This is a genomic window from Nitrincola sp. (assembly GCF_048264025.1).
GTDB lineage: Bacteria > Pseudomonadota > Gammaproteobacteria > Pseudomonadales > Balneatricaceae > Nitrincola.
On the sequence record NZ_JBLXDN010000018.1, the window covers coordinates 1 to 57671 of the forward strand.

Below are 57671 nucleotides of genomic sequence, written 5' to 3' on the forward strand. Positions count from 1 at the left end.
AATGTATCGATGGAGAAAATTCCGAAAAAAGTGGCGCAATACGATTAGAGTCAAGGTGCGGATTTAGCGGCGCTTACAGTTGGATCATGCGGCACCGACACAGCCTATCTCGGCGCTGACCTTCCGTCCGCCACCCATGACAGAGAAGGAGATGTGGGGCGCAACACCGCTGGATCAGATGTGGTGCCGGATTCAGTTCAAGTCACTGCGTTATGAAGGCCAGTACACGCCGCCATCGGTTCAGGGTACGCTGGTCTATCCGGGTAACTTTGGTGTGTTCAACTGGGGCGGTATCGCTGTGGACCCGAAACGTCAGGTGATGTTCGGCATGCCACTCTATCTGGGCTTCATCCAGCAGTTGGTCGAGAAAGATGGCTCTGATATGGGCGCGACCAATCAAGGGGAGCAGGGTATTAATTCAAATGAAGGCGCACCCTATGCCGTCGATATGCGGCCCTTCCTGTCACCCCTGGGCGTACCCTGTCAGCAACCGCCCTGGGGCTTTGTCGCCGGGGTGGATCTGAAAACCGGAGAAATCGCCTACAAGCATAAGAACGGCACCATCCGTGATATGACACCGCTGCCGTTACCAATCAAAATGGGCGTGCCCGGCATAGGCGGCCCGATCATCACCGAAGGCGGCGTGGTCTTCCTGGCGGCGACGGTAGACGACTACCTGCGGGCTTATGATCTGTCTACCGGTGAGCAACTGTGGCAGGCTCGTCTTCCAGCAGGCGGACAAGCCACGCCGATGACCTATCTGAACAGCCAGGGTGAGCAGATGGTGGTGCAGGTGGCCGGTGGACATGGCTCCGTCGGCACGACGATAGGGGATTATGTGGTGGCTTATAAGATCAAGCGTTAAGCCGCGCCAGGCTTTGGCAAAGCTGGAATAGATCATAATTGGCTTGCATGGTCATCCAGAACTCAGCGCTGCCAGATTTCGGCCTGGGTGCGAAGGGCTATGCATTGCCATTTTTATTGACCTAAAGGAATCTCTGCTGAGGACTTCACGGTTCGAAGTGATACCGAGGTTTGGAATTTTCGGATGTTGGCTTCTGTGTGAAGTACTCTATCGACAAAGCTTTCGTAAGCCTGAATATCCGGTACAGTGACGACCATCATAAAATCGTAGTTGCCCGTTATTTGGTAACAGTGCCTTACTTCTGGTGCCTGGCTAATGACGCGCTTAAAGGCATCATACAGATCCTTTCGATCTCGCTCCATTTCGACCGAAACCAGTAATGTCAGTTTGTTGCCGGTTAATTCTGGGTTCACAAGAGAAACATCACCCACAATAACGTTTTCATCTCTCAGTCGTTTTACTCTTTTATGGCAAGCTGGAGGCGATAGTCCCACTTCTTCGGCCAGCTCAACGTTTGCGATACGATTATTACGCTGCAAGATGGCCAGGATTTTTCGGTCTATCTTGTCTAATTCCATAAATTTCTCACAATAATGCTTTTTTGGTTAAAAATTTCCTAATGGTTTTTATATTAAAAATATTCGATATTTTCAATCATTAAATTGATCGGCATATTTCTTGTCATCTCAATACACTTCCTCCATAGGCTGTTTGGAGAAAGAGAAGTGAATAAACGAAACTATCATTGGGTTGGGCTTTTATTGAATGGACTCTGGAAAGAGATCTTTGATGTCACATGGACGCTGTATAAGATCATGATTCCGATGATCATCGTGATCAAGGTTGTTGAAGAGTTTGGTGGCATCGAGCTACTGAGCCAATGGCTGAGTCCTGTCATGTCGCTGGTCGGCTTGCCTAGCGAATTGGGCTTGGTGTGGGCAACCACGCTTGTTACCAATATATACGCTGGACTCGTGATATTTATGAGTATTGACACGGATTTAACCGTTGCTCAAGTCTCGATTCTTGGCACTTTGATGTTGCTTGCTCATTCACTTCCTATCGAAGTAGCCGTTGCTAAAAAAGCAGGCGTTGGGATTGCTATGACACTGATAATTCGCATTGGTGGTAGTTTGTTGATGGGGTGGATTTTGCATCAAATATACCAAGGCGGAGATCTACTAAATACGCCTGCTGAAGTGATTTGGCGACATGCGCCAGTCAGTGATCCAAGTTATTTGGTTTGGACAATCGATCAGCTTAAAAGCCTTGCGATGATTTTTGTGGTGATTGCTGCATTAATGACATTTTTACGATTGTTAAAATGGCTTGGTATCGAAAAATTGATGGCAATATTGCTCAGGCCGATTTTGTCTGTGCTTGGTATTAGCCGAGAAGCAACAAACCTGACGATTGTGGGTATCACGCTAGGCGTTTCTTTTGGTGGCGGTTTGCTTATTAATGAAGCAAAACGAGGACACATTTCCCCACGGGATATTTTCGTCGCCATGATGTTGCTCAACCTGCTTCATAGCTTGATTGAAGACACGCTACTGATTCTGTTGATTGGTGCAGACTTCATGACTATTTTTTGGGGACGAATTGTATTTGCAGTGACTGTGATTGGAGTTTTAGTCTTTGTCCTTAAACGGCTGGATGAAAGCACTTGTCGTAAATATTTTTATAAGAAGATAAGTGATGGTAGACAACCCCGAAATGGTGCGTGAATCAATTCGCGAATTATAGTCCAGGCTGATTCCTCGCTGTTGTAACTGAAATGCGGGCTAATACCAGTTTTCTACCTGTAGCTTTACAGGTTTTCCCGCTTGATATCGGTGTGTGCTTCTCCCCGGATATCCTCAAGCTCAGGGAAATCACCCCAGCTGCCAGCAGCTTCGCGCACGACAGAAGGGATGCACTAAGCTGATTTACTCTTGCGCGCGTCCCTGACCAGGTAAGAATTTCCCGGTCCGCGCTTGAGCTCAAACAGATCGCTCGCCTTGAACAGGCTGCTTAGATTCTTAAAACCGTAGTTGCGGGTATCAAACGAGGTTTTGTTGGAAATATGCGAGCCCACCGGCCCCAGCGCCGCCCAGCCATTGTCTTCTTCGGTGGCTTCGATTGCCTGACGCAGTAAGCTGATAAGCTTGGTATTGGAGTTAATGTTCTTCGATTTGGACTGTGACGTACCGTTCTGTTTCTGCTCTTGCTCCTGATCTAAAAACAGGAACTTGGAACAGGCATTCACAAAAGGGGCAGGGGTCTTACGTTCACCAAACCCCAGCACCACTTTTCCTTCAGCAAGGGCACGCGTGACCATTGGGGTGAAATCACAGTCTGATGACACAAAGCACATGACATCGATGTTTTTGGTGTACATCACATCCATGGCATCAATCACCAGCGCAATATCAGAGGCGTTTTTACCCTTGGTCAGATCATACTGCTGCACTGGCTGAATCGCATACTCGTGTAACAGATCTTCCCAAGGCTTCAGAGTAGGGGCCTTCCAGTTGCCATAAGCTTTCCGAATTGTGACCACACCATATTTCGCCACTTCGCTGAGAACGTCTTCAAACTTATTGGCAGGGGCGTTATCGGCATCGATGAATAAGGCTATTTTTTGTTTTGAGTCGTCCATTTTTGACTGATCTCCTTATCGGGTTAAAGCGCTTTGGTAGTGTCGAATTTTACCACTGATCGACATTTCGGAAACGCAGAGCAACCCCAGAACTGTTGACCCGCATTAGCGCCACGCTTGGTTTCCCTGATTATCATGTCAGAACCACAACGAGGACAAGTCTGCTCATTCACTTTACTAGCAACAATTTCCTGCACATGCTTACGATGCTTAAAGTCGGTTACCAGGCCAGGTCTCAGCTTGATGGCATTGAGAGACTCGATAATGCCATCCACCTCAGCGTTTGACATAACAGCATCATTGAACCGGTTTATGTAGTTTAGACAGCCACGCGCATAGGTAACGTTGTCGGGCATCTCAGTTTTGAACGTGCTATCACCAATAAACACAATTAACGAGTGGATGAATTCAGGGTTGCAGCCTAAAACAGACTCCAGTGTTTTGACATGTTTGTAGTTTTGATGCAATGGATTTTGAAACTTGGTCGTGTGCCTGTATATCTTTTGCGTCCATTGCTTCTGATGGGGTGAGCCAAATATCCAGCCTTTCATATTCTTTGTTTCGATAACAAAGATGCCAAACTTTGAAACTACAATATGATCTACTTGAGTTGTACCATCGTCGGTGGGAAGCGTAACATTTTTTATTAGCGTGTAATCTGTTTTTGGTAATGAAGCTAATAGCTTGTTGACCAGAAACTCACCAAATATCCCTTTAAACCAGCGGCTTTTTAAAGTCGCTACGAGAATTAAAAATGGTATGATATACCAGACTTGTAAAATGCTATTGAGTATTATGTTGGATATATCCACTTGATTTCCTTATTCAATTAATAGCTTATTTGTTTTGGCTTGTTAATGGTTTAATTCAGCAGTGTGTACTGCTTCACTATTGTGCTGCATTAGAGGGTAGCTTATTGCAAACAATGGTAAATATTTCCCGGCCAATCAGGTTAAGATCATCACGTCGGTTGACGTAATATTGATAGCGGTATTTGAACAAGCTGAGATCGAGATCATTAACCGCTACACTGGGGGAAGTCTAGGAGTCGGCTGAACGAATTGCTAGACGACAGATTAGTCTGATGCTGTCCTAGGCTTGGTTGGTAACACCAAACGGAATGTGGACTGACGGAACAACAGCACTCGTAGACTTAAGGTGACCGGGCTGATCATCGAAGAATATGTGAGGCTTGAGTACACCTAAGACTCGGCCCTTTTCAATGCCGCCTAGAAAAAATGCGTCATTAGCCATTACGCCCCAGCTCTTCAGAGTTTTTAGGGCTCGTTCGTGTGATGGCGCGTTACGAGCCGTGACGATAGAAACGCGAATTCGGTTCTCATAGTCAGGGTTCTGTTTCTTGTACGACTCTTCAGCTGACTGGATCTTTGAAATGCGGACCAAAAATTCCTTAAGCGGCCCCGGATTATGGGGCTGCATGACGTTCTTGACCTCATGATCATGAAAGGCCGTGAGGCCGGACGCCTGCATAACTGACTCGGACTCGTCTCCCGCAAGGACTCCATCGAAGTCGAACGCAATGCGAAGTGTCTTGTCATTCTCGTCATCGTCGAACTTTGAATCGAGAACTTGTCCCGCAGGATGCCCTAAGCTAATAGCAGCTTCGACATCTGGTTTATGGCCGGATAGGAACAAGGCAATGTTGAGGGCTGGAATGTACTCGTATGGGGAGCGCCCCTGCATGAATATCGCTCTAGTCATTCCTAATCCATAGTGTTCAATGGTTTTCATGACGCGCAGCCCAGTGTCTGGGTCATTACGCGAGAGTAATACCACTTCAACCAGTGGATCAGACGAATCGAGGTCGTTTAGCGCGAGAAGGCGTTTGATAAATGGGTAGGCGATACCCTTTGGTAGCGGGACGTCCAGATTCTTCTCTTGATATTTTCGGTACTCCTCTTCGCCATCGCTTCGGAAAACTGCGTCGGACTCACTAAGGTCAAAGACCGCGCTTGATGCGACCCCAATGACTAATCTATTTTCAAGCTCATATGGCATTCATATACCCCCTGTGATTTGGCGCTACTGTATAACGCCTGCCTTTAGCCGACAACTTGGAGCGAATGACTGAAGGGAAGTAGCGGAACATGGGTCGGCTGCAAGGCATCGTTAGAACTCAATATCCGCTAGCCTATCGGATTTAATTCTTTGTAAATTTTCCTGACGCTCATGCTTGTAATCGAAACGTTCATCGAGCATGGCAATATATTTACTTTTTCTAAAGTGCCATGGATTTCTTTCCCCATTGCTCTCGACTAGAAAGTCTCCCAAAACCCACTCTTCAAGGGCATGCGCTAATAGGGTGGCAATGTAGGAGTATGTTAGTTGCGCGTGTTCATTTAGGTCGCGAAGTTCTTCCGTTCCTTCATAGCCAATGGCTTTTCCTGCGTTTTCGCGACCTAGTCGCTCAGAAACTTGGAATGGTGTTGAATGTGAGTACGCCGATAATACACCGTACATCCTCTTTACATCTCTTTTAAACTCTTCGGCAGATTGCTCAGTAAACAGCTTAAACTGAATGGAATTTATCAAGTTGAATTCAGATTTCTTAAGAATTTTCTTGTGCTCTTCAATCTGTTCTTCGAATTCTAACTCGGACGCCTCAGATTTCTGACTAATCAAGCAGGCTTTTACTGACAGTTCAAGTAGATAACGAAGCTCCCTCCGGCATGTGTGGTGTATGCCTTCTCGGCATAGATAGTTTATGGCCACCACAGATTGAAGAAAATCATCCAATACTCGAAGGAAAAAGTGTCGCACTGCTATGTCGCCAGCACGACTGAAGTTCATCTTGCAAAAAGACAAAAAAATGCCCAAGGAACGCCACATGACTTCATGTCGATGTAGCAGCTCAAAGTATTCGGGAGATTTAAGCTCCTCTTTCAAGATCTCTGGATTGGTCATGTTTTTCCTTGTGTTCTAACGCCAGCTATCAATCGCGCAAGGTACGGTACGAGCGTTGATTGGATGGCTTTGTTAGCGCGAAATTCTCGACCGGCCTTCAATGTAACTACCATATCCGGATACCATTAGCTTCACCAGCTCTAGGATATCAAAAACATCCAGGTATCTAGCGAACAAAGAGTGTTGTCCAGCCCTTAACACTCCCGGCTTGTTTCGTTCCCGTAGTTTCAGCCCAGGCACGAACACCTCCAAAAAGAATCCTTCTACTATGAAGCAGAATGAGTAATTCCTCCCGTGGTCTCTGAACAACGGCGAAATAATGACACTCTTCAACGATTCCAACGAGAAGCCATTAGGCGTACTATCGCTTAGCCGGGATACTCTTATGCTTACCAGCGATGAGCGGATTTTCTTCTGGGTTAGGAGGCACTCTCGTATTTCTCTCTCCCACATCGGTGGCAAATGCACTTTTGAGTAGACCGGCAAGGTGGACACGGCAGCCCTCCACATCACCGAAGCCATAAACAGCTGAAGCCTAACGGTGTCGACCGACCTAAATGCAATGCCTTTATCCGTTCTTTGTACAGCCACGCTCCGCAGGGAATTGCGTAGTGCAGCCAGCGCATACTGCTCGTAGCTTCTATTTATTCGGCCTTCACACTCTTCGCAAAGCAGTGGCTCCCACCAGCTATCCGAACTGTACTCGACCCACGATGACTCATCATCGCTAAAGGTTATTGCTTTACCGCCGTTTTCACGAAATATACGTTTAAATATTCCGTTCGGAATGACATGCGATCGGCGCAGCTCTCGTTCGTTTTGGCAAAGTTTGCAGAAGCCAATCACCATGCACTGCCCTCAAGGCGCTAACGTCGCAAGCAGCCGCATTGCTTCATCGCACCACATAGGCTGGCCCGCGAGGCAACGGCAGGTTTCAGTCAGCGGATCATAATCAAACTCAGCGGGTGTGAAGCGTTGTGCTACCTGGCCACCACGTTCTTTACGCCGTTGCGCCTTCGCTGTCTTGAAGGTTACGGATTCAGCAAAGCATGGATCGCGTTTACGGAACTGGTTATCGGCAATGTAGCCATCGATGCCCAAGCGATAGATCAGCTTCATATTGGCACTATCTGGGTCAGTGATATTTCCTTTTACTGGAGTACCACGCTGACCGAGCCGTTCAGGCGCGGTCGCCAAGTACTTTTTTATCTTGGCAGAGACCTTTTCAAGTTTCTCAATCTGAGCCTGTTCTCGGGCGAGGATTTCAGGCGGTTGATCCTGACGATCACCTTGCTGATGCGCGGTCATCATGCGTGAAACCGCACGGTCTATCTTGGCTTGTTTACGGTTTAATTCGACTCGTGTACCACTCCACTCTTTGGCGGCATTGGAGGGTAGCTTGCAGCCATCAATGGCAAACATTTCCCGACCAATCAGGTTGAGCCCATCACATACCATCAGAACATGTGTAAACAGCGGCGCGATCACTTCATCCATGCGGGAGATAAAGTCAGCAATCGTGCTGTGATGAGGTTGGCTGTCAGCCGACAGCGCCATGAAAATCACATTCTCTCGACATGCCTGAGCGATCTTGCGGCTACTGGTGATACCTCGGGAGTAAGCGAATAACACCACCTTAAGCAGAATTGCCGGATCGTATGCCGGAGCACCGTTGACGTCATTGCGATAGCGGGATTCAAACACGCTGAGATCGAGATCATTATCCACTACGTGGTTCAGCGTATATTCAAAGGTGCCAGGTTGGATCTGATCCGCGAAACGTAGCGGAATCATCTTGGTCTGGTTGTAATCGTAGTGCTTGTACCGCGCCATCCCTTGCCACCTCTGATCTCAAATTCGATTCAGTGATTTTAGCGGAACACTGTGCCACCAGCCAAGGGCTGGGGGACTTTTCCGACAGTCTCAACACCGCATTAAGCGGACTAAAATTGTTGGTTATAATGTGGAGCGAAGCGGAACCTAACCAACTGTTTTAGTTCCGTTTAAATGCCTTGTTATTTGGCCCTTACTTAAAACCATATTTTTCTTTTCTTCGATTAAATGCGTCTTCACCACCTTCAAGAATTTTAGCAGCAAGGTTTTGAATATTTGGCTGATCTATTGAACCTTGATTTTGAATGGGCAAAGTTGCATTTTCATTCGTTGATTCCAAAACTCCAATCCATTCAGCGTCACCAAAAACAGGTATATTTGCATTATGTGTAGCAAAAATAAACTGTCTGGTTAGTTTGGCATCTCGCACTTGGGTAACAATTCGTTCTGCAATAAATGCGTTGTCGAGATTATCTTCCGGTTGATCTAAAAGTAGAGGATCTTGGTTATCAAGTAAGAGCATGTGCAATAAGGCTGTACACTGTTGGCCTGTTGATAATGAATCAAGTTTTTTATATAAAGGCTCATCACTGCTCGAAACATTCAACTCAATACCAACCAAATCATCGATCTTAAATTCTTCAATTTCCATTATTTGCTTATTGCTGATTTTTGATAATCTATCAGCGGTAGTAAAAGTCATACCCCAATTTTTCTCTAATAAAGCATCCGCTCCTTTCTTGATAGTCTCTGCGAATAGAGGTGCCGAGAACTCCTCTACACCTTTCATCCAAGAAAGTCTTCCCTCAGCGACATCAGGTAAATGATAACTTACGATAAGTTTTATTAATCCCAGCCTATCTTTTTCTGCTGAGTAATTTACTTTTATATTGCCCTTTAATTTTCTATTTAGCTGTTTTACGCCATTTTCAAAAGCTGTAGCTCTGTTGGTTTTTTTCTCGGACAACTCAGACAGTAGAGTCTGTCTCTTAGCTATTTCTTTGTCCAGCTTACCTTGTTCAGTTACAAGTTCCGCACGCTTGGGTTTTAATCTCTCAATATTTTTAATTAAATCCCGATATTGTTCACCAATTTGTTTTCCAGTTAAACCTTCAACAGGAGCCAATTTTTTAAACTCTTTAGTGATGGAGTCTTCTTGTTTCTCTATGCTTTCTTGAAGTTCTTTATCAAGTAGATCTATCTTCTGCTGAGAACTTTCTGAATCCAATTCTATTTTTGCAATAGATTTATTGATGTTATCTTTTAATTCTGACAATGCTAATTTAGCGTTTTCAAATATTTTTTTGTCGGGAAATCCCTTAATCGACTCTTCGGTAATAAAGTCACCGCATGGAATAGATTCAGAGAACTCTTTTAGTGCTTTCTTTAACGTGTCCATCTTTTCTGCAACCGTTTTGAAAGTACTTCTTTCCGACTCAACGATTGGTAATAGTTTCAATTGCTGGTCTATTCCAAGCTCTTTATACCTATTTTCATCTTCCTCGTGAGCCTTCAAGTCTTCCACATCAGATTCTAAGCTAGAGACGCTAGATGTTAAATCAGCGATATTATTTCTTGTTGTAACTAACGACTCTTTAACTGTTGAAATACCTGACTCTTGCTCAATTTTATCTGTATTTAGAAATCGCTCTACTACTTTTAGTTGCTCACTTGATTCTTTGGCGATTTCATGAATTTCATTTTGACCAAATATTTCAATATTAGGTAATAAGTCTCTAGGAGAAAAAGTAGAAACAGATCCGCTTTCATCTTTTACTATCGGGGATTCACCATAGCGTCTTGATATTTTATACAATTTCCCATGCTTTACTGCTGACTTGACAGTCAATTCAGCGAACCCTGAACCAAGATTCTGCTTTATAACTTTAAGGTGTTGTGCTTTTGTTTCTTTACTAATAGGTTCAATATTTAAAACATAGCGAATTGCCTCTATTAAAGTCGATTTACCTGTTCCTCTGCCACCTATTAAAGCATTTAAATGCTCGGAATAGTTGATATGAATGCCATCGAGAAACCCACCAACAAACCTAACCGACTCTATTCTAGAGTAATATTTCTCTTTAATATCAGAGTTAAGGCGAACACGGGATTCAGAATCTGAAAACGCTAGTTTAAATGAGGAAAAGCAGGGCGTTGACATTTTAACCAAGCAAGTCGCATTTTCTTTTCTTAATGTTTCAGGGTCTTCTATATCTTTAGCATTTATAATCGCAATATTTTTTTCACGCTTATAATCAGGGTTTTTATTTAGAAGGATCTGGTGATTTGCTTGATCACCTTGTTCTTTCAGTGCTTCTAATGAAGTAGGGATTTGTGCAGCATGTAAATTCGGATTTTTCCAAATATTGTTTAATTTTTGTTTTAAAACCCCGCTGTCATCTGTGCAATGTGCAGCATACACAAAGCCACCTTTATCTTTAACTGTAGACAGAATGAAGTCTGCACTTTTAGTTGATGGTTTTGTACCATCAGAACTATCTATATCAAACTCATATAAATAATTATTTAAAGTCTGAAGACTTGTATCTTCTGGGTATAAACAAACTAAATGTATTTTCTCACTAGATGCAATTTCAAACCCTGGAAATACGATGACTCCTTGTGCATTAAAAGTTTCTTTGATTTTTACAACAGAATCAACATTGCCATGATCGGCTATTCCCACAACCTTTATTGATTCCTCAAGGCAGACTTCTAATAGTTTCTGATTATAGTCATCTTCTGATATACCCTGATTTTTCCCTCGGTACTTTATATAACTTGCAGGATTTACTTGTAATGCGCACTTCCAGAATTTTGCCTTAGTGTGTTCAAGAGCCATATATTCAATCCTTAAATTTAACATCGAGGCTAGCAGGGCTTAATAACGCCGCGCACAACGGCGGCAGCGAAGCTGACGTCCGGCGCCGACAGGCGCGAATTGATGCGCTTTGTTATGTGTCTGTATTTGCACGATCAATTGCCCGTTTAGTAAACGCTTCAAGATTCATTTGGTCATCAATCCTGATTTCGTCCACCCAAATATCCAAGTTTCCATAAGCATTTCGGAAATCTTCCCATTCGAGCGGTGAAGAATCAAACTCCTGCAAGTTTCTTGCATAATCAAATAGCTTCCCAGCCAATGCGTGGAGTTCACCAAGCCGGTAGAAATACGAAATCAAATTATGCTTTTCTGGGCTTACATCACTCTCATCATGCATCCGATTAATGAAATCTCTTACCCTAGCATCATGCACTTGCAGCTTGACAAGTATTTTTGACAAGTACTCGCCTACCTCAGGTTCAGCATGTCTAATGCAATTTCCGAATACCACTTTATATTCGCCCGGCAATATCGGCAGAACGATGTTTGGTTGCTGACCAGGCGCCAATTCCCATCCAGCGATAAACACCGATGCTGATTCCTTAAAATAGGAAACCAATTCACTCAGAGCTGCAGGAAGAAACGCCTTTGAAGCAAGAAACTCTCGCTCTCTTTGTTTTTCTGCATTGAACCTTGAAATATTGAAAGCAGTGATACTTGAAATAAAAGCAAGCATTCCTACATTTAGACCTTGCCAACGATTCCAAACATCCTGAACATGGGTCCACTCACCACGACCGTCTATCCAAGGAAATATGAACATACAGACAACGTAGAGGGTTACAGCTGGAAAGCCTATCCAGTTGAGCAAATCTACTAGTCGCTCTGCTTTCAGAATTCCGATTCGTCTCATCTATTTCCTCGCGGCCTGTCGGTCAGGACACATAACAGTCTGTTAATGAGGTCTTCGACCTCATAATATTTATTAGAGGGTATACCTTTATAACTTGGTATTGGTCAATAAATTTTCTAGTGACTTGATATGAATAGACTTTTTCATGTAAGCCATTCAGCACATTTCCTTAAAAGGTATCCAGCTCAACACGGAGCACTAGAAAAAGGTAGTAAGCGTGTGAAGCGCTTCAACAGCCTCCTGCCAGCGTAAAAAAGAAGAAAATGCATACCCCCAGACACGCTACCGCCCGGCCCGTGCACCATCACAGCAGTAAGTGTTCCCTGATTGTCTGTGTGTGATTTAAACAGGACCGCTGCGGCGTTGCAAGGCGGCTTTAGTCAAACGGGTGGCTTCAGCGCTGAGCGGGTCTTCAGGCCAGGGATGCTTTGGGTAGCGGCCTCGCATTTCTTTGCGGACTTCGGTATAGGCGTTTCGCCAGAAGTGGGGCAGGTCGGCGGTGACTTGCAGCGGGCGGCGTGCGGGGGAGAGCAGGTGGATGAGTAGCGGGACTTTGCCGTTTAGAACACTGGGTTGGTCCTGGTAGCCGAACATTTCCTGGAGTTTGACTGCCAGTACCGGTGGTTGTTGGGTGTAGTCGATGGCGATGCGTGAGCCGCTGGGTACGCTCAGGTGGGTCGGTAGCTGTTTATCCAGTTGTTGCTGGTGTTCCCAACTGAGCAGGTTACGCAGGGCGCTGTGGGTATCGACTTTGTCCAGGTCGCGTTGGTGTCGGGCGTTGTGCAGGTAGGGCAGTAGCCAGTCGAGTCCCTTGTGTAACAGCGCGGTATCGCTGACATCTGGCCAGGGTGTGCCGGTATGTTGGTGCATCAGCGCCATACGTGCGCGCAGGTTGAGGGCATCGTCTGTCCAGGGCAGGCAGTTGAGGCCTTGTTGCTGGATGGTGTCTTGCCAGGCGGTTTGCCATTGTTCGGCGCTTAGCTTCGGCAGGCGTTGGCTACGTAGGCGTATCTGGCCGAGTTGTTGATGGCGTTGGGCGATGAACTGTCCTGAGTCTTGCCAGCCGATTTCGGTACGTTCGCTAAAGAGTTGTGGCGCGATCAGCTCCAGTGAGGCTAAGGTGCTGGCAGAGAGTTCGGCCGCCAGGCGTATTACCGTGCGTTGCGGGTGAACGCTCAGGTCGGCGCAAGCGAGCCAGTCGGCCTGGGGGAGATCCGATTCCAGGCTGCATTCGGCACCTCGGCCATTGCTGAGCAGAAAGCCGTCGCGCTGATCGCGGCGTTTGGCGATGCGATCTGGAAAGGCCAGTGCCAGCAGCAGGGCAGGCAGGTCGTCTGCATTAATGTCCGTGCGGCTGGCTTCTGGCGTAATGCCTTGCAGGGTGCGCCAGAGGTTCTGTGCCAGGGGCTGAATGCGTTGCTGCCAGATCGTGCGCTGCTGTTTGGCCTGGGTCAGTAGTCTGAGCAGATCATCGCTGCCGCGTCGGGTGGCGGGCCATTCCTGTATCAGTGCCACCAGGGTGCAGGCGTGCTGGCCATGTCCCAGCGCATGCGCCGATAACAGTGCGTGTGCCCAGCGCGGCTCGATCCCCAGTCGGGCGCAGGCGTTGCCATGGTCGCTAAGACCGCTGCCTTCGGCATTCAGCATGCCCAGTTGCCCGAGCAGATCACCAGCTTGTTGCAGGGCGGCGCTGGGGGGCGGTGTCAGCCAGAAGAGTTCATCGGCTTCGGCGCCCCACTGCAGTAAGGTCAGCCGTAGCGGGGCGAGGTCAGTGTCGAGGATTTCGGCGCGGATATGGGCATCCAGGCGTTCATGCAGTTGCTGCGGCCACAGACGGTAACAGACACCGGGTGCCTGACGTCCGGCACGGCCACAGCGCTGGGTGGCCGACGCACGGGAGATCTGGCGGGTGGTCAGGGTATTCAGGCCGCTGGACAGATGAAACACACTGCGCCGCTCAAGACCGGAGTCCACCACGATGCGCACCCCGTCGACCGTCAGCGAGCTCTCGGCGATATTGGTTGCCAGAATCACTTTACGCTGACCGCTTGGTGCGGGGGTGAGGGCGGCTTTCTGCTCGGTATCATTCAACTGGCCGTGCAGCGGTAAGATATGAGTCGTTGGCGGCAGGTCGCTCAGTGCCTGCTGCACTTGTTTAATCTCGCGGACACCCGGCAGAAACACCAGCATATCACCGGCATGCTGCAGCGCCTGGCGTATCACCCGAGCGGTGTGTTCGGTCATGGACTGATTGGCATTCTGCAGCGGCTGATAGTGAATATCGACCGGAAAACTCCGTCCCTCGCTCACCAGTAAGGGGGCATCCAGCGCCTCGGTGAGTGTCTGTTCATCCAGCGTGGCTGACATGATCAGCAGACGCAGATCGGGGCGTAACAGTTGCTGGCATTGATGCGTCAGCGCCAAGGCCAGATCAGCATGCAGATTGCGCTCGTGGAATTCATCAAAGATCACCAGCCCGATACCGCTAAGCTCTGGATCATCCTGCAACAGCCGCGTCAGCACGCCTTCGGTCACCACTTCAATACGGGTCTGCGCACTCACGCGGGTATCCAGACGAATGCGATAGCCGACGCGCTGCCCGACCGATTCACCCAGTTGCTGCGCCATAAACTGCGCTGCATGACGTGCCGCGATGCGCCGAGGCTCCAGCATCACTATCCGCTGCCCATTCAGCCAAGGCTCGTCCAATAGCGCCAGCGGCACACGCGTGGTTTTGCCTGTGCCCGGTGCCGCACTGAGCAACACCGCACCCGGTTGCGCTAGCGACTGGCGCAGGGCAGGTAATACATCGTCGATTGGCAGCGGCTTCACTTCATCACACTCACGTAAGGGCATTCAAAAAGGAAGATATGTTATCATTTCCCCCTTCAAATGCATTCACACCTATCCGGTACCCCGTTCATGGAAATCAAAGTTAATTTTCTCGACAATCTCAGACTTGAAGCCAAGTTTGACGACTTCACCGTCATCACCGACCAGCCGATTCGCTACAAGGGTGATGGTTCGGCGCCCAGCCCCTTCGATTATTTTCTGGCATCGTCTGCCTTGTGTGCGGCCTATTTTGTGCGGGTCTACTGCTTGGCGCGCAATATTCCGACGGAAAATATCCGTCTGTCGCAGAACAATATTGTCGATCCGGAAAACCGCTATAACCAGATTTTCAAGATTCAGGTGGAGTTGCCGGAAAGTATCTCGGATAAGGATCGTGAAGGGATTTTGCGTTCGATTGATCGTTGTACCGTGAAAAAAGTGGTGCAGATGGGCCCGGGGTTTGAGATCGAAACGGTTGAGAGTCTGGATGAAGATGCACAGGCGCTGCTGATGGTGAAGCCGGAAGGCGAGTCCAGCACCTATATAGAGGGTAAGGATCTGCCGCTGGAACAGACCATTGCCAATATGACGGCGATTCTGGCCGATCTGGGCATGAAGATTGAGATCGCGTCCTGGCGCAATCTGGTACCGCATGTCTGGTCGCTGCATATTCGTGATGCGGCCTCGCCGACGTGTTTTACCAACGGCAAAGGCTCGACCAAGGAGAGTGCGCTCTGTTCGGCGCTGGGTGAGTTTATTGAGCGTCTGAGTTGTAACTTCTTCTATAACGATCAGTTCTTCGGTGAAGAGATCGCCAACAGTGAATTTGTGCACTATCCGAATGAGAAATGGTTTCTGCCGGGGCCGGGTGATGCGCTGCCTGAAGGACTGCTGGATGACTATTGCCTGTCGATCTACAACCCGGATGATGAGCTGCGTGGCTCCAATCTGATCGATACCAATTCCGGCAATAAGGCGCGGGGCATCTGTGCCTTGCCGTTTGTGCGCCAGTCAGATGAGGCGGTGGTGTATTTCCCCTCCAATCTGATCGAAAACCTCTATCTCAGCAACGGTATGAGCGCCGGGAACACCCTGTATGAAGCGCAAGTGCAGTGTCTGTCGGAGATTTTTGAGCGCGCGGTGAAGCGTCAGATTATTGAAGAAGAGTTGGCCTTGCCGGATGTGCCGCCAGCCGTACTGGCGCAGTATCCGGGTATTCTGGAAGGCATCGAAGCGCTGGAAGCACAGGGCTTTCCGGTGCTGGTGAAAGATGCCTCGCTCGGTGGTCAGTTCCCGGTGGCCTGTGTCACCCTGATGAATCCGCGTACCGGTGGGGTGTTTGCGTCCTTCGGTGCCCATCCAAGTCTGGAAGTGGCGCTGGAGCGCAGTCTGACTGAGCTATTGCAAGGGCGCAGCTTTGAAGGGCTCAACGATTTCCAGCCACCGACCTTTAACAGTCTGGCGGTGACCGAGCCGAATAACTTTGTTGAGCATTTTATCGATTCGTCCGGGGTGATCTCCTGGCGCTTTTTTAGCGACAAGGCTGACTATGATTTCTGCGAGTGGGATTTCACTGGAAGCAATCAGCAGGAAGCTGAAACCCTGTTTGGTATTCTCGAAGCGATGGGGCAGGAGGTGTACATGGCCGTGCATGACGACCTTGGTGCACCGGTCTGTCGTATTCTGGTGCCGGGTTATTCCGAGGTGTATCCGGTGGATGACCTGGTCTGGGATAACACCAACAAGGCGCTGGAATTCCGTGAAGACATTCTTAACCTGCATCGCCTGAGCGATCCGCAACTGGCTGATCTGCTGGAGCGCCTAGAAGAAAGCCAGCAGGATGAGTACATGGACATCATCACCCTGATCGGTATTGAGTTTGATGAAAATACCGAGTGGGGTCAGTTAACCATTCTTGAACTGAAACTGCTGATCCATCTGGCACTGCAACAACATGAAGAAGCGCTGGAGCGGGTAGAGCATTTCCTGCAATACAACACCAACACGGTTGAACGCGGGCTGTTTTACCGTGCTGTGAATGCGGTGCTGGAAATCCTCCTGGATGACAGCTTGTCCCTGGAAGACTTCCTGCCCAACCTGTCCCGCATGTTCGGCGAGCAGACAATGCAAGCCGTGGTGGGGTCGGTTAAAGGTGAAGTGCGTTTCCACGGCCTGACACCCACCAATATGCAACTGGAAGGGCTGGACAAACATTTGCGCCTGATCGACAGCTACAAAAAGCTGCACGCCGCCCGAGCCCAGAGGGCGTAAGAAAGGTCAGCAGAAAAGGGTACTGACCCCTTTTCTGCTGACCCCATTACATCTTTCCGCTGATCCTGCGTAATACAGGCTCCAGGGGGCCTCGACCAAACATTCTGGCATAGCCGCCTACTAGCAGCATGGACAAAACACCGATCACAATCGAAACAGGTATCAGCAGTAGAAGCCCAAACTGGTTGAATAGTTGAAGACCGTACCCGCCGAATATAAAGCCGCATAAGACCCCTTGCAAAATGTAGGTCGACAGGGAGTTCCGACCGGCCAGCACAAAGTATAAAGGCATGCTGAAACGTCGGGCCCCCAGAATGGTTAAGTACAGATACACCGCCGATAGCGCTGGGGCTCCAATACCGATTGCGATGAATCCGAGAAAACTCAACCCCTTTAAAAAGGCTGGAATTATTCCACTCATAGTGGCGGCATAAAGCAGGTTACAAGGCAGTGCGATTAACAGCAAAAGTGGAAGTGATTGTTGCAGCGCCTTAACACCGCTATTGCCCGGAACGAAAAAATCAGTTCTGGCTGCTGCCAAACCACAGGCAAATGCACCAAGTGCCAGTGGTCCCTGCAGAAATAACAGAAAGGCAAAAGTTAGCGGCCATTCATGCAACCGCCCCTGAGTAGCCTGTAGAAAAGTTCCACCGAGATGATGCCCATCGTTAGCTATAGTTAGCATGTCAGCCTTGAGCACTTCATCAATAACGATGGCCAGCAACGATAAACAGGCAAGGCTAATCGGAATCATACTAAGGGCAAAGTATATAAGATAACGTGGAGTCATCTTCCTTATTAGCCAGAGCAACCCACCCAACAAGGCATACAGCAGCAAAATATCGCCACTGAACACCAGCACGGCATGGCCAATCCCCATGACAGCAAGGCCGGCGAGTCTGCGGAAGTAGCGCTTGAAAAATGCCTGACCTGCTCGCATAGCGGCTTGCGCCTGAATTTCCATCCCCCAGCCAAAGATAAATGAGAACAGCAGGAAAAATTTAAGCTGAAACAGCCCCTCAACAATAAACGCACCCAATCGGTCCGGTAGGCTTTCGGGTGCAATGAACACTGCTTCCACGGGTAGCGCCATGAAAGGTACATTGACAATGCAAATCCCCATCAACGCCACCATGCGTATCACATCCACTTCAACATTTCGTTGACCCGCCATTGATTTATCCTTTACAAATTGATGCAGGGACAGACTAGCTTCTTCCCCCAGGCAGCGCCTGTGCCAAATGTCACGATAGCAGAGAGAAAAGATAAATGATGACATTTGTCCTATGCGAACAGATCCGGATCTATGGAATACTATCCCGATGACTCGAAACCTGACAGCCAGACACCAAATCATCGATCTGATCCTGGAGCTCATCGCCTGGACATTTGTAGTCTTGCTCACCTTGTATCTTTGGAAACTGGATTATCCGGAGGTACACAACAGACTCAATTTCACGCCAGTCAACCTGACCTTCGCAACCACTTATTTCCTGCTGTACATCGCTGGCGCTATCTGGCGTATTTTCGCCAAATCAACTCGTTATAAAGGGCTGATACTTCAATGTATTTGTCTATTTATCCTGATTTATTTGTTTCCGAATGGCATTCTGGTGATTCTTGCAATCAGGCTGGTGGCAAATCTGAATGAGTATCTCCCTACTTATATAGTCCTGCTGATCGCGTTGAGCATACCGCTGATTTACTTTTTACAAATCCCTGGCGAGTTTGCTTGGTTCAATATCATTCTGTTCAGCCTGTTTAACCTCTTCGCCTTGTATGCTTCTAATCGAATGCTGGATGAACGCAAAGCGAAGCAGTTAAACACAGATCTTCTTCGAGAGCTGCGTGCCACCCAAAGCATGCTCTCCACTACAGCACGGCAAGATGAACGCCTGCGCATTGCGCGGGATCTTCATGATGGGCTTGGCCACCATATTGCGGCCCTCAGTATCCAGCTGGAGGTGGCTAAACAGCTGAGTTCTGATAAGGCTCATCTTCATATTTGTAAGGCGCAGAGAGTAGCCCATCAGTTACTCAACGATATACAGACGGCGGTTTCGGATATTCGCCAAAGTCATCCTCTCGAACTGCATACGGCACTGGTGGCGTTAACACAGAACCTGGACAGGCTGGATGTTCAATTGAACATAGCCGCGGATCTGAGGATTACAAATGCCAGAACGGCCGAAGTTGTTTTTCGTGCTGCACAGGAAGCCATCACTAACGTTTTGAAACACAGTGCTGCAGATGCCTGTTTGCTGAGTCTGGAGCAGAAAGAGGGTCAACTTCTGCTGAGCTGCGAGGATAATGGTCCAGTCCTGACACCTATAAAATTCGGCAATGGTTTAATGGGTATGATTGAAAGAGTCCAGGAGTTAAACGGGAACCTGACGTGGGTTGCTGATAATAGAGGTTTCAAACTTCGCATCGAAATACCGGAGTCTATATGATCCCTATCAAAATACTGCTGGTTGATGATCAGAATCTGATTCGTGAAGGGATTAAAAGCCTTATCCATTTAAGGCCAGACATGCAGGTTGTTGCAGAAGCTGATGATGGAACAGAGGTTCTGAATCTGATTACCTGTTGCCAGCCTGATATTCTGTTACTGGATATTCGTATGCCACAAGTTAGTGGTCAAGAGGTACTTAAGCAGCTTCAAACAGCCGGATTAAATATACCAGTACTCATCCTGACCACCTTTGATGATCATGAACTGGTTCTGGATTGCATCAAACTCGGAGCCAAAGGCTATCTGCGAAAAGATGTGAGTTTCGACACACTCACTCAAGCAATTCAGAACCTGACACAGGGTAAAACCTGGATACACCCAGCCACCTCTTACCGAGTGGATAAAGCTAGACATCAACTCCAGCCCACTGAGACACCAATATTTGATGAGTTAACCGATAGTGAGATCCAGGTACTCCGGCTGGTAGCTGCCGGATACTCCAATCATGAGATCGCAGCGGCCCTGTTCAAATCACCGGGCACCATCCGCAACCAGGTTTCTTCTATTTTGAACAAGCTCAATGTTCGTGATCGAACCCGTGCCGTGCTTAAGGCCCTGGACCTTGAGCTGATCTGAAATACACGAGAGAAAAGGGTACTGACCCCTTTTCTGCTTTTCTGGATTCTTTTCAATAAATCAATCGATCGTTTTAATTTTTTGAGTGATGTGTAGTGCTGGATTTTGTGTGGTAGATATAAAACCTTTTTTTGCCTTAGGTTATTGGGTAGACTCGGGGTCGCTGCGGAAAAAGCATTAGTCATTACTGGAGCTCCTCGTTGTTATTTAAACAGTTATTGCGCTTAACTCTAATTCTTATCTATACACTGTTAATCGTTCCGAGCAGTTTCGCTTCGATTAGGGTTGATGGACCGAAGTTTGAGCAGGTGTTTAGTGAGTCCGGGGTAGCCATGCTGTTGATCGAACCGGGAAGTGGGCGGATCGTTGAAGCGAATCCTGCGGCGGTCCGGTTTTATGGTTATCCGCTGGATGAGTTACAGCAGATGACCATCCAGCAAATTAATACGTTTACCCCTGAACAAGTGGCTCAAGAGCGTGCAGCAGTAGAAGCGGCAGAGCGTAACTACCTGATTTTCAGACACCGACTGGCAAATGGCGAACTTCGTACCGTTGAGGTCTACTCCCACCCCTACCGATTCAATGATCAGAATCTGTTGTTCTCAATCATCAATGACATAACGCCCGGACGGCATGCGGCTGAGGATCTGTGGTATTACCAGGAACAACTGGAAACGATGGTGGATGCTCAGGTTCAGGAAATTGAACGCAACCGCTCTTATTTGCACTGGATATTGGTGGGTGCACTGTTAACTCAAGCGTTGGTGATTGTACTGCTGATCATCAATATTCAGCGTAAACGTCAGCTGCAACGACAGCAGAAGCAGACAACCTTGGCATTGACCGCACTGGCCACCACGTTTGCGCCTCTATCTGGCGAAGATTTTTATCAGGCCGTTTGTCAATATTTAGCCGATACTTTGGATGTCGATTATTTTTTTGTGGCGGCGTTAACGTCTGATGGTCAGCGAGCCGAGGTGCTGGCGGGCTGGGCTGATGGTGCGCCGATTGTGCCGTTTTCTTATGCGCTTGAGGGAACACCCTGTGAGGATGTGTGTGATAAGAATCGGATGATTCGAGTTGAGGGAATTCAGCAAGCCTATCCGAATGACTCGCTACTCGTTGATCTGCAGGCTCAAGCTTATATTGGTTGCGTGCTGATGGATAAATGTCAGCACCCCTTGGGGTTGTTAGTGGCATTAAGCCGTAAACCCATGAGAAACGCCCAGTCTGTAGATACCCTGATGCAACTTTATGTTGATCGTATCAGTGCCGAAATGCAACGCAGTCGGGTGGAAAAGCAGTTGGCTCAGATGGCACATTTCGATCCGCTGACCAGTCTGTCTAACCGTACACTCTTGGCTGATTACCTGAAGCATGCCATGGCTCAGGCTGTCCGGCATGAACAGATGCTGGCGATTCTGTTCATCGATCTGGATGGCTTTAAAACGGTCAATGACACTTATAGTCATGCCATCGGTGACCAGGTGCTGGTTAGCCTTGCCGTACGCATGAAGAAAATGATCCGTGATGAAGATGCTTTGGCGCGACTTGGGGGCGATGAGTTTGTTGCTGTAATGCAACACCTGCACCAATCCAATGACTGTATTCCGTTCCTGAATCGATTGCTGCAGGTGATTTCGGAGCCGGTGATAGTCGAGGGTATTGAGTTCAGTATTACCGCGAGTATCGGGGTGGTGTTCTATCCACAGCATGAATCTATAGAGGCTGATCAGTTATTGCGTCAGGCAGATCAGGCGATGTATCAGGCCAAGCAGGCAGGTAAAAATCGTTACCATCTATTCGACATAGAGCGTGACCGCGCCCAGCGTGATCAGCACGAAGGTCTGCTGCGGGTGCGTCAGGCACTGGAAGCGGGTGAACTGGAGTTGTATTACCAGCCCAAGGTCAATATGCGCAGTCGTGAAGTGGTGGGTACCGAAGCGCTGATCCGCTGGAACCATCCGGATCGCGGGGTTTTACCACCAGCTGAGTTCCTGTCACTGATCGAAAATCATCCACTGGCAATCGATGTCGGGCACTGGGTAATAGTGACAGCTTTGGATCAGGTTTTGCTGTGGCGTGAACAGGGCATCCATCTGCCGGTCAGCGTTAATATCGATGCTATTCATTTGCAGTGTCCCAGTTTTGTGCCGCAGTTGGAGTTGGCTTTAAACCAACGCCCTGGAATTGAACCCTATGATCTGCAATTGGAAATTCTTGAAACCACGGCGCTGGATGATGTGACACAGGTCTCCAACATTATGCAGGCCTGTCGGAAGTTGGGTGTTGGCTTTGCGCTGGATGATTTTGGTACGGGCTACTCATCACTAACCTATCTGAAACGCTTGCCTGCTGAATTGCTTAAAATCGACCGCAGTTTTGTACTCGATATGCTAGAAGACCCAGAGGACTTGGCCATTCTGGATGGCGTGATTCGCCTGGCTGGTGCGTTCCAGCGACAGGTGATTGCCGAAGGGGTAGAAACCCAGGCTCATTGCGATGCACTACTGAAGCTTGGTTGTGAACTAGGGCAGGGCTATGCCATCGCACGCCCCATGCCTGCAAGCGAAATACCTGAGTGGATACGCCACTGGAAATAACTGAAAAGGGGTCAGTACCCTTTTACTCAAAAATAAAAGGGTACTGACCCCTTTTCTGGACCCCTTTTCTGACTCCTTTTAGAGCTTAGGGAGCTAAAATGGATGTAATGCAAGATCGATGGCGTGAGTATTATGCACAAGCATTGCGTCGTCGCCATTCAGCGCGCACGGAGCAGGCCGTTGAATTAAATAGCTCAGGCTTCAAGTCAGCCATCGATTGTGGTTGCGGCAGTGGGAGTGATATCGACTACTTGAGTCAGCAGGGTTATCGGGTGCAAGGGTTTGATAACAACCCGGAAGCGATTGAAATCTGCTGTGAACGTTTTGGTGGTAATGTGATGGTGGATATTGCCTGCTGTAGTTTTGAAGACTACGACTATCCTGATTGTGGCTTGGTATTGGCGCATTCCAGCTTATTCTTTTCCGACGCTGAACGCTTCTCGGAAACCTGGAATAAAATGATCAGCGCACTTCAGCCTGGTGGGGTTTTCTCCGGCGACTTTATGGGCATCAAGGACGACTGGGCATTAAATCCTCAGCGCCAGATTAATGCCATGACTGAGCAGCAGGTCAGGGGGCTATTTGAACCGTTTGACCTGGTGCATTTCAATGAGCGCGATGAGCCTGGAAAAACCGCCTTGGGCTACCCAAAACATTGGCACATTTTTTCAGTCTTGGCAGTAAAAAAAGAAAAGGGGTCAGTACCCTTTTATTCAGAATAAAAGGTACTAATAAAAGGGTACTGACCCCTTTTTTTAGACCCCTTTGATGCGGAATTTTTTGTAGCTTTTCAGCGCTTGTGAGCCCAGCACGATCAGTAGCAGGGCGATGATGCCTTGCGAGATAGGGCGGGTAAAAAACAGCGTCCAGTCATTCTGCGAGATCAGCATCGACAAGCGGAAGTTGCTTTCTGCCATTGGCCCCAACAGCACACCCAGTACGATAGGTGCCAAGGGGAAGTCCAGGCGGTTCAGCACATAGCCTACGAGACCAAAGCCCAACATCACGTATAAGTCAGTGAGACTGCCATTAATGGTGTATACCCCAATCGACATGAGTACCAGCGTGGTTGGAACCAGCAGGGTGGAGGGGAGGCGCAGTACTTGAGCAAACAGTCGTGTTGCCAGCATGCCGCCCAGCACAAACAGCAATAAAGAGGTTAGCAGTAACTGCCAGATAAAACCAAACACCACATCTGCTGACTCGGTGAACAGGCGTGGTCCTGGTTGTAAACCGTGAATCATCAGGGCACCAAGCACCAGTGCAGCAATCAGGTTACCGGGTATGCCCAGTGTCAGAGCTGGAATCATGGATGAGGCGTTGTCAGCACTGTTTCCGCATTCGGCAGCTGCAACGCCAACCGGATTGCCCTGACCGAAGGTTTCCGGGTCTTTGGCGTTACGCTTCGCTTCGTTATAGCTGAGCAGGGCGGCGAGGTTGCCACCTGCACCGGGTAGTATGCCGACACAGACGCCGATCACCGAAGACCTTGACCAGGTGCGCCAGTGCGTGCGGATCAATCCCAGTGCATTGGCTGTTTTATTGGTGCGAAAGTTAGCCGGGTTGTAGTGGGCGCTGTTTTGTTTTTCGGCCATTTCCAGTATCGGTGGAACGGCATACAGCCCAATTAAGACCACCATTAATGGGAAGCCACCAACCAGGTAGAGGTTGTCGAAGGTGTAGCGCTCTTCACCACTGAGGGTATCAACGCCAACCAGGCCGATAATGATACCCAGCAGTGCGGCCAGCATGCCTTTGAACAGATCGCCACCGACCAGCACGGCGATGCTGGTCAGGCCGAAGACAGCAACCCAGAAGTATTCTGTCGGCCCGAACGCCAGGGTCATTTTAGCCAGAGGAGGCGCCAGGGTCATCAGTGCTAAGGCGCTGACGGTACCACCGACAGCGGAAGACCAACAGGCGGTTTTCAGTGCGACGCCCCCCATGCCTTTGCGTGTCATGGGGTAGCCATCGAAGGTGGTGGCAATCGCTGAGGGGGTTCCTGGGATTTTTAACAAAATTGCCGGAATGGCACCCCCATACATGGAGCCATTATAGATGCCTGCAATCAGACCCAGGGCGATGATGGGATCAAAGCTGTAAGTCAGTGGCAGCATCAGTGCGATGGCCATAACCGGATTCAATCCAGGCAGGGCACCGATCAGGATGCCGGCAAGGGTGCCGATTAGCATGCTCAGCAGTGAATCTGGCGCAATAATCACGGTAAACGCGTGTGTAAGAGCTTCAAACATAATGATTTCCTCAGACAGCCAGGAAAAACTCTACTGGCAGCGCGCGTTTCAGTACCAGCGCAAACAGAAGATAAAGAAGGGTGATGAAGACCACTGTAATCGATAGGATGACAACCGGTCGTCTTTCCCCGATCAGTAGTGACAGGGAAACAATAAACAGGCTACTAGTGGTATAGAAACCAACTATAGGCAGTAAGAAAAAATAAGCGACACAACTGACCAGTGTTGCTATGAATTTGAAAGGATGGTCTACCAGTTTAATCTCATGATCTTTATTCTTGAGAAGACTTCGGACAATCAGACCCAAGGCAAACAGGCTCATCAGCAGACCGACACCGACAGGAATATAGGCCGAGTCATAATAAAAGTCTTTTCCATACCAGGCGGTACCGGCACCTAGCAATAAAAAAACAACGCCCGTGCAGAAGTCCCGGTAATTCATGGTGGCTCCCCTGTATTACATCTATGGCCAAGGATAAACGCATACCGATCCGGCGCTATTCCGGATCGGTATGCGTCATTGATGAGTTTAGCTGCGTTTCAGGCCCAGTTTGCTGAGCAGTTCACCCAATGCATCCGACTCATTTTTTAACGCTTCTCGAAGCGCTTCGCCGCGCATCAATACCGGTACTTCACCCTGCTTATCGAGAAATGCCTGTAATTCCGGATTTTCTAAGGCGCGTTCGACTGCATCAGCGATCACATTGGCGTATGCCTCACTCATTCCCTCAGGACCCAGCATCATGCGCCATAGAACGGTTTCAAGTTCTGGATGACCCAGTGCTTCCAGTCCTGAAGCTTGCGGAAGGGCGAGGTTATCGGCCGCCGATGTGACGATCAAGCACTTGGCTTGACCATCCTGAGCGTACGGCAAAACAGGTGTGATAGAGCCGCCGTAGATATCAATATGGCCGCCGAGGAAGTTTTGCAGTGTTTCACCTGCACCACCGAAAGGAATAGCACGTGCTTCAATATCATAGGCGGCGAAGATGCGCTCAGCCGCCAGACGCATGGTGCCACCCACCCCATCATTACCATAGGTGTATTTATTCGGGTTATTTTTTAACTCAGCCAGAAATTCTTCACCTGTGTCTGCCGGAAAATCAGGCATAACACACATGGTATAAGCACTCTTAGAGATGCTGGTGATAGGCGTCAATGAGTCATAGGAGTATTGAACGCGCTGCATATGCGGCACAGTGGTAATCGGGCTGTTCCAGGTGTTTAGCAGTGTGTAGCCGTCAGGACGTGCACGGGATACCTGGTTAACCCCAATGGCACCACCGCCACCTGCCACGTTGATAATAGCGGCTGACTGCTGCAGTTCAGGCTCCAGGTACTGATTTAACATGCGCGCGACTGAATCTGTGCCACCACCAGCAGGGGCTGGGACAATGATTTCAATGGGACGGTTTGGGTAGTTGTCTGCGATGGCTGTTGTGCAGGCAAGCGCGAGTGCGCAGGCACTCAAGAGGCTGGTTTTGTACATCGTTGTTCACCTTTTTTGGATTTATTTTTCGGCTGAAGCCGGTCTGTCTCAGTTGGGTTGGTCACCCAGGGTCACACGGTATCGAAAGCGCTCCGGACGTCCATGTGCGCGCCTGAACTCAATCACTCTGCCTACAGGGTTTTTGGCCAGGCGCTGAATCACGGCCACCGGTGATCCCTGCGGCAGCTCCAGGTGCTTGGCACTCATGTCACTGGCCAGACCGAATGACAATTCATCGATGGCCGAACTGATCAGAATGCCAAACTGGTCAAGAAAAATGGGGTAGAGTAGTGGACCGCAGGTTTTGAAGTTGATTTTTTCAAGCCCGTTGAAATCAGGAAGTCGCAAGTAAAGTTCTTCAAATAACAAGGGTTCACCAGACCATAAACGAATACGTTCCAGTCGGATGCAGGGCGCTTTGGCTGGGTCACCAAAGGCTGCAAGTACTTCAGGTGGTGTTTCAATGATTTCACAACTGAGTATCCGGCTTTCAGGGATCATCGGTTGATCATTGCCTTCGGTATCCATAACGTGAAAAAAGCGGAACAGGTCTGCTCTGAATGCCGGGCGCTTAACAAAGGTGCCGGTACCACGACGGCGTTCCAGAAGCCCTTCTTCTGAAAGTTGCTTCAATGCCATGCGCATGGTGGCGACAGCAACACCGTATTCTTCAGCCAGGCGGTTTTCAGAAGGAATCATATCCCCCGGAGACCACTCACCTTTAGCAATACGTGAAGCCAGTTGGTCCCTGAGTCTGGCATAGAGTGGCAGACGATCATCACAGAGGGCGTTGGTTAGGCTGGATTGCATAAAGATGTCCTGTTTTTATTGATGCGTTAAACGAATACTAATACTATAGTTCTTCAGTAGTCAACTAGTTCTCTATAGAACTGAATAACTAGTGTTATGATATATTTTTAGATCAGATTTTAGCGACATGCGAGTCGGGGTAAGGGAAAAATGCAAAAAACAGGGTTTGATTGTCACGCACATGTCTATGGTGTGGTGAACAGTATTCAGGGATCTAACTACAGGCCAGTGTCGCCAGCACCCTTAACGACCTGGCAGCAGCATTTGCATAGCGTCGGCCTTGAGGGCGGCGTTATCGTACAACCCAGTTTTCTCGGCCATGATAATCAACAATTGCTGGACAGCCTGGTGATAGCCGGGAAGGGGTTCAAAGGCGTTGCACAGCTGCCCTGCACAGCCTCCCTTGCTGAGATGCAAGCCTTGGATCGAGCTGGAATTGTTGGCGTACGCTGGAATTTGATTGAACACCGTGCCGAGTTGCCCAACGTGTCGGCGCTGGAATGGAGTGCGTTTCTGGAGCGTATCAAATTACTGGACTGGCATCTGGAGCTGCATTTGGAAGGTGACCGACTGCCAGAACTGCTACCGGCGTTACTGGAGCAGGGTGTCAAACTGGTCATTGATCATATTGGGTTACCCTATCAGGACGATCCTGGATTAGATGCCGGTTTCCAACAGCTATTGAACGCAGGCCAAGATGGCCGGGTCTGGGCCAAGCTATCGGCACCTTACCGCTCTCCGGTAAATGACATCAGGCCTTATGTCGAGGCGCTGTTGACGCACCTGGGAAGTGAGCGTTTGGTATGGGGAAGCGACTGGCCCTGGACCCGACATGAAGACAAACACAGCTATGCCGACACCCTTGCTTGGTTAAAAACCTGGGTTACCGATCCAACAGCCTTAACCAATATTCTGGAAAACTCACCCCGCGAGTTGTATCGAATAGCCTAAAGCAAAAAAGGGTACTGACCCCTTTTTTGCCCTTTTTCCTATCGCTACTTGCCGAGTTTTGACAGCATCTCTGGGCGCATGAATTTATTGATAATCAACATAAATCCAATTGATGGAATCAGCAGGATCAGTGCTGTAATCGAGGAGATCTGGTAGTTGCCTTCCATGCTGGCGGTGTAGAGCAATAGTGGCAAGGTTGTTATCTCTGGTGAGCCGACAAAAAAGGTGCCGGTAAACTCATCCAAAGACTCCAGGAATACAAAGATGCTGGCCGCAATTAGACCTGGAGCGGCTTGTGGCAGTACCACATGGATAAAGGTGTAAATCGGTCCAGCCCCTAAATTGCGCGAAGCACGTGACAGCATCGGATCAATAGACGAAAACGCCGCCACACTGATCCAGACGGAAAACATCAGTCCATGTACGCTGTGTACTAATACAACACCCAGCAGGGTGCCGTTGAGACCCCAATCATAGAAAATACGGGCAATATTGATATAGACCGTTAAATTCGGGAAGGCTTGAGGAATCAAAAACAGCAGCATAAATCCTACCCGCCAGGGCATGCTGTGTTTGGATAATGCGTAGCCAGCCGGTATCGACACCAGCAGACAAACAACAACAGCACACAAGGCGATGATAATGCTGGTCATCAGTGAGCCAGACACATCACTGTAGGGATTAAACACTTGCTGCCAGTACTTCAGCCCCCACTGATTGGGTAGTGTATGCGGGAAGTACCAGGTTTCAGCCAGGGTCCAAATCAGCAAATTCATGATCGGGCCGAAGATCGCTAGTGCCAACAGGGTGATAAAGGCCGTTTGTAGCCAGAAGCCCCAACGTAAAAACCTATTCATGCCGTCGCCCCCTTATCCTTTAAGCTTTGACGTAAGTAGAACCATGCCAGGCTCGCACAGATCAGGTAAGACACCACGCCCAACGCATTAGCGACATGATAATCACCGTAAGCATTCACGCGGAACGCCATGTCGGCGGTAATCATGGTAGGAGAGCCAGTCCCTATCATCAGGGGAACCGATAGCACCGACATGATTGTCACCGTGGAGAGTACTAATGCCACACCGATGCTTGGCATCACTTGAGGCAAAATCACATCCGCTAAAATGCGTAGACGAGAGGCGCCTAAATTTTGCGCGGCTTGAATCTGGTCTCGGTCCAGGGCCGCCATGGCACCACTAATCAGCAGGGTCGAAAAAGCTAACTGTTTCCACACAAAGGTAATGATGATGCCGCTCCAGCCAAGTAACGACACAGTTTCAAGGGGTGTCATCACACCCATTGCCACCAGGGTATTGTTCATCAAGCCATTTTTCGCCAGAAAGGTGCGCATCATCTGCGCAGCAACGATAAAGGGAATGAACAACGGCAGGCGATAGAGCAATGCCAATACCGCTACCAGTTTGGGAAAGGGTGACAGTGTCAGGGTGGCGGCAATCGCAATTGACAGTATTGCCAGTAGTGCCACTGAACTCAGCACAATAATCACGGTGAACTTTATATCGTTGGAATACAGCTCAAACACCTTTACAAAATGTTCGAGGGTGAAAGACAGATCATCCTGAGTAAACGCCGACACGAGCGAGAAGAACAGCGGATATAAGAACAAAGCCAGCACCATGAATGCCGCTGGCGCAATTAACAGGAGGTTAGACGTTGATGCTCGCATAGTAACCTTGAGACAAAACCCTGAGATAAAAAGAAGCCCCAGGCAAGTGTCTCTTGCCTGGGGATTGTGATTAGTTGGAGACTTTACGCTCGTAACCTTCTTGAATCGCATCAAAGTAAGGGGTGATCGGGAAGCTCTTGCCGAAGTTAGCAAGATCTTCCGGGGTGATCTCAACGAACAGCTTGTCCCAACTTTCAGTGTCCAGTTCTGGTTGAACGAACTCAGCGTCAATACCAGGGTACCAATTAAACTGCTTCACTATGCCTTCCGCTTGGACAGCCGGGCTGGTTGCCAGCTCAATAAAGGCCCGTGCCAGTTCAGGATTTTTGGCTTTATCAGGCGTGACATAGTACATCGGCTGACCTGGCATACCTGGAGCAATCAGAGCAAGCTTTAACGAAGGTGGAATCTTTTCATCGGCCTGCCAGCTGTAGAACATATCCACCCATACCGGGCCCATAAAAATCTCACCACGGCTGAGCATATCCAGGGTGCCAGCATTACCTGGTGTAAAGGTAACGTTGTTGTTGAAATCCTTTAGCTTGGCAAAGGCATCATCCCACGTCGCTTCCAGGCTCTGGTCATAGGGTGCACTGGACAGGCGTTCGGCGTCAGTGCCATAGGCATAGATCCAGCCTGTTACGAAACTAACGCCAGACATGCCATTCTTGATGCCGTTGTAGCCAAAGGCTTTAGGATTTTGTTGCGTCCATTCCACCAGTTCGTCGTAGGAGCTTGGTGGGTTAGTAATAAAATCACTGTTGTAGGCCAGGGCGGTTTGGCTGTGGAACATCGGCATGACATAACCGTCCACATCCGTGCCTAGTGCATTTCTTGCGGTATCCCGAGTGACCAATTCACCTGTGCTGATATCATCACGGAACGCGGCCAATAAACCCTGCTGGACCATATCACCACCAATTTTCTGGTGCACCACCGCTACATCTAAGTCCCATACCTCTATACCACTTGCTTGCTGAGCACTCAGCTTCTCCATGATTTTATGTGAGCCGGCATCACCAGGGCCTGTGCCTACCACGTTCACTTTGACATCTGGATACATGGCTTCGAATTTTGGGGCTAAGTAAGTTTTTACATAGTCGACCATATTCTGGCTTCCTGCCGTTGCCACATTGAGCACTGTTTCGGCATAAGCTGGCGCGCCAAACTGAGTGAAGCAAACCACCGCTAATACAGAGATCTTGGTTTTGTTGAACATGATTTATCCTCGTGGGTTTGATTGAGACGCTGATGGAGTTTCGTGCGTTGCAAGATCAAACACATGCAGCGCATGGGGTGGAACATGTAACGACACGTTTGATTCGATGGGCCAGCAGTGACGGGAATCGGCTTGTAGAATTTGTTCCCCGCAACGTATGCTATGACGATACTGCTGACCTAAAAAAGCGCTTTGCTCAAGCACGCCGGTCAGGGTCAACCCAGCTTCATGTTCGTCTGACAGCGGACGCAACTCGGCTGCTGAACTACGAAAATACAGCGCCAGATCCTGGGTGGCAGGTGTATTTGGCAAGTTCAGCTGTAATCCTGATGGCGGTGTCGACGCTTGATACACCACACAGTTATCGGCCCCCATAAAGTCAGCAACAAAGGGGGTTTGCGGTTGCTGATAGATTTGTTCCGGTGTACCCAGTTGTTCGATGCGACCTTGGTTAAGCACCGCAACACGGTCGGCCATGACCAAGGCTTCCTCCTGATCGTGGGTCACGATCAGCGAGGTGAATCCCAGTTTCTTTTGCAAGGCTTTGATTTCGTGACGAACGCTGAGGCGAACTTTGGCGTCCAGATTTGATAAGGGCTCATCCAGCACCAGTACATCTGGCTCAACAGCCAAGGCGCGGGCCAGGGCGACACGTTGACGCTGGCCGCCAGATAAGTTGGTCACTTTTTCGTTTTCATACCCTTCCAGGTTAACGATGCCAAGCAACTCCAAGACACGTTGACGCGATTGCGCCTTGGGGACTTTGCGCACCTTCAAACCATAACTGATGTTTTGTGCAACGCTCATGTGTGGCCACAAGGCATAACTTTGAAACACCATGGTGATATTGCGACGCTCGGCGGGTAGATGCGTAATCGCTTGTCCGGCAATATGCACTTCGCCTGATTGCGTGGGTACAAAGCCGCATATCGCGTTCAAGAGGGTGGTTTTGCCACATCCAGACGGCCCCAACAAGGCAATCATTTCACCTTTTTGCACTTGTAAATCGATGCTGTGCAAAATGGTTTTGTCGCCGTAACCCGCTTGTAGCTGTGTTATTTCCAGGTGCGCCATCCAATAAATCCACTATCAAATTGCAAAAAATTGCGCTAATTTGTACAAATGAACACGTGTTCATCTGGTTGTAAAAAAAATGCAACTTAGTGTCGACATTATAGGTGTCTACTTTGTCGCGAATGTGTGACAGTTTCATTAAGCAAAAAAGAAATTTTCTGGGGTGTTATGAAAATCGACGTAATTGGCAGTGGCAGCGCATATTCTTTAACGCGCAATACCTCTTCTATTCTGGTGACGGATAACCATGAGCAACGCTGGCTAATCGATTGTGGCCCCACGGTGCCACGTGCCTTGTGGCAACGCTGCCTGGATGTGAATGACATCGATGTGCTGTACTTTACCCATATTCACCCAGACCATTGTGCCGGGCTTCCGGTGTTACTCAATCGCTGGAAAAGCTTTGGACGGCATAAGCCACTGATTATTTATTGCCAGCCGCAACAGCGTGAAATCCTTCAGCAGTTGGTCTCTATGGCAACCTGGCCGGTGCCTGAAATCTGTTTTGATATTGATTGGCGGGATAGCCAGGCGCAATGGCAATGGCAGCAGTGGCACTTATACACCGCCGCTACCCAGCATGAAATGCCCAACTTATCGCTGCGGATTGAAGTGGATGGCCAGACGCTCTTTTATAGTGGTGATGGCCGCCCAACCGAAGCCAGTAGCGCGTTAATGCAAGGCTGTGATCTGGCGTTTCAGGAATGTGCGGTTTCACAGCCGCTGCCGAAAGAGTCTTCTCATGGCGATGTTGTCAGTTGCCTGGCACTGCAGCAATCGCTTTCATTACCTGTATTAGGGCTTTATCACTGTTTTGATGAAGAGATTGCCAATATCGAAGCAAGCATTGCCGGGCATCCTCAGGTGTTCCTGTCTTACGATGGTCTGACGATTGATTTAGACCTGGGTGTTGCCGTCGCAAAGCTGACCTAAGGGGATTGCCATGAGTAAGCCCCACAAAAGCATTACCGCACAAGACGTTGCTGACCATGCCGGTGTGTCGCGTGCAGTGGTGTCTCGCGCCTTGAGTGACAATGGCAGTATTGCCCCCGAAACCAAGGTGAAAGTCATTGCGGCGGCCAGGGCGCTTGGTTATCAAGTTAACTTCCTCGCACAAGGATTAAATCGTAAGCGAAGCCAGCTCATTGGTGTGGTCGTCGCGCGGATTAAAGACCCGTTTCGCAGCAGTTTGTTGGAAGGACTGATTCACACGATTCAACGACGCGGTTATCAAGCGCTGGTGACAGAAGTTGGCTCAGAAAAAGACTTGGAGTCCACGCTACGTCAGTTTACGCAGTTCCGCGTATCTGGCGTGATAGTTACATCGGGACAACCACCGGCTGCGCTCGTTGATGAATGCGTTCAGTTCAAAATTCCGGTGGTGGGCATTAATCGTCATCTGGATATTCCAGCGGTTGATTTTGTTTGCTCGGATAATCAGCAGGGTGCCGCGTTGGCTACGGCGCAGCTGCTTGAATCGGGTTGCCATAGCTTTGCCTGGTTAAACTGCCAGAGTTCTACCTGGGCCGGAATTCAACGTGGCGTGGCCTTTGAACAAGCACTCGCGCGCGCCAGACATACGCCCAAGTCGCTTAAGCGGATTATCGCGGATCAGGATGGTTATGACGGTGGTGAAGCCGCGGCCTTAGCGTTTGATCTAGACCAAGGCTTAGCTGATGGCATTTTCTGCGCTAATGCCCAACTGGCTTGTGGTTTTTTAGATGGGATGCGTCAGCGAGGTTTCGATGCACCCAAGGATTTTCACTTAATTGGTTTTGACAACACACCGCAGACAGCCCAGTACAGCTACCGTTTGACTACGCTCAACCAGGATATTCCAGCCCTATGTTCTGAGGTGCTGAATTGCCTTGAGAGTCGCAATAAATCACCTAATCAAGCGGCACGTTTGATTACTGTTCCCGTCTCTCTGGTATTACGCCATACCAGCCCGGATATTCACCTAGGATAATTGCTATGCATATAGACGCCTCATCATTACAGAAACTCAGTGACACCATCGTTGAAATCGGTCAACAAGCCCAAGTGATGCGTGATAATGGCCTTAGCGTCACCACGAAAGCTGATCAGGATTTTGTCTCCCAGGCGGATGTTTTTGTTGAAAAAGCCATACAAACCTATTTGGCTATGGAGTTTCCAAACTCTGGTTTTTTAGGTGAAGAGGGTGGGTTAAAAGAGGGTAAAGATGGCATTTGGGTTATAGATCCGATTGATGGCACCACCAATTTTACCTTAGGCATGGATTACTGGTGTATCTCTGTCGCCTACGTTGTAAAGGATGTTATCCAACTGGGAATTGTTTATGCACCTGATCGGGATGAATTCTTTCTTGCCCAGAAGGGCCAAGGCGCTACCCTGAATGGTAAGGCCCTAAAGGTTGTGGATCCACTACCTGAACGGGTGGTGTTAGGGCTGGGGCGCTCAAATCGCTACCCACTTAATGATTACTTAACCCTGCTTGAGCACTTGATTGTCGAAGAAAACATCGAGTATCGCCGCTTTGGCGCGGGAGCATTAATGCTTTGTCACGTGGCCTCAGGACAAATACATGGCTACTTTGAAGCCCATTTAAACAGCTGGGATGCCTTGGCCGGGCTATTGATCTGCCATGAAGCCGGTGCGTTAAGCAACGACTTTATGGCAAACAATGGACTGTACCAGGGTAATAGCATTTGGGTCGCCACCCGCAGCGTGTGGCAGCGACTCGCCCCTTACCTAAGTAAAAAAGGGATCTAAAAAGGGGTCAGTACCCTTTTATTTGTGAATTAAAGGGTACTGACCCCTTTTTTATTTTAGTAGGCGCTGGGCGACTTCGTTGAAGCCGAATCCGCCTTCCTGTTGGGTGATGTATTTCGGCTGGGTAGCTAGTGTGGCCAGGCAATGACGGATATTGGCGACGCCGAAGGTGAGGGTGAACTGATCAAACATGGCGGCGTCATTGGCTGAGTCACCGATGAAGGCGGTTTTGCTTAACCAGTGTTCAGTTGGCTCTCCCTGAGCTTCAAGCCAGGCGAGGGCGGTGGAGGCTTTGTCATAGTCACCGCGCCAGGCGTTGATATGAATTGAACTGATGCGCGCATGCAGACCTGCGGCTTCCAGAGCCTGTCTGAGTTGTTCAACTTCATCGGGGGTGTTGTGATGCTGCTGGCGAATGTCTAGCGCTATATCGGTTTCACGATAGGCCTGATCAGCAGTGGCTCTGGCAAACGGGAAACGCTGGAGTAGCTGTTGCTGGATCTCGCGCAGTTGCTGGTATTGCCGGGTACGCTGGGGTTCTGCCAGACGATAGTGTGTCTCGATCTGTCCCTGCACATTTTTCTGCATCCAGAAGGCACCGTTTTCACCAATCACCGCTGTGACTGGCCAGGTGCGCACCATACAATCACACCAACCGGCACAGGCACCCGTCACCGGCACCACCTGAATGCCGGCTGCGGCGAGTTGCTCCAATGCCAGTAATGTCTGGCTGGGTAACTTGCCTTGCCAGGTCAGAGTGTCGTCTACATCGGTAAACAGGTAGCGAACCTCATGCTGCAGTGTATCGGGCAAAGGCAGTATGGATAGAGATTCAGCAAGGTTAAGGTGTGTCATGAACAGGTGGCTCCAAAGTCACAATCAGGGGTTGATGGTCAGAGAGTTGGGTGACGGTATCGACTTCCAGCGAACTGGGTGTCAGCTGCTTTAGCCAGACAAAATCGCGGCAGTGTGGACCTTCTGGCCACTGCACTGAATCATGGATGCCGCAGGTGGGCGTGTGTGGCTGATGCGGATGACAAAGCTGAAAGGCGTCTTGCCAGCCTTGTTGCACCAGCAATGCATGCTGGTCACTGCGACTGTCCAGGTTGAGATCACCACAGAGCAGAGTGGCCTGAGTGCCGAACGGTTGACTGTAGATGCCAGGGCCTTGTTTGGGCGGCGCGTTTACCTGCTGCTGCCAGGCGTCACAGCAGGCATTGAGATAGTGCAGCTGCGCCAGGCGTTCGTCAGCATCATGGTAGGCCAGGTGGGTGTTCAGAATACGCATCGGGCCCTGCCAGTCGATCAGGGTTTCAACCGCGCAACGTGGTGTTTGCCAGGCATCGGCTGAATAGCGACTGCCGCGCATTGGCAGACAATGGATACGTTGATCCAGCACCGGCCCCTTGACCAGCGTCAGGTTACCAAACTCGCGCCGTTGACTGGCTGTTGCGCCAGGCCAACTCAGTGCCGCACCCCAGATCGGTGTGTAGTCACTGAAGGCCTCACAGAGTGCTTCTAGTTGGTCGGGCTGAGAGGCACTGATATACTCATCAAAATAGCGTGCCACTTCCTGCAGGCAGATCACTTCAAGCGGCCCCATGCTTTTAATCTGTTGAATAATCCGCTCCAGTGCGATCAGGCCATCGCAGCCGCGACCACTTTGAATATTCCAGGTGAGTAAACGTAATGTTGAAGCAGTCATTATTTGAGTCCTGCATGCATAAAGGATTGCAGAAAGCGCCGTTGGAAAATCAGAAAGACGATCAGTAACGGGCCAACCGCAATCAGCGTACCGGCACAGACCACCGGCCAGTCCACCCCGGATTCCGGGGCGCCGAAGATCGCCATGCCGACAGTTAATGGGCGGCTGTTTTCGGTGTTGGTGACCACCAGTGGCCAGAGGAAGTTGTTCCAGTGGTGGCTGACCGAGACCAGACCATAAGCCAGATAGGTGGGTTTTGCCAGGGGGACATAGACCTTCCACAATACTCCCAGCCAGGAGCAGCCTTCCAGTCGGGCGGCATCTTCCAGTTCCTGGGGAACTGTTCGGAAGGTCTGGCGTAGCAGGAAAATCCCGAAGGCGCTGGCCATGTAGGGCAAACCGACCCCAATCCAGGTATCAATCAACTCCAGTTTGGCCAGGGTGCGGTAGTTTTCCACGATCAGAATTTCCGGCACGATCATCAGTTGCAGCAGCACCAGCGCAAACACCACGCCACGCCCTTTAAATGCCATCCGTGCCAGGGCATAGCCTGCAAGGGTGCAGAGGATCAACTGAAAGGTCAGAATCAGACCGGTGATGATCAGGGTGTTGAACATATAGCGCATAAACGGCGCCTGCTGCCAGGCGGTGGCAAAGTGCTCCAGTGTCAGCGGTGCGAACAGCTCAAACCGGGTGGCATATTCGGCTGGATGAAACGCCGCCCAGAAGGCATAGAGCAGGGGAAAAATCCATAAGATGCCCAGTGTCCAGGCCAGGGTGAATGACAGGGTTCGAGTCAGCTTTGGCATATATAACTCTCAGCGGTAGTGAACACGACGTTCGATCAATAAAAACTGTATCAGTGCCAACAGAATTAGCAGCATTAACAGCACCAATGTCAGTGCGGCGGCGTAGTTGCTGTCGAAGAAACTGAAAGCGTTTTCATAGATGTAATAGAGCATCAGGTTGGTGGCATTATTCGGTCCACCCTTGGTGAGGATGAACAGATGATCGACCAGTTTGAACGCATTCAGTAGCGCATTGACCAGCACGAATAGCGTGGTTGGCATCAGCAGCGGCAGGGTGATACGCCGGAATACATACAAGTGCCCAGCACCCTCAAGCGCTGCCGCTGAGTAAATATCCTTGTTCAGACTTTGCAGGGCTGCCAGGTAAAAAATCATGAAAAATCCGGCTTCCTTCCAGATGGTCATCAGCATCAGACTTGCTAGCGCCCAGTTGGGATCGCCCAGCCAGTTAATGCCAGACATGCCCAGTCCATTAAGCAGTTTATTGAACAGGCCAATTTCAGGGGTGTAAAAGAACAGCCAGATATTGGCAACAGCGATCATCGGTAACATGGTTGGGGTGAAATACGCCAGACGCAGTGCACTACGCCCGCTGATTTTACTGTTCACCCAGAGCGCCATGCCCAGCGCCAGGGCAATCGATGTAGGCACGGTGCCGACGGCATACCAGAGGTTGTTGGATAAGGTTTTCCAGAAGATCGCATCATCCATCAGCATGCGGTAGTTTTCCAGACCGGCAAACTCGGATGAACGCTGCCCCCGAGCTGGAAAAAACAGCGAATGCCACAGGGTCGTCAAGGCTGGAATATGGGTGAATGCCAACAGCATCAGCAGAGCAGGCAGTAGCATCAGCCAGGCATAGAGTTGGTTGAGACGATTCATCAGTTAGCCTTGATAAGACAGCTCAGAAAAACGGCAGCGCCCTTTAAGAACGCTGCCAGGTTCAGTGGTGTGGATCAGTAGCGGCTCAGAATGCGCTGAGCCTGACTCTGGGCTGAATCCAGTGCTTCCTGTGCATCTTGCTGTCCTGTCAAGACAGATTGAATCGCATCATCCAGCAGTTTGCGGACACGACCGGATTCATGCGTAGACAGTTCAGCCGTGGCATAGTCCAGTTGATCGCGTGCCACAGCCGCTGGTGGGAAGTCCAGCACATACTGCTTTAGCGCGTCGGTTTCATAGGACGCTGGGCTGACACCCATATACCCCGTGGCGATACTCCAGTGAGCCGCTTGTTCAGGTGCTGTCATGAAGCGAACCAGTTCCAGTGCGGCCCGACGCTCTTCGTCCGAAGCATTTTTGAACAGGTAAAAGTTACCACCGCCGGTGGGAGAGCCGAAACGCTTGTTGGCTGGCAGCATGGCGACACCGAAATCAAATTCAGCGCTGTCTTTAACGGCTGTCAGGTTGCCGGTTGAGTGCCACATAATGGCAGTTTTCTGTTCCAGAAAGTTCTGGCGCAGGGTACCCCACTCAATCATGCCTTGTGGCATCACTGCATATTGACCACTCAGATCTTGCCAGTAGGTCAGCGCTTCAACGACACCTGGGTTGTTAAAGTAGGTTTCATTACCTTCACTGTTCATCAACACTTCATCGTTTTGCATCGCCAGTGCGCCGAACATCCAGTAGGGATAGCCGGTGGATGGAATCATCGCGCCCCAGCGTTCGACTTCACCGTTGCTGTCTTTTTTAACCAGTTGCTGGCCCATTTCTACCAGCTCATCCCAGCTTTGGGGTGGCTGTTCCGGATCAAGGCCTGCATCGCGGAAGGCATCTTTGTTGTAGTACATCACAATGGTGGAGCGCTGGAAGGGAATTCCCCAAACCTGATCATCTACCACGCCGTTTTCCATCAATGTGGGGTAGAAGCTCTGCAGCCATTCGCGCTCTTCATCTGTCTCCACAACGGCATCAAAGGGGACGATGGCGTCCATTCCCATCAGTTCATGCACATCGATGGAAAAAAGCACCGACAGTTGCGCCGGTTGACCGCTGTTCAAGGCCGCCAGTGCTTTCACGCGGGTATCATTGTAATTACCGGCATAAATCGCATTCACCTTGATATCAGGATGTTGCTGTTCAAAATCACTGATCATGCCATCGACCACATCAGTCAGAGGTCCACCGACTGAAACAGGGTAATACATGGTTAATTCAGTTTGTGCCTGAGCGGCTGTCGCAATAGCCAGCGAGGTTAACCCCATGGCTAGCATACGTTTAGTGCTGCGTAACATGCTGTAACTCCTTATGGTTGGGCGTGGTTGATTGCTGTGTGGGTTGGTGCGTGGAGGGTGTATCCAGACCAGCGTCTTGCCGGCGCTGACCCGTTTTAGAGCAAAAGTTATGTTGGTGTTCCAGGGACCACTGCAGGTGCAAATGTTGCTGAGCAGGCAGTAGTTGATGGCCCGGCAGGCGCAGTTTGATCACTTGCATGGCCATCGAGGGTAAGGCGGCATCGATGATGGTGTCGGCACCGTGATAGTCGCAGCGGATCACCTCAGCGGTGATACCATCGTTAGACAATTGAATATGTTCTGGGCGCACGCCTATCAGTTGGGAACCCTGGTCCAGGAGGTTCATGGGCGGGTTGCCGATAAAGCGAGCGGAAAAGGTGGTTTCCGGGATGTGGTAGAGTTGATTCGGTGTGCCGCACTGAGCGATTTCACCCTGATTCAACAGAATAATACGATCCGCCATGCTCATGGCTTCAACCTGATCATGGGTGACATACAGCACTGTCATACCCAGGCGCTGTTGCAGTGCTCTTAATTCGGCGCGCATCTCATTACGCAGCTTGGCATCCAGGTTGGAGAGAGGTTCATCCATCAGGCATAAAGGCGCTTCGGCAATGATCGCTCGCGCCAGTGCCACACGCTGACACTGGCCTCCGGATAGCTGTGAGGGTTTCTTGGCCAGTTGATCACCCAGATTCACCAGTTCGGCCACTTTCTTTAAGCGTTGATCACGTTCGTGCGCGCCGACACCTCGCGCTTTCAGGCCAAAGACAATATTTTCAGCCACACACAGGTGAGGAAAGAGCGCATAGGATTGAAACACCATCGCCAGTTTGCGTTTTCCGGGTGGCAGGTGGGTGATATCGACGCCATTCAGCTTGATGCTTCCGGATGAGGGATCCTCAAGACCGGCAATCATTTTTAACGTAGTCGATTTTCCGCAACCCGAAGGGCCTAACAGGGCAACAAACTCACCCTGGGCAATTTCAAAACTGATGTCTTTGACCGCAAGGGTTTCTTCCCACTGCTTGCGAAGTTGACAGACTTGCAACTGACTCATCTCTGGCTCCTTAATAAAGTAACTCGACACCCGCCGCTTCACACAGCTCGGCCATCGGGGTGGTGAGTTGATCAGTAACCAGCCTGTCCACATCAGACAGGGTACCGGTTCGTACAGGGGCTTTACGCAGATGCTTGCTGGAGTCAGCCACCAGAATGCGTTGGTCGCTGTTCTCAATAATGGCGCGTGACAGGTAAGACTCCTCTGGCGAAAAGTCCATCAGATCGCCCTGTGGGCCCAGACCACCAATACCAAAAATGCCAAAATTGACCTGAAAACGTCGCAGAAAACGGGTGGCATCTTCACCCATCAAATCCTGATCCGATGGCCGAATACGCCCACCGGTTAACAGGGTTTCAATATTCGGGTTGTGGCACAGCGTCATGGCGGCATTGAGGTTATTGGTGATGACCTGCAATCCAGGATGATCCAGCAATGCCAGTGCAACCTGTTGTGGCGTGGTGCCGATACCAATAAAAATCGTCGCACCTTCCGGCAGTAAATCCGCCACCTTACTGCCGATGGCACGTTTGGCCTCAAGATTGATCACCTGACGACTCTGGAAGGACAGGTTGCGGTTATGAAACGGTAGCCTGATACCGCCATGTACCCGCTGCACCAGCCCCTGATCGCTCAGTTCATTCAGATCCTTGCGGATCGTCTGCACCGAGACATTGAAGGAATCCGTCAGCTCCTGGCTGGAAAGATGCCCACCCGCCTGCTTCAACCAGGCCAGAATTTTTGTTTGACGCTCAGATAACAGCATTGAATACCTTCGAACGAACTTTAATTAATCTTCGCTTCTATTGAAAAAGTGAATTTAAGTTTCGAACGAGAGTGTATGCCGGAAATATTTCACCCTGGTGACGTAAATATGATGAATTAATGAAATGACAGAAAGGGGGGAGCAGAAAAGGGGTCAGTACCCTTTTATTTTTGAATAAAAGGGTACTGACCCCTTTTCTGCTTTTCCGCTTTAGAAGAACAAATCACCCTGGAGGGAAGGTGGGCGGAAGTCGCGGGTATTCAGGCCTTGTTCGGTGTTGCCTTGCAGACCCAGGCGGCGGCTGGCTTTGGTGAAGCGTTGCGCTATCAGTTCGGCGAAAACGCCTTCACCACTAAAGCGTTTACCAAATTCGGCATGGTTGGTTTTTCCGCCACGACATTGGCGCATCAGGCTCATGACCTTGTTGGCACGATCCGGGTAATGGGCTTCCAACCAGGACTCAAACAGCGGGGCGACTTCCAAGGGCAAACGCAGCAGCATCCAGTTAGCGGTTCTTGCACCTGCCTCGCTGACGGCTGCTAAGATCTGCTCGATTTCATGATCGGTTAATCCCGGAATAATCGGTGATACCAGGGTGCCCACGGGAATGCCCGCGGCACTGAGTTCGCGGATCGCTCTCAGGCGTGCCTGCGGTGAGGCCGCGCGCGGTTCCAGGGTGCGCTTTAACTGCATATCCAGGCTGGTAATACTGATAAACACCCTGACCAGTCGATGCTTCGCCATCTCCGTTAACAGATCCAGATCTCTTAAAACCAGCATACTTTTGGTCACCAGTGTCACCGGGTGGCGGGCTTCGAGTAACAGCTCCAGCAACCGGCGCGTGGTTTTGTATTTAGCTTCAATCGGCTGGTAGCAGTCGGTGTTACCGGACAGGTTGATCGGGCGGCATACATAGCCTGGTTTACACAGCTCTTCGCGCAGGGTTTCGACCAGGCCGGTACGCGCAATCAATTTGGTTTCAAAATCCAGTCCCGGTGACATATCCCAATAGGCATGCGAGGGGCGGGCGTAACAATAGACGCAGCCATGTTCGCAACCCCGATAGGGGTTGATGGAGCGGTCAAATGGCAGGTCGGGGGATGTGTTCCACGACAGTGCTGTTTTGCAGGGTTCATCGCGTATTTCGGTCGCCAGGCTTTGCTGCGTACCCTCCTGCCACCAGCCATCATCCACCGTTTCACTGATTCTGGGTGAAAAGCGGTTGTCGGGATTGTAGGTCGCGCCCCGTCCTCTACGCGCAGCAGCAGATGATTTGTCGGAAGAGGCCATGTGTTCGCTCCAGTATAAAGACTGTATGTATATACAGTATAGTTTGCCTGCTGAAGTTTGAACAGAAAAAAGTAAAAAAGGGGTCAGTACCCTTTTATTCAAAATAAAAGGGTACTGACCCCTTTTTTGTCTTTTTTGATGAAATGATGAAGTGAGGGGTTTTGTATGATGATTTGATTAACCTGATCGGCACAACTTTTTGTGCTTGATGTGATTGAGTCTGTTTTGTCTTCTAGCGTTACGAATAAATTGAATGTAATTACTATAATAAAAACAATAATTTAAGTTAATTATCTGGTTTTATGATCTGAATTTTTCTTTCCTGGCACAGCCCTTGCTTTTACCTGACTGACAATGACGCCATAACAACATAAAAAGTCAGAGGTTGTGCAATGCCCGATTTGCAACTCCATACCAATACCACGCCCAAAGCGCGTTCAAGCTTTGAGCGTCTGACCAAGTATATCCGCGTGCGCAGTGATGCCGGAGCACGTTTCGTCGAATTTGACTTTGCGATTGGAGATCCCTCTTTGTTCGTCGAGTTGATTATGCCGCCTGCCGCTTTTGACGCCTTCTGTAAAAACAACCAGGTCATTCATATGACCGATGAACAGATGGCTGACGTCGATGCTGAACTGCAGAAATGGCGCTATGGCGAAGACACCCTGATGTCCAGGAACCATAACCGATCCGCTTAATAACAATAACGTTTAACCTATGGGTACTGTCTGATGACAATAGAAATCAAAACCTCCACCCTGGAGCCAATCCGCAATACCTTTGCGAATATTGAACGCCGCTTTGGTGATAAGCCAGCTTCACGCTATCAGGAAGCGACCTATGACCTGCAGGCTGAAGCCAACTTTCATTACCGTCCGCTGTGGCAGCCGGAGTATGAGCTGAATGATAAGAGCCGTACCCGGATCGTCATGGAAGACTGGTACGCCTTGAAAGATCCACGTCAGTTTTACTACGGCACGTATGTGCAGAATCGCGCCAAACTGCAGGAAGCCGCTGAGAGCAGTTATGCCTTTTTTGAAAAGCGTAATCTGGCCGAGCACCTGCCCGACGCGGTTAAAAATCTCCTGATTACCTACCTGATTCCACTGCGGCATATCGAACACACCGCCAACCTGAACAATATGTATGGCTGCGCGTTTGGTTATGGCACCGCTATCACTCAGGCACTGCTGTACAACGCCATGGATCGCCTGGGGATTGCCCAGTATCTGTCGCGTATCGGTTTGATTCTGGATAGCAATACCGGTGATTCGCTGATCGAGTCCAAGCAACACTGGATGCAGAATCCGCTGTGGCAGGGGATGCGTGCCCTGTGTGAAGAGATGACCACCGTTGAAGACTGGTTTGAGGTAGTGATCGCGCAAAACCTGGTGGTCGATACGCTGGTATTCAATCTCTTTTATGAGCAGTTGGACGAGAAGCTGAGCAGCATCGGTGGGCGTGATGTCGCCATGCTGACTGAGTTCATGCTGGCCTGGAATAAAGATGTGTCCCGCTGGCTCGACAGTGTGCTGAAAACCATGGCGTCTGAATCAGAGGAAAACCGCGCCTTGTTAGAGGCCTGGTGCCGCGACTGGCGTCAGAAAACCCTGGATGCAATGAGCCCCCTGGTCACCACACTTCTGGATGACGCGGCGCTGAGTCGGGCCGATGCATTGCTGGAATCTCGTTTGCAAAAAATCGGCATCTGCCACTGAGGAGCTTCGCATGTCAAAAGTATATATCGCCCTGCAGGACAATGATGAGTCCCGCTATATCGTTGAAGCGATTGAGGAAGATAACCCGGACGCCACAGTCAATCACATGCCGGCGATGATCCGCATCGAAAACGAAAACAGCCTGGTGATCAAGCGCGCCACGGTTGAAGAGAAGATGGGACGTGACTGGGATGTACAGGAACTGCATCTGAATCTGATTACCCTCGGCGGCAATGTTGACGAAGACGATGAGCAACTTGAGCTGAGCTGGAACTCCTGATCTGGAATGAATAGTCCGGGACAAACAGTCCGGAATTAAAATAATAAGGTATTCAAAATGGCTGCTAAAAAACTCAATCTAAAAGATAAGTACCGTTTGCTAACCCGTGATCTGGACTGGGAATACTCCTATGCCGATCGCAAAAAAGCCTTTCCTTACGAAGAGTTTGAAGGGATTAAAATTACTGACTGGTCAAAATGGGAAGATCCGTTTCGTCTGACAATGGATTCTTACTGGAAGTACCAGGCTGAAAAAGAGAAAAAACTTTACGCTATTTTTGATGCATTTTCGCAGAACAATGGCCACCTGAATGTGACCGATGCGCGTTACATCAATGCGATCAAAATCTTCCTGACCGGCGTGTCACCACTGGAATACCAGGCGTTTCAGGGCTATGCCCATGTAGGTCGTCAGTTTGGTGGGGCGGGAGCGCGCGTGGCCTGTCAGATGCAGTCTATCGATGAGCTGCGTCATGTGCAGACCCAGATTCATGCCATGAGTCATTACAACAAGTACTTTGATGGCTTCCAGGACTGGTCACACATGCATGACCGTGTCTGGTACTTGTCTGTGCCTAAATCCTTCTTTGATGATGCGCGTTCAGCCGGGCCATTTGAGTTCCTGATTGCGATCAGCTTCAGCTTTGAATATGTGCTGACCAATCTGCTGTTTGTACCCTTTATGTCGGGGGCAGCGCACAACGGTGATATGGCCACCTGTACCTTTGGTTTTTCAGCCCAGTCTGATGAAGCACGGCACATGACACTCGGGCTGGAGATTATCAAATTCCTGCTGGAGCAACATGAAGACAATGTGCCGATCGTGCAGAAATGGATCGATAAGTGGTTCTGGCGGGGTACGCGTCTGCTGACCATTGTGGCAATGATGATGGATTACATGCTGCCGAATAAAGTCATGTCCTGGAAAGAAGCCTGGGAAGTTTACTTTGAAGAAGCGGGCGGTGCGCTGTTCAAAGACCTGGAGCGCTACGGCATCCGCATCCCCAAGTTTGTCGAAACCACTGAAAAAGAGAAAGAGCATATTTCGCATCAAGCCTGGTGGATCTTCTATACCCACGGCCATGCGGCGGGCTTCCATACCTGGATTCCCAGTGATGAAGAGCTGGACTGGTTGAGCGAAAAGTACCCGGATACCTTCGACAAGTACTACCGTCCACGCTGGGAGCTTGCGAAGAAAATGGAAGCCGAAGGTAAACGCTTCTACACCAAAGCACTACCTCAGCTGTGCACCACCTGTCAGATTCCGATGGGCTTCACTGAGATGGATGATCCCACACAGATCGCCTATCGCTCCAGCGATTTTGAAGGTGAGAAGTACCACTTCTGTTCAGATGGCTGCAAACACATATTCGATGACGAACCGGAAAAGTATGTGCAGTCCTGGCTGCCTGTGCATCAGATTTATCAGGGCAATTGTGGCGGTGCCAGTGTTGAAGAGGTACTGCGCGATTACTACCAGTTGAACATGGGCGCCGACAACATGGATATCAAAGGCTCACCTGACGAAACACGCTGGAAGGAATGGAAAGGCGTTGCCTGAACCTATCTCTGAATAATAACAACAGGAGCCATCCCGCATGGCTCCAGAAGCAGGATATCACTATGTCAGTTACAGCAATTACGCCGGACTACAAAGTTCCGGCACTGGATAGATTTGAAAATTTTCACGGTAATCAGATCGTGTATGTGGGTTGGGACCATCACCTGATGTTCTGTTCCGCCTTTGCTTACGCACTGCCACCGACCACCACCTTTGCCGAACTTCGCGACCAGATTATGCCTGAGGCGTTTGGCGAGCATGCCGAGTTTACCCAGGTGAACTGGAACACCGCGACCTGGTTGCTGGATAACCAGCCGTTTACCCCGGCTCTGGATAAAAGCTTTCAGGAGCAGGGTATCGGTCATAAGTCCTTATTAAGGTTCCAGACCCCAGAACTGACTGGGTTTCAGGGCAAAGGCGTTTGAGGAGGTTGTTATGACATATGCAGTGACCGTAGAACCCACCGGTGATGTGATTGAAGTGGAAGAGGGGCAAACCATTCTGGATGCCGCCCTGCGTCAGGGTGTCTGGTTACCCTTTGCCTGCGGTCACGGCACCTGTGCCACCTGCAAGGTGCAGGTGGTTGAAGGCGATGTCGATATAGGTAACGCCTCGCCCTTTGCGCTGATGGATGTGGAACGGGATGAAGGCAAGGTGCTGGCCTGCTGTGCCATCCCTGAATCGGATCTGGTGATTGAAGCGGATGTGGATGTGGATCCGGACTTCGCTGGCCATCCGGTTGAGGATTTCACCGCAACCGTTGTCAGCATAGAAAACCTGTCGCCCAGCATTAAAGAGATACGTGTGGCGTTGGATCGCCCCATGACCTTTCAGGCGGGTCAGTATGTGAACCTGAATCTGCCGGGTGTGGAAGGCAGCCGTGCGTTTTCCATTGCCAACCCGCCATCAGATGATCGTCATATTGAGTTGCATGTGCGTCTGGTGCCAGGTGGTGCCGGAACCACCTGGTTACACGAATCACTGAAGCCAGGTGATGAGCTGGATCTGTCCGGTCCGTATGGTCAGTTTTTTGTGCGCAAATCTGACGCCAAGGATGTGATCTTTATTGCCGGTGGTTCGGGACTATCCAGTCCGCAATCGATGATTCTGGACCTGTTGGAGCAGGGCGACACCCGGCAGATTTATCTGTTCCAGGGCGCGCGCAATCTCAGTGAGCTGTATAACCGCGAACGTCTCGAAGCGCTCACCCAGACCCATGCCAATTTCCACTATATCCCGGCACTGAATGAGCCGACAGACGCGGATGGCTGGACAGGTTTTACCGGCTTTGTTCATGAAGCAGCTAAAGACTATTTCGACGGGCGATTTAATGGCCATAAAGCCTACCTGTGTGGACCGCCGCCCATGATTAATGCCGCCATCAACACGCTGATGCAAGGGCGGGTATTTGAAGCGGATATCCATATGGAGAAATTCCTGACTGCCGCGGATGGAGCCGCTTCAGAAACACGCTCGGCACTGTTTAAACGCATCTGAAGCGGAGTTGCAAAGATGAATTTTCAAATCCTTGTAACCAACCGGCAGCAGACATTCACAGTGTCACAGGGCGAGTTGCTGCTACACGCCATGGAAAAGGCTTGTCAGCAGGCGATTAAGGTGGGCTGTCGCGGCGGGGGTTGCGGCCTGTGCAAAGTCAAAATACTGCAGGGGCATTACCAGACCAAGCGCATGAGTAAAGCCCATATCAGTGCAGCAGAACAGGCATCGGGCTTTGCCCTGGCCTGTCGGGTTTTCCCGGAAAGTGATCTGGTGATTGAGTCAGATCACTTTGATGAACATACAAATCAACCAACACAAGTAAAACAAGCAAACCTTGTTAAATAAGAAATATAAGAGGAAACCATCATGAAAAAAGGTGTAATGCGTCCAGGTCATGTACAGATTCGCGTACTGGATCTTGAAGAAGCCCGTAAACACTATGTGGATCTGCTGGGTCTGATCGAAATGGATTCAGACGAGCAGGGCCGTATCTATCTTAAAGCCTGGACTGAGGTGGACAAGTACTCGGTCATCCTGCAGGAGTCTGATGAACCCGGTATGGATTTTATGGGCTTCAAATGCCTGGATGAATCAGTGCTGGATCGCCTTGCCGGTGAGATTCGTGCCTTTGGTCTGACGGTGACAGAGCTGCCCGCTGGCGAGTTAAAAGACTGTGGTCGGCGCATGCAGTTTGTCGCCCCGACTGGCCATACCTTTGAACTCTATGCGACCAAAGAGCAAACCGGTAAGTGGGGTGTCTCTAACGTTAATCCCGAAGCCTGGCCGCGTGATCTCAAGGGTATGAAAGCGACCCGTTTTGATCATTGCCTGCTGTACGGTGATGACCTGGAAGGCAACCTCACCCTGTTCAGAGACATTCTTGGCTTTGACCTGGCTGAGCAGGTGGTCGACCCGGACAATAACCGTGTCGCCCTGTTCCTGACCGCATCGATGAAAGCCCATGATGTAGCCTTCATCAAACATCCGGAAAAGGACAAGTTTCACCATGCTTCCTTCTATCTGGATACCTGGCAGGACGTGTTGCAAGCCGCTGACCTGATCTCCATGACCGATACATCTCTTGATATCGGACCCACGCGCCATGGCCTGACGCATGGTCAGACCATCTATTTCTTTGATCCTTCGGGTAACCGTAATGAAGTCTTTGCCGGTGGTGACTACCACTATCCCGATCATGAACCTGTGACCTGGCAAGCTGGAAATCTTGGCAAAGCTATTTTCTACCATGATCGCCAATTGAATGAGCGCTTCCTGACTGTGGTGACCTGATAGGCCCCGGTGTCGGTCATCGGGTTGACCGGCACTTTTTAACCTGCCCGTGAATGAGAGCAAGCTATGAACGAATTTAAACACTTTATCAATGGCGAATTTGTCGCTTCCGCCAGTGGTAAAACTTTTGAAAATCGCTGCCCGGTCGACAACAGCCTGATCGGCGCCGTTTATGAAGCGGGTCGGGATGAGGTGGATGCGGCGGTAAAAGCAGCTAAAGCCGCGTTGCAAGGGCCCTGGGGGAAAATGACCCAGGCCGAGCGTATCACGCTGCTGAACCGGGTGGCTGATCGCATTAATGAACGCTCCGATGAGTTTCTGGCGGCTGAGTGTCGCGATACCGGCAAGCCGTACAGCATCGCCAGCCATATCGATATTCCGCGCGGTGCAGCCAACTTCAAAGCCTTTTCAGAAACCCTGGCGAACCATCCGACTGAAGCCTTCCGCATGGATACGCCAGATGGCGAAGGGGCTATCAATCTGGGGCATCGCTCTCCCAAGGGTGTCGTGGCTGTGATCAGCCCCTGGAACCTGCCGCTGTTGCTGATGACCTTTAAGGTTGGACCGGCATTGGCGTGCGGTAATACCGTTGTGGTGAAACCCTCTGAAGAAACCCCGGCGACAGCAACGCTGCTGGGGGAGGTTATGAATGAGTGTGGCGTACCTGCAGGTGTCTATAACGTCATACATGGACTGGGTCCAAATTCAGCCGGTGAGTTTCTGACCACGCACCCGCTGGTGAATGCCATCACCTTTACTGGTGAAACCCGCACGGGCGAGGCAATCATGAAAGCGGCCGCGGTAGGGCTGCGTAATATTTCCATGGAGTTGGGCGGTAAGAACCCGGCGCTGGTGTTTGCTGATTGTGATCTGGATAAAGCCGTGGAAGGCACCATGCGCTCGGCGTTCGTTAATTGTGGTCAGGTGTGCCTGGGTACCGAGCGTGTGTATGTAGAGCGGCCCATCTATGAAGCCTTTCTGGCACGCATGAAAGATGCCGTTGCCCAGCTCAAATTAGGCCGTCCCGAAGATCCGGCAGCCAATTTCGGCCCGCTGGTCAGTCTCGCACACCGGGACAAGGTTAAGTACTACTACGATTTGGCCGTGCAGGAAGGTGCCAGGGTCGAGATCGGCGGTGGGATTCCGGATATGGGCGCGGAGCTGAATGACGGTGCCTGGATTGAACCGACTATCTGGACCGGGCTGGCTGATGATGCGCGAGTCATTCGCGAAGAGATCTTTGGCCCGTGTTGTCATATTCGTCCTTTCGATACCGAAGAAGAAGCCATCGCCCTGGCCAATGACACTGAATATGGCCTCGCTGCCGCCATCTGGACAGGAAATTCCTCCCGCGCCGTGCGTGTCGCCGAACAGGTTGAAGCCGGTCTGGTGTGGGTGAATAGCTGGTTCCTGCGTGATCTGCGCACCGCCTTTGGCGGTGCCAAACAATCCGGTATCGGTCGTGAAGGCGGAGTGCATGGCCTGGAGTTTTACACCGAGCTGAAAAACATCTGTATCAAGCTGTGATCTGTACTGGGCCGGTCGGCCTCAGTCTGAAGGGGGGAATGACGTGAGTAATCCAGAAATAGGTCAGATGGTAAATGTTAAGGGTGTGCAAACCAATCTGCATGACCAGGGTAGTGGTTTTCCTGTCGTGCTGATCCATGGCTCTGGCCCTGGGGTGACCGCTTGGGCTAACTGGCGTTTAGTCCTGCCAGAATTAGCCAAGAGTCGCCGTGTCATTGCGCCTGATATGTTGGGCTTTGGCTATACCGACCGTCCGGCAGATCAGCAATACAACCTGGACCGTTGGGTGACGCATGTTATCGATTTGCTGGACACCCTGGGCATAGATCAGGCTGATCTGGTGGGTAACTCCTTTGGCGGTGCACTGACTCTGGCTCTGGCGATACGTCATCCGCAACGCTTCCGTCGTTTGGTGTTGATGGGCAGTGTCGGGGTGCCCTTTGATATGACTCCGGGGTTAGAGGCTGCCTGGGGTTATGAGCCCTCACTCGCAGCAATGCGGCGTTTGCTGGATATCTTTGCCTATGACCGAACACTGGTCAGCGATGAACTGGCACAAATGCGCTATGAAGCCAGTATTCGACCCGGCTTTCAGGAGTCCTTTGCCGCCATGTTTCCAGCCCCACGTCAGCGCTGGGTGGATGCCATGGCTAGTCCTGAGTCCGAAATTCGTGCCTTACCCCATGAAACACTGATCATTCACGGACGTGAAGATCAGGTGATTCCACTTCAGACCAGCCTGGTGCTGTCACAGTGGATAGATAAAGCCCAGCTTCATGTGTTCGGACATTGTGGGCACTGGACCCAGATTGAGCACACTCAACGTTTCACAAAATTGGTATCTGATTTTCTCGCAGAAGCAGATGTTTGAAGCCTAGTTAAATAAAAAGAGAAGTCTATGAATAAGCAACAGATTCAGGCTTGCGGTGATGAGCTGTTCAACGCGATGACCAGCCGCAAGGTCATTCGCCCGTTAACCGAAACCTATGCGGACATCAGCATTGATGATGCCTACCACATCTCCTTACGCATGCTGGAGCAGCGTTTGGCGGCCGGTGAGCGGGTGATCGGTAAAAAGATCGGCGTGACCTCTAAAGCGGTGCAAAACATGCTTAATGTGCATCAGCCGGATTTTGGCTACCTGACGGACAAAATGGCCTATAGCCAGGGTGAAGAGATGCCCATCAGCCAGCTACTGATGCAGCCCAAAGCCGAAGGCGAAATTGCCTTTATCCTCAAAAAAGACCTGATGGGCCCCGGTATTACCAATGCCGATGTGCTGGCCGCTACCGAATGCGTGATGCCCTGTTTTGAGGTGGTGGATTCACGCATCGACAACTGGCAGATCAAAATTCAGGACACCGTGGCAGACAATGCCTCCTGTGGCTTGTTTGTACTGGGAGACAGTGCAGTGGATCCGCGCAAGGTCGATCTGGCTACCTGCGGCATGGTGGTGGAAAAGAACGGATCAATCATTTCGACCGGGGCGGGAGCCGCCGCGTTGGGTAGTCCGGTTAATTGTGTCGCCTGGCTGGCAAACACCCTGGGTGCGTTTGGCATAGGGCTGAAAGCCGGTGAAGTGATTCTGTCCGGATCACTGGTGCCACTTGAGCCGGTGGTGGCGGGCGATTATATGCGCGTCAGTATTGGTGGGATGGGCAGTGCTTCGGTGCGCTTTGTTTAGTCAGCCAGAATAATAAACTCAGGATTGGAACAGTTCTTATGTCAAAAAAATTGAAAGCGGTCATTATCGGCCCCGGCAATATCGGCACCGACTTGCTGATGAAAATGCAGCGCTCTGAATGGATAGAGCCGGTATGGATGGTGGGTATTGACCCGCAATCCGAAGGCCTGACACGGGCCAAAGCGATGGGTATTAAAACCTGCGCTACGGGTGTCGATGGCCTGTTACCTCATGTGCTTGAAGACGATATTCGTGTCGCCTTTGATGCAACCTCAGCCTATGTGCATGCCGAAAACAGCCGCAAGCTGAATGAGTTGGGTGTGATCATGATCGATCTGACGCCTGCGGCGATAGGCCCTTACTGCGTGCCGCCGGTTAACCTGGCTGATCATGCCAAGAACCTGGAAATGAACGTCAATATGGTCACCTGTGGTGGTCAAGCCACTATTCCCATGGTGGCGGCGGTTTCCCGTGTGCAACCAGTGGCCTATGGCGAAATTGTGGCCACTGTGTCGTCGCGTTCCGTCGGTCCAGGCACACGTCAGAATATTGATGAATTTACCCGCACAACAGCCGCCGCTGTAGAGAAGGTGGGGGGAGCTAAGCAGGGTAAGGCGATCATCATTATCAACCCCGCCGAACCACCGCTGATGATGCGCGACACCATCCACTGCCTGACCGAAGACACCCCGGATCAGGCGGCTATTACCGAATCCGTTCACGCCATGGTCAAGGAGGTTCAGAAATATGTGCCTGGTTACCGGCTGGTCAACGGTCCGGTATTTGATGGCAACCGCGTGTCGGTATTTATGGAAGTGGAGGGTCTGGGTGACTTCCTGCCTAAATATGCAGGCAACCTCGACATCATGACGGCCGCCGGTTTACGCACCGCCGAGATGTTCGCAGAAGAAGCCGCCAACGGCAGCATCACCTTACCAGCGCGCAGCTAACAGGAGCAAAATCATGAATTTACATAATAAAGCTGTCACGTTACACGATATGAGCCTGCGCGATGGTATGCACGCCAAACGTCATCAAATCAGCCTGGAGCAGATGGTAACGATTGCATCGGCCATGGATGTTGCTGGCATGCCGCTGATCGAAGTGACCCATGGCGATGGCCTGGGCGGCGCCTCATTAAACTACGGTTTTCCCGCCCACAGTGATGAGGAATACCTCAACGCCGTGGTTCCGAAAATGAAAAACGCCAAAATTTCTGCGCTGCTGCTGCCGGGGATCGGGACGGTTGATCACCTGAAAATGGCGAAAGACTGTGGTGTCAGCACCATTCGTGTTGCCACGCACTGTACGGAAGCGGATGTCTCTGAACAGCATATCGGTATGGCCGCCAAAATGGGTATGGATACCGTCGGCTTCTTGATGATGGCGCATATGATCAGTGCTGAAAAAGTGCTGGAGCAAGCACGCTTGATGGTCAGTTACGGCGCTAACTGCATCTATTGCACCGATTCTGCCGGCTACATGCTGCCGGATGAAGTCAGCGAGAAGATTGCTCTGCTGCGGGCTGAGTTGCCCAAGAGCATCGAGATAGGCTTTCACGGCCACCATAACATGGGCATGGCCATCGCCAACTCCCTGGCAGCTATTGAAGCGGGAGCTACTCGCATTGATGGCTCTGTTGCCGGGCTGGGTGCTGGCGCCGGAAATACGCCACTGGAAGTGCTGGTTGCGGTACTGGAACGCATGGGAGCTCAAACCGGTATCGATCTTTACCAGATTATGGATGTGGCCGAAGACCTGGTGGTCCCGATGATGGACCAACCGATCCGGGTTGACCGTGATTCGCTGACACTGGGCTATGCCGGTGTGTACAGCTCATTTCTGCTGTTCGCACAGCGTGCCGAGAAAAAATACGGCATTCAGGCGCGAGACATCCTGGTGGAATTGGGTCGCCGAGGCACAGTGGGCGGACAGGAAGACATGATTGAAGACCTGGCACTGACCATGGCAAAACAGAAGGGGTTAATTTGATGGGTAATTTAACACGTACAGAAATTGAACAGCTGGCAACCTATTGTGAAGACGCTGAGCTCAAGGCCTATGAGATCACCAAGGTGACAGACCAGTATCCGCATATGACCTACGAAGATGCCTTTGATGTGCAGTGGGAAGTGCGCAAGCGCAAAGAGGCGCGTGGCCACAAGATTGTGGGCATGAAAATGGGCCTGACATCCTGGGCAAAAATGGCACAGATGGGAGTAGAGCAGCCCTGTTACGGCTATCTGGCCGATTATTTCAGTGTGCCTGAGGGTGGCGAGATCAAAATGGATGAATTGATTCATCCGAAAATTGAAGCCGAAATTGCCTTTGTCACCAAAGCCCCGTTGAAAGGCCCAGGTGTGCATATCGGTGATGTGATGCGCGCGACCGACTTCATCATCCCGGCGGTGGAAGTGATTGACTCCCGCTACAAGGATTTCAAGTTCGACCTTAAAAGCGTGATCGCCGATAACTCCAGTTCAACACGTTTTATCACCGGTGGTCGTATGGCGCGTCTGGAAGATGTAGACGTGACAACACTGGGTGTGGTGATGGAGATCAACGGCGAGGTGGTCGCTACTGGCGCAGGTGCAGCGGTGCTCGGTCATCCGGCCGCCTCGGTGGCGATGCTGGCAAATATGCTGGGTGAGCGAGGTGAAGAGATACCGGCTGGCACTTTCATTATGACGGGTGGGATTACTGCAGCTGTCACTGTGAATCGGGGCGATTCCATAACCGTTCGTTATCAGGATCTTGGATCGATATCGGCAAGGTTTATTTAATATATTTCATGCAATTAATTCTAATTATTAAAGTTAAAGATTAACTAAAGTTTAACTAAAAAATAACTCTAAAAAAGGTAGTACCTATGTCTATGAAAAAAATAGTGTCGCTGGCTGCTATGGTATCGCTGGCCCCCCTTGCGCTGCAAGCCGGTCAGTATGTCCCCGGGATCGAGGGGGTTAAGTCCGCGGTCGTGCCACCTCCGGGTGTTTACTACCGTGGCTATGCGGTGCATTACGATGCCAGTAACGCTGATGGCCTGCCACCTGATAGCAGTGTGAAAGTGGATGCACTGGCGCACCGTTTTATCTGGGTCACCGAAACCGAAGTGCTGGGTGGTAACCTGGGCTTTGAGGCCATACTGCCGATGGTAAGAACCGACCTGGATATCGGAAACGGTATAGTGCGTGACAAACAAACCGGGCTGGGCGATCTGTTTGTCGGCTCTCTGATCGGTTGGCATGGGGAGCGTTGGGATGCTGTTGCTGCAGCAGGCATCTGGAATGCGACGGGGAAAAGCAGTGAACCGGCCGATCCGGGTTTTGGTTACACTGAAGTGATGCTGACGTTGGGAGGGAATGTCTACCTTACTGAAGCCAAGGATGTGTCTTTATCCTTGCTGTCCCGTTATGAAATTGCCGACAAAAGCTCAGTGAACGACGAGCTGGTCGTGGAGTGGGGTCTGGGTAAGAGCTACGGCCTGATGGATCTGGGGTTGGTAGGATACAGCCGTTGGGATGTTGACGGAGGCGATGCTGAGACTCACGCCGCTGGGGTGTCTGCTGGCTATTTCTGGCCGCAGATCATGATGGGTGTGGATGCAGGCATCTATAAAGAACATAGTGTTAGAGAAGGTTTTGAAGGCACTAAGTTTCGTGTCGCACTGACCAAAGTTTTTTGATCTGGTAGCCTGGAGGCTGTTATGCCGATTGCTCAGCTTTATATACTGGAAGGGCGCAGTGATGCGCAAAAAGAGCGCTTGATCGAGGAGGTCACAGCCGCGATGGTGCGTTCGCTGGATGCACCACAGCAGGCGGTTAGAGTGATGATTACCGAAATGCCTAAGCAGCATTTTGGTATTGCGGGTCAATCCGCTAAAAAGCTCGGGCGCTAAAGATCACTTCAGGAAACCCTGCTGACCGTTTGTTCCCCTTACGGTCAGCAGTTTACTGCTATTTGCTTACTTCTTTTCTGCTTCGCCGTTAGCGCTTTCATCCTGACGTTTTAACCGGTAGGCCAGTGCAGGGCGGCTTAAACCTAACAAGCGTGCCGCCGCTGAAATATTACCTTCTGCCTTTTCAGTTGCCTTATTAATCAAGGCCGTTTCCAGATCACTGATGCTGATTTCATTGTAAAGAATCTGGTCCGTCAGAGAAGCCAGCAATAGTTCATTGGGCGTGTGGCTTTCCAACTGACCTGAGGACTGATTTAACTTGCGCGTTTTAGGATCAACCGAGGGAGTTTGACTCCAGCCGGCATTAAACAGGTTTTGCTCGGTAATTGAGCTACTTTCATCGGTCAGAATAATACCGCGCTCTATCGCGTTTTCCAGTTCACGGATATTCCCCGGCCAGTCATAGCCATGCAAGGCCGCCATAGCCCGGTCTGTAAACCCCAGGGTGACTTTGCGGTATTGTTTTTCGTAGCGTTTACGGAAATGCTCTGCCAACAAGGCAATATCATTTTGCCGCTCACGCAACGCCGGAATTACCACCATATAGGCATTGATACGATAGAAGAGATCGGCACGAAAACGTCCGGCTTTTACGGCGGCCGCCAGATCTTCGTTTGTCGCTGCGACTATGCGTACATCGATCGAGCGGGTGTGATCGTCACCCACGCGCTCCAACTCACCTTCCTGAATGACACGTAGCAACGCCGCCTGGGCTCTGGGTGAGAGTTCAATCACTTCATCAAGAAAAATGGTGCCACCATCGGCGCGCTCGAAGCGACCTTTACGCGATTGCGTAGCGCCGGTATAAGCGCCTTTTTCAACACCAAAGAGTTCCGATTCGATCAGCTCAGGGGGGATGGCAGCACAGTTTACCGCCACGAAGGGACCGTCTTTGCGCGTACTCATGCTATGGACACGGCGTGCCAACACTTCCTTGCCGGTACCGGTTTCACCAATTAACAGCATGGTGACATCGGCATTGGCACCACGGTCAATCATCTCCAGGGCGCTGGTAAATGGCGGTGCTTCGCCCAGGGCTTTGGGCACATCTTCCGGGTAGCCGAGCGTTTGTTCAAGATCGGCAATGCGTGATTGCAGTTCGTAAAGCTCATCAATTAACGGCGCTTCACGGAAAAAATGGCTAAAGTCTTCGTGATCTGGCCACTCGGTAGCGACTTTACCGATGATGCGGCATTGATGGTCGCCCTGACCGCGGCATTCGACCTCTCTGAACTGGATATCCAGGCCGGTGA

54 protein-coding genes (1 of these 54 running past the window's edge) are annotated in these 57671 nt (G+C 50.3%); 27 read left to right on the forward strand and 27 right to left on the reverse strand.

Annotated elements, in window-relative coordinates:
• The first annotated feature begins 79 nt into the window (after positions 1–79).
• The gene (locus ACN0R1_RS13475; protein WP_417583695.1) at positions 80–865 is read left to right on the forward strand and encodes a hypothetical protein; all 786 of its coding nucleotides are present in this window, start codon (positions 80–82) and stop codon (positions 863–865) included.
• 113 nt (positions 866–978) lie between these two features.
• On the opposite strand, the gene ACN0R1_RS13480 is transcribed toward ACN0R1_RS13475, so the two are convergent.
• Positions 979–1443: an Lrp/AsnC family transcriptional regulator gene (locus ACN0R1_RS13480; RefSeq protein ID WP_417583697.1), complete on the reverse strand. Its 465-nt coding sequence runs from the start codon at positions 1441–1443 to the stop codon at positions 979–981.
• Between the two features lie 147 nt (positions 1444–1590).
• Between ACN0R1_RS13480 and ACN0R1_RS13485 the strand changes: the two genes are divergently transcribed.
• Positions 1591–2592, forward strand: coding sequence for a nucleoside recognition domain-containing protein (locus tag ACN0R1_RS13485; protein ID WP_417583699.1), 1002 nt, complete (start codon positions 1591–1593; stop codon positions 2590–2592).
• A gap of 191 nt (positions 2593–2783) precedes the next feature.
• Here the strand turns inward: ACN0R1_RS13485 and ACN0R1_RS13490 are convergent, their stop codons facing one another.
• The 8 genes from ACN0R1_RS13490 to hrpB all read right to left on the reverse strand — a co-directional run bounded on the left by ACN0R1_RS13490 (position 2784) and on the right by hrpB (position 14833).
• On the reverse strand, positions 2784–3506 hold the full coding sequence (locus tag ACN0R1_RS13490; RefSeq protein WP_151055742.1) for an NYN domain-containing protein: 723 nt from the start codon (positions 3504–3506) through the stop codon (positions 2784–2786).
• Positions 3507–3529: 23 nt separating this feature from the next.
• Complete coding sequence (locus ACN0R1_RS13495; RefSeq protein WP_417583701.1) at positions 3530–4318, reverse strand: NERD domain-containing protein; 789 nt, start codon at positions 4316–4318, stop codon at positions 3530–3532.
• 280 nt (positions 4319–4598) lie between these two features.
• Positions 4599–5525, reverse strand: coding sequence for a 5'-nucleotidase (locus ACN0R1_RS13500; protein ID WP_417583703.1), 927 nt, complete (start codon positions 5523–5525; stop codon positions 4599–4601).
• A 111-nt stretch (positions 5526–5636) separates the two neighbouring features.
• Positions 5637–6431, reverse strand: coding sequence for a hypothetical protein (locus tag ACN0R1_RS13505; RefSeq protein ID WP_417583705.1), 795 nt, complete (start codon positions 6429–6431; stop codon positions 5637–5639).
• An 858-nt stretch (positions 6432–7289) separates the two neighbouring features.
• Complete coding sequence (locus ACN0R1_RS13510) at positions 7290–8264, reverse strand: transposase (protein ID WP_417583707.1); 975 nt, start codon at positions 8262–8264, stop codon at positions 7290–7292.
• A 193-nt stretch (positions 8265–8457) separates the two neighbouring features.
• Complete coding sequence (locus ACN0R1_RS13515) at positions 8458–11106, reverse strand: TrlF family AAA-like ATPase (RefSeq protein WP_417583709.1); 2649 nt, start codon at positions 11104–11106, stop codon at positions 8458–8460.
• 112 nt (positions 11107–11218) lie between these two features.
• The gene (locus tag ACN0R1_RS13520; RefSeq protein ID WP_417583711.1) at positions 11219–12001 is read right to left on the reverse strand and encodes a hypothetical protein; all 783 of its coding nucleotides are present in this window, start codon (positions 11999–12001) and stop codon (positions 11219–11221) included.
• A gap of 342 nt (positions 12002–12343) precedes the next feature.
• The gene (hrpB, locus tag ACN0R1_RS13525) at positions 12344–14833 is read right to left on the reverse strand and encodes an ATP-dependent helicase HrpB (RefSeq protein WP_417583713.1); all 2490 of its coding nucleotides are present in this window, start codon (positions 14831–14833) and stop codon (positions 12344–12346) included.
• Between the two features lie 90 nt (positions 14834–14923).
• On the opposite strand from hrpB, the gene ACN0R1_RS13530 reads away from it, so the two are divergent.
• Positions 14924–17104 carry an OsmC domain/YcaO domain-containing protein gene (locus tag ACN0R1_RS13530; protein ID WP_417583715.1) on the forward strand — a complete coding sequence of 727 codons (2181 nt, stop codon included), beginning with the start codon at positions 14924–14926 and terminating at the stop codon, positions 17102–17104.
• 46 nt (positions 17105–17150) lie between these two features.
• On the opposite strand, the gene ACN0R1_RS13535 is transcribed toward ACN0R1_RS13530, so the two are convergent.
• A complete protein-coding gene (locus ACN0R1_RS13535) occupies positions 17151–18278 on the reverse strand; it encodes a DUF418 domain-containing protein (RefSeq protein ID WP_417583717.1) in 1128 nt (375 codons plus the stop codon).
• Between the two features lie 112 nt (positions 18279–18390).
• Here ACN0R1_RS13535 and ACN0R1_RS13540 point away from each other — a divergent pair, with 112 nt between their 5' ends.
• The 4 genes from ACN0R1_RS13540 (at position 18391) to ACN0R1_RS13555 (ending at position 23520) form a co-directional block, all read left to right on the forward strand.
• Positions 18391–19557: a sensor histidine kinase gene (locus tag ACN0R1_RS13540; RefSeq protein WP_417583719.1), complete on the forward strand. Its 1167-nt coding sequence runs from the start codon at positions 18391–18393 to the stop codon at positions 19555–19557.
• Entirely contained in the window at positions 19554–20195 is a 642-nt protein-coding gene (locus tag ACN0R1_RS13545; RefSeq protein ID WP_417583721.1) for a response regulator, read from the forward strand. The genes ACN0R1_RS13540 and ACN0R1_RS13545 overlap by 4 nt, the downstream gene beginning before the upstream one ends.
• A gap of 308 nt (positions 20196–20503) precedes the next feature.
• Positions 20504–22798: an EAL domain-containing protein gene (locus ACN0R1_RS13550; protein WP_417583817.1), complete on the forward strand. Its 2295-nt coding sequence runs from the start codon at positions 20504–20506 to the stop codon at positions 22796–22798.
• A gap of 98 nt (positions 22799–22896) precedes the next feature.
• The gene (locus ACN0R1_RS13555; protein ID WP_417583723.1) at positions 22897–23520 is read left to right on the forward strand and encodes a class I SAM-dependent methyltransferase; all 624 of its coding nucleotides are present in this window, start codon (positions 22897–22899) and stop codon (positions 23518–23520) included.
• A gap of 33 nt (positions 23521–23553) precedes the next feature.
• Here ACN0R1_RS13555 and ACN0R1_RS13560 read toward each other — a convergent pair whose 3' ends face one another.
• The 4 genes from ACN0R1_RS13560 to ACN0R1_RS13575 all read right to left on the reverse strand — a co-directional run bounded on the left by ACN0R1_RS13560 (position 23554) and on the right by ACN0R1_RS13575 (position 27349).
• Positions 23554–25050, reverse strand: a complete 1497-nt coding sequence (locus ACN0R1_RS13560) for a tripartite tricarboxylate transporter permease (RefSeq protein ID WP_417583725.1) — start codon at positions 25048–25050, stop codon at positions 23554–23556.
• A 10-nt stretch (positions 25051–25060) separates the two neighbouring features.
• Positions 25061–25492 (reverse strand): tripartite tricarboxylate transporter TctB family protein, encoded by a 432-nt coding sequence (locus ACN0R1_RS13565; protein ID WP_417583727.1) that lies wholly within the window; start codon positions 25490–25492, stop codon positions 25061–25063.
• An 87-nt stretch (positions 25493–25579) separates the two neighbouring features.
• Complete coding sequence (locus tag ACN0R1_RS13570) at positions 25580–26539, reverse strand: Bug family tripartite tricarboxylate transporter substrate binding protein (RefSeq protein ID WP_417583729.1); 960 nt, start codon at positions 26537–26539, stop codon at positions 25580–25582.
• Between the two features lie 48 nt (positions 26540–26587).
• Positions 26588–27349: a GntR family transcriptional regulator gene (locus ACN0R1_RS13575; RefSeq protein ID WP_417583731.1), complete on the reverse strand. Its 762-nt coding sequence runs from the start codon at positions 27347–27349 to the stop codon at positions 26588–26590.
• Between the two features lie 150 nt (positions 27350–27499).
• Between ACN0R1_RS13575 and ACN0R1_RS13580 the strand changes: the two genes are divergently transcribed.
• Positions 27500–28300 carry an amidohydrolase family protein gene (locus ACN0R1_RS13580; protein ID WP_417583733.1) on the forward strand — a complete coding sequence of 267 codons (801 nt, stop codon included), beginning with the start codon at positions 27500–27502 and terminating at the stop codon, positions 28298–28300.
• A gap of 44 nt (positions 28301–28344) precedes the next feature.
• Here the strand turns inward: ACN0R1_RS13580 and ACN0R1_RS13585 are convergent, their stop codons facing one another.
• The 4 genes from ACN0R1_RS13585 to ACN0R1_RS13600 form a co-directional block, all read right to left on the reverse strand.
• Complete coding sequence (locus ACN0R1_RS13585) at positions 28345–29157, reverse strand: ABC transporter permease (RefSeq protein ID WP_417583735.1); 813 nt, start codon at positions 29155–29157, stop codon at positions 28345–28347.
• A complete protein-coding gene (locus tag ACN0R1_RS13590; RefSeq protein ID WP_417583737.1) occupies positions 29154–29987 on the reverse strand; it encodes an ABC transporter permease in 834 nt (277 codons plus the stop codon). Before ACN0R1_RS13590 ends, ACN0R1_RS13585 begins: the two co-directional genes overlap by 4 nt.
• 70 nt (positions 29988–30057) lie before the next feature.
• Complete coding sequence (locus ACN0R1_RS13595) at positions 30058–31206, reverse strand: extracellular solute-binding protein (protein ID WP_417583739.1); 1149 nt, start codon at positions 31204–31206, stop codon at positions 30058–30060.
• A 3-nt stretch (positions 31207–31209) separates the two neighbouring features.
• On the reverse strand, positions 31210–32280 hold the full coding sequence (locus ACN0R1_RS13600; RefSeq protein WP_417583741.1) for an ABC transporter ATP-binding protein: 1071 nt from the start codon (positions 32278–32280) through the stop codon (positions 31210–31212).
• A 168-nt stretch (positions 32281–32448) separates the two neighbouring features.
• Here ACN0R1_RS13600 and ACN0R1_RS13605 point away from each other — a divergent pair, with 168 nt between their 5' ends.
• Genes ACN0R1_RS13605 through ACN0R1_RS13615 form a run of 3 tightly spaced genes read left to right on the forward strand, consistent with a single transcriptional unit; the run spans position 32449 to position 35034 of the window.
• Positions 32449–33213: an MBL fold metallo-hydrolase gene (locus ACN0R1_RS13605; RefSeq protein WP_417583743.1), complete on the forward strand. Its 765-nt coding sequence runs from the start codon at positions 32449–32451 to the stop codon at positions 33211–33213.
• A 10-nt stretch (positions 33214–33223) separates the two neighbouring features.
• Positions 33224–34249: a LacI family DNA-binding transcriptional regulator gene (locus tag ACN0R1_RS13610; protein WP_417583745.1), complete on the forward strand. Its 1026-nt coding sequence runs from the start codon at positions 33224–33226 to the stop codon at positions 34247–34249.
• Positions 34250–34254: 5 nt separating this feature from the next.
• Positions 34255–35034: an inositol monophosphatase family protein gene (locus ACN0R1_RS13615; RefSeq protein WP_417583747.1), complete on the forward strand. Its 780-nt coding sequence runs from the start codon at positions 34255–34257 to the stop codon at positions 35032–35034.
• A 51-nt stretch (positions 35035–35085) separates the two neighbouring features.
• Here the strand turns inward: ACN0R1_RS13615 and ACN0R1_RS13620 are convergent, their stop codons facing one another.
• The 8 genes from ACN0R1_RS13620 to ACN0R1_RS13655 form a co-directional block, all read right to left on the reverse strand.
• Positions 35086–35889, reverse strand: coding sequence for an HAD-IIB family hydrolase (locus ACN0R1_RS13620; protein ID WP_417583749.1), 804 nt, complete (start codon positions 35887–35889; stop codon positions 35086–35088).
• Complete coding sequence (locus ACN0R1_RS13625) at positions 35876–36739, reverse strand: endonuclease/exonuclease/phosphatase family protein (RefSeq protein ID WP_417583751.1); 864 nt, start codon at positions 36737–36739, stop codon at positions 35876–35878. Before ACN0R1_RS13625 ends, ACN0R1_RS13620 begins: the two co-directional genes overlap by 14 nt.
• A complete protein-coding gene (locus ACN0R1_RS13630) occupies positions 36739–37548 on the reverse strand; it encodes a carbohydrate ABC transporter permease (RefSeq protein ID WP_151055679.1) in 810 nt (269 codons plus the stop codon). Before ACN0R1_RS13630 ends, ACN0R1_RS13625 begins: the two co-directional genes overlap by 1 nt.
• Before the next feature lie 9 nt (positions 37549–37557).
• Positions 37558–38430 carry a carbohydrate ABC transporter permease gene (locus ACN0R1_RS13635; RefSeq protein ID WP_417583753.1) on the reverse strand — a complete coding sequence of 291 codons (873 nt, stop codon included), beginning with the start codon at positions 38428–38430 and terminating at the stop codon, positions 37558–37560.
• 74 nt (positions 38431–38504) lie between these two features.
• Positions 38505–39785, reverse strand: coding sequence for an ABC transporter substrate-binding protein (locus ACN0R1_RS13640; protein WP_417583755.1), 1281 nt, complete (start codon positions 39783–39785; stop codon positions 38505–38507).
• Positions 39769–40845, reverse strand: a complete 1077-nt coding sequence (locus ACN0R1_RS13645; RefSeq protein ID WP_417583757.1) for an ABC transporter ATP-binding protein — start codon at positions 40843–40845, stop codon at positions 39769–39771. Before ACN0R1_RS13645 ends, ACN0R1_RS13640 begins: the two co-directional genes overlap by 17 nt.
• Positions 40846–40855: 10 nt before the next feature.
• Complete coding sequence (locus ACN0R1_RS13650) at positions 40856–41611, reverse strand: DeoR/GlpR family DNA-binding transcription regulator (protein WP_151055671.1); 756 nt, start codon at positions 41609–41611, stop codon at positions 40856–40858.
• Positions 41612–41821: 210 nt separating this feature from the next.
• Entirely contained in the window at positions 41822–42901 is a 1080-nt protein-coding gene (locus ACN0R1_RS13655) for a PA0069 family radical SAM protein (protein WP_417583759.1), read from the reverse strand.
• Positions 42902–43293: 392 nt separating this feature from the next.
• On the opposite strand from ACN0R1_RS13655, the gene ACN0R1_RS13660 reads away from it, so the two are divergent.
• The 16 genes from ACN0R1_RS13660 to ACN0R1_RS13735 all read left to right on the forward strand — a co-directional run bounded on the left by ACN0R1_RS13660 (position 43294) and on the right by ACN0R1_RS13735 (position 56358).
• Complete coding sequence (locus ACN0R1_RS13660; RefSeq protein ID WP_417583761.1) at positions 43294–43599, forward strand: phenol hydroxylase subunit; 306 nt, start codon at positions 43294–43296, stop codon at positions 43597–43599.
• A gap of 33 nt (positions 43600–43632) precedes the next feature.
• Complete coding sequence (locus ACN0R1_RS13665) at positions 43633–44619, forward strand: aromatic/alkene monooxygenase hydroxylase subunit beta (RefSeq protein WP_417583763.1); 987 nt, start codon at positions 43633–43635, stop codon at positions 44617–44619.
• Positions 44620–44629: 10 nt separating this feature from the next.
• Positions 44630–44899 (forward strand): MmoB/DmpM family protein, encoded by a 270-nt coding sequence (locus ACN0R1_RS13670; protein WP_417583764.1) that lies wholly within the window; start codon positions 44630–44632, stop codon positions 44897–44899.
• Positions 44900–44956: 57 nt separating this feature from the next.
• On the forward strand, positions 44957–46459 hold the full coding sequence (locus ACN0R1_RS13675) for an aromatic/alkene/methane monooxygenase hydroxylase/oxygenase subunit alpha (protein WP_417583766.1): 1503 nt from the start codon (positions 44957–44959) through the stop codon (positions 46457–46459).
• Positions 46460–46521: 62 nt separating this feature from the next.
• Positions 46522–46884 (forward strand): phenol hydroxylase subunit P4, encoded by a 363-nt coding sequence (locus ACN0R1_RS13680; protein ID WP_417583768.1) that lies wholly within the window; start codon positions 46522–46524, stop codon positions 46882–46884.
• A gap of 10 nt (positions 46885–46894) precedes the next feature.
• Positions 46895–47956 carry an NADH:ubiquinone reductase (Na(+)-transporting) subunit F gene (locus ACN0R1_RS13685; protein ID WP_417583770.1) on the forward strand — a complete coding sequence of 354 codons (1062 nt, stop codon included), beginning with the start codon at positions 46895–46897 and terminating at the stop codon, positions 47954–47956.
• Between the two features lie 15 nt (positions 47957–47971).
• Entirely contained in the window at positions 47972–48304 is a 333-nt protein-coding gene (locus ACN0R1_RS13690) for a 2Fe-2S iron-sulfur cluster-binding protein (protein ID WP_417583772.1), read from the forward strand.
• Positions 48305–48325: 21 nt separating this feature from the next.
• Complete coding sequence (locus tag ACN0R1_RS13695) at positions 48326–49249, forward strand: catechol 2,3-dioxygenase (protein ID WP_417583774.1); 924 nt, start codon at positions 48326–48328, stop codon at positions 49247–49249.
• Positions 49250–49315: 66 nt separating this feature from the next.
• The gene (locus ACN0R1_RS13700; protein WP_417583776.1) at positions 49316–50776 is read left to right on the forward strand and encodes a 2-hydroxymuconic semialdehyde dehydrogenase; all 1461 of its coding nucleotides are present in this window, start codon (positions 49316–49318) and stop codon (positions 50774–50776) included.
• Between the two features lie 43 nt (positions 50777–50819).
• The gene (locus ACN0R1_RS13705) at positions 50820–51647 is read left to right on the forward strand and encodes an alpha/beta fold hydrolase (protein WP_417583778.1); all 828 of its coding nucleotides are present in this window, start codon (positions 50820–50822) and stop codon (positions 51645–51647) included.
• A 27-nt stretch (positions 51648–51674) separates the two neighbouring features.
• Positions 51675–52460 carry a 2-oxopent-4-enoate hydratase gene (dmpE, locus tag ACN0R1_RS13710; RefSeq protein ID WP_417583781.1) on the forward strand — a complete coding sequence of 262 codons (786 nt, stop codon included), beginning with the start codon at positions 51675–51677 and terminating at the stop codon, positions 52458–52460.
• Positions 52461–52498: 38 nt separating this feature from the next.
• Positions 52499–53410: an acetaldehyde dehydrogenase (acetylating) gene (locus tag ACN0R1_RS13715; protein ID WP_417583783.1), complete on the forward strand. Its 912-nt coding sequence runs from the start codon at positions 52499–52501 to the stop codon at positions 53408–53410.
• Positions 53411–53423: 13 nt separating this feature from the next.
• Complete coding sequence (gene dmpG, locus ACN0R1_RS13720; protein WP_417583785.1) at positions 53424–54452, forward strand: 4-hydroxy-2-oxovalerate aldolase; 1029 nt, start codon at positions 53424–53426, stop codon at positions 54450–54452.
• The gene (gene dmpH, locus ACN0R1_RS13725) at positions 54452–55243 is read left to right on the forward strand and encodes a 2-oxo-3-hexenedioate decarboxylase (RefSeq protein ID WP_417583787.1); all 792 of its coding nucleotides are present in this window, start codon (positions 54452–54454) and stop codon (positions 55241–55243) included. Before dmpG ends, dmpH begins: the two co-directional genes overlap by 1 nt.
• An 86-nt stretch (positions 55244–55329) precedes the next feature.
• Positions 55330–56145, forward strand: coding sequence for a SphA family protein (locus tag ACN0R1_RS13730; protein WP_417583789.1), 816 nt, complete (start codon positions 55330–55332; stop codon positions 56143–56145).
• Positions 56146–56166: 21 nt separating this feature from the next.
• Positions 56167–56358 carry a 2-hydroxymuconate tautomerase gene (locus ACN0R1_RS13735; RefSeq protein WP_417583791.1) on the forward strand — a complete coding sequence of 64 codons (192 nt, stop codon included), beginning with the start codon at positions 56167–56169 and terminating at the stop codon, positions 56356–56358.
• A 66-nt stretch (positions 56359–56424) separates the two neighbouring features.
• On the opposite strand, the gene ACN0R1_RS13740 is transcribed toward ACN0R1_RS13735, so the two are convergent.
• A protein-coding gene (locus ACN0R1_RS13740) for a sigma 54-interacting transcriptional regulator (protein ID WP_417583793.1) crosses the window boundary here: on the reverse strand, positions 56425–57671 show its 3' portion. 478 nt of this gene lie beyond the right edge of the window; only the last 1247 of its 1725 coding nucleotides appear in the window; the start codon falls outside the window, past its right edge; its stop codon occupies positions 56425–56427.

Excerpts from the sequence above, each read along its gene's own strand:
- ACN0R1_RS13480 (WP_417583697.1), bottom strand. The coding sequence starts at position 1,443 with ATGGAATTAGACAAGATAGACCGAAAAATCCTGGCCATCTTGCAGCGT.
- ACN0R1_RS13490 (WP_151055742.1), bottom strand. The coding sequence starts at position 3,506 with ATGGACGACTCAAAACAAAAAATAGCCTTATTCATCGATGCCGATAAC.
- ACN0R1_RS13500 (WP_417583703.1), bottom strand. The coding sequence starts at position 5,525 with ATGCCATATGAGCTTGAAAATAGATTAGTCATTGGGGTCGCATCAAGC.
- ACN0R1_RS13505 (WP_417583705.1), bottom strand. The coding sequence starts at position 6,431 with ATGACCAATCCAGAGATCTTGAAAGAGGAGCTTAAATCTCCCGAATAC.
- ACN0R1_RS13510 (WP_417583707.1), bottom strand. The coding sequence starts at position 8,264 with ATGGCGCGGTACAAGCACTACGATTACAACCAGACCAAGATGATTCCG.
- ACN0R1_RS13515 (WP_417583709.1), bottom strand. The coding sequence starts at position 11,106 with ATGGCTCTTGAACACACTAAGGCAAAATTCTGGAAGTGCGCATTACAA.
- ACN0R1_RS13520 (WP_417583711.1), bottom strand. The coding sequence starts at position 12,001 with ATGAGACGAATCGGAATTCTGAAAGCAGAGCGACTAGTAGATTTGCTC.
- ACN0R1_RS13530 (WP_417583715.1), top strand. The coding sequence starts at position 14,924 with ATGGAAATCAAAGTTAATTTTCTCGACAATCTCAGACTTGAAGCCAAG.
- ACN0R1_RS13535 (WP_417583717.1), bottom strand. The coding sequence starts at position 18,278 with ATGGCGGGTCAACGAAATGTTGAAGTGGATGTGATACGCATGGTGGCG.
- ACN0R1_RS13540 (WP_417583719.1), top strand. The coding sequence starts at position 18,391 with ATGCGAACAGATCCGGATCTATGGAATACTATCCCGATGACTCGAAAC.
- ACN0R1_RS13545 (WP_417583721.1), top strand. The coding sequence starts at position 19,554 with ATGATCCCTATCAAAATACTGCTGGTTGATGATCAGAATCTGATTCGT.
- ACN0R1_RS13555 (WP_417583723.1), top strand. The coding sequence starts at position 22,897 with ATGGATGTAATGCAAGATCGATGGCGTGAGTATTATGCACAAGCATTG.
- ACN0R1_RS13560 (WP_417583725.1), bottom strand. The coding sequence starts at position 25,050 with ATGTTTGAAGCTCTTACACACGCGTTTACCGTGATTATTGCGCCAGAT.
- ACN0R1_RS13565 (WP_417583727.1), bottom strand. The coding sequence starts at position 25,492 with ATGAATTACCGGGACTTCTGCACGGGCGTTGTTTTTTTATTGCTAGGT.
- ACN0R1_RS13570 (WP_417583729.1), bottom strand. The coding sequence starts at position 26,539 with ATGTACAAAACCAGCCTCTTGAGTGCCTGCGCACTCGCGCTTGCCTGC.
- ACN0R1_RS13575 (WP_417583731.1), bottom strand. The coding sequence starts at position 27,349 with ATGCAATCCAGCCTAACCAACGCCCTCTGTGATGATCGTCTGCCACTC.
- ACN0R1_RS13580 (WP_417583733.1), top strand. The coding sequence starts at position 27,500 with ATGCAAAAAACAGGGTTTGATTGTCACGCACATGTCTATGGTGTGGTG.
- ACN0R1_RS13585 (WP_417583735.1), bottom strand. The coding sequence starts at position 29,157 with ATGAATAGGTTTTTACGTTGGGGCTTCTGGCTACAAACGGCCTTTATC.
- ACN0R1_RS13590 (WP_417583737.1), bottom strand. The coding sequence starts at position 29,987 with ATGCGAGCATCAACGTCTAACCTCCTGTTAATTGCGCCAGCGGCATTC.
- ACN0R1_RS13595 (WP_417583739.1), bottom strand. The coding sequence starts at position 31,206 with ATGTTCAACAAAACCAAGATCTCTGTATTAGCGGTGGTTTGCTTCACT.
- ACN0R1_RS13600 (WP_417583741.1), bottom strand. The coding sequence starts at position 32,280 with ATGGCGCACCTGGAAATAACACAGCTACAAGCGGGTTACGGCGACAAA.
- ACN0R1_RS13605 (WP_417583743.1), top strand. The coding sequence starts at position 32,449 with ATGAAAATCGACGTAATTGGCAGTGGCAGCGCATATTCTTTAACGCGC.
- ACN0R1_RS13610 (WP_417583745.1), top strand. The coding sequence starts at position 33,224 with ATGAGTAAGCCCCACAAAAGCATTACCGCACAAGACGTTGCTGACCAT.
- ACN0R1_RS13615 (WP_417583747.1), top strand. The coding sequence starts at position 34,255 with ATGCATATAGACGCCTCATCATTACAGAAACTCAGTGACACCATCGTT.
- ACN0R1_RS13620 (WP_417583749.1), bottom strand. The coding sequence starts at position 35,889 with ATGACACACCTTAACCTTGCTGAATCTCTATCCATACTGCCTTTGCCC.
- ACN0R1_RS13625 (WP_417583751.1), bottom strand. The coding sequence starts at position 36,739 with ATGACTGCTTCAACATTACGTTTACTCACCTGGAATATTCAAAGTGGT.
- ACN0R1_RS13630 (WP_151055679.1), bottom strand. The coding sequence starts at position 37,548 with ATGCCAAAGCTGACTCGAACCCTGTCATTCACCCTGGCCTGGACACTG.
- ACN0R1_RS13635 (WP_417583753.1), bottom strand. The coding sequence starts at position 38,430 with ATGAATCGTCTCAACCAACTCTATGCCTGGCTGATGCTACTGCCTGCT.
- ACN0R1_RS13640 (WP_417583755.1), bottom strand. The coding sequence starts at position 39,785 with ATGTTACGCAGCACTAAACGTATGCTAGCCATGGGGTTAACCTCGCTG.
- ACN0R1_RS13645 (WP_417583757.1), bottom strand. The coding sequence starts at position 40,845 with ATGAGTCAGTTGCAAGTCTGTCAACTTCGCAAGCAGTGGGAAGAAACC.
- ACN0R1_RS13650 (WP_151055671.1), bottom strand. The coding sequence starts at position 41,611 with ATGCTGTTATCTGAGCGTCAAACAAAAATTCTGGCCTGGTTGAAGCAG.
- ACN0R1_RS13655 (WP_417583759.1), bottom strand. The coding sequence starts at position 42,901 with ATGGCCTCTTCCGACAAATCATCTGCTGCTGCGCGTAGAGGACGGGGC.
- ACN0R1_RS13660 (WP_417583761.1), top strand. The coding sequence starts at position 43,294 with ATGCCCGATTTGCAACTCCATACCAATACCACGCCCAAAGCGCGTTCA.
- ACN0R1_RS13665 (WP_417583763.1), top strand. The coding sequence starts at position 43,633 with ATGACAATAGAAATCAAAACCTCCACCCTGGAGCCAATCCGCAATACC.
- ACN0R1_RS13670 (WP_417583764.1), top strand. The coding sequence starts at position 44,630 with ATGTCAAAAGTATATATCGCCCTGCAGGACAATGATGAGTCCCGCTAT.
- ACN0R1_RS13675 (WP_417583766.1), top strand. The coding sequence starts at position 44,957 with ATGGCTGCTAAAAAACTCAATCTAAAAGATAAGTACCGTTTGCTAACC.
- ACN0R1_RS13680 (WP_417583768.1), top strand. The coding sequence starts at position 46,522 with ATGTCAGTTACAGCAATTACGCCGGACTACAAAGTTCCGGCACTGGAT.
- ACN0R1_RS13685 (WP_417583770.1), top strand. The coding sequence starts at position 46,895 with ATGACATATGCAGTGACCGTAGAACCCACCGGTGATGTGATTGAAGTG.
- ACN0R1_RS13690 (WP_417583772.1), top strand. The coding sequence starts at position 47,972 with ATGAATTTTCAAATCCTTGTAACCAACCGGCAGCAGACATTCACAGTG.
- ACN0R1_RS13695 (WP_417583774.1), top strand. The coding sequence starts at position 48,326 with ATGAAAAAAGGTGTAATGCGTCCAGGTCATGTACAGATTCGCGTACTG.
- ACN0R1_RS13700 (WP_417583776.1), top strand. The coding sequence starts at position 49,316 with ATGAACGAATTTAAACACTTTATCAATGGCGAATTTGTCGCTTCCGCC.
- dmpE (WP_417583781.1), top strand. The coding sequence starts at position 51,675 with ATGAATAAGCAACAGATTCAGGCTTGCGGTGATGAGCTGTTCAACGCG.
- ACN0R1_RS13715 (WP_417583783.1), top strand. The coding sequence starts at position 52,499 with ATGTCAAAAAAATTGAAAGCGGTCATTATCGGCCCCGGCAATATCGGC.
- dmpG (WP_417583785.1), top strand. The coding sequence starts at position 53,424 with ATGAATTTACATAATAAAGCTGTCACGTTACACGATATGAGCCTGCGC.
- dmpH (WP_417583787.1), top strand. The coding sequence starts at position 54,452 with ATGGGTAATTTAACACGTACAGAAATTGAACAGCTGGCAACCTATTGT.
- ACN0R1_RS13730 (WP_417583789.1), top strand. The coding sequence starts at position 55,330 with ATGTCTATGAAAAAAATAGTGTCGCTGGCTGCTATGGTATCGCTGGCC.
- ACN0R1_RS13735 (WP_417583791.1), top strand. The coding sequence starts at position 56,167 with ATGCCGATTGCTCAGCTTTATATACTGGAAGGGCGCAGTGATGCGCAA.